This is a genomic window from Streptomyces sp. NRRL S-350 (assembly GCF_000719705.1).
Taxonomy (GTDB): domain Bacteria; phylum Actinomycetota; class Actinomycetes; order Streptomycetales; family Streptomycetaceae; genus Kitasatospora.
The window spans coordinates 57,672-114,203 of sequence record NZ_JOHO01000010.1; the positions used below are offsets into that span (position 1 = coordinate 57,672).

The window sequence follows — 56,532 nt, forward strand, 5'->3', positions numbered from 1 at the left end:
GGCTGCGCACCCTGCGCACCGTCCTGCCCGCCTTCCGGCTGTTCTGGCGCACCGCGACCACCCCGATGAGCGGCTTCGCCGAGCGCTTCCAGGACCCGCTGCTGCGCCGGGCCTTCCCCAACATGTTCCTGCAGGAGCCGGCCGGCTTCCCGCTGCTGCCCTACCTGTACACGCTGGCCGCCGCGCACAACGGCAACGCCGGCTTCCCGCAGGGCGGCTCGCTCGGGCTGGCCCGTTCGGTGGAGGAGCGGTACACCTCGCTCGGCGGCCGGATCGGCTACCGCTGCCGGGTGGAGCGGATCCTGATCGAGGACGGGCGCGCCGTCGGCGTGGAACTGCGCGACGGCACCCGGCACTTCGCCGACCACGTGGTCGCCGCCTGCGACGGCCCGACCGTCCTCGACCGGCTGCTGGAGGGCCGGTACTCCAGCCCCGCCACCGACCGGCTCTACGGCGAGCTGCTCGACAAGCCGGGCAACCTGTACCCGGCCGTGGTCTCCGCCTTCGTCGGTATCGACGGACCGCTGCCGGAAGGCGAACCCCACAGCACCACCTACCTGCTGGCACCCGAGGAGGGCGCCAGGCTGCCCGGCTCGCTGCAGCACAGCCTCGTGGTGCAGATGCGCTCGTCCTACGCGGAGGGCTTCGCGCCGCCCGGCAAGTCGGTGCTGCACTGCACCTACTTCAGCGACTACCGCTCCTGGAAGGACCTGCGGGTCCGGGACCGCCGGGCCTACCGGGCGCGCAAGCAGGAGGTCGCCGCGTTCGTCCGGGAGTTCCTGGAGCGGACCCACCCCGGACTCGGCCCGCGGATCGAACTGGTCGACGTGGCCTCCCCGGTGACCACCGAGCGGTTCACCGGCAACACCTACGGCAGCATCCTCGCCTGGCAGGCCTTCTCGGAGGCCGAGGACGCCGCCAACCGGCTCGTCAACCGGGACCGGATGCGACTGCCGGGGCTGCGCGGCTTCTCCATGGCCGGGCAGTGGACCTCCCTCGGCGGCCTGATCCGCGCCGCCACCAGTGGACGCTACGCCGCGCAGTACCTCTGCCGGGAACTCGGCCGGCCGTTCCGGGCCTGGCCCAGCGACAACCAGGAACCCTGGCACGCGGGCAAGTGGGGCCGCCTGCCGCAACTCGACCGGGCCACCGTGGGAGTACCGGAATGACCCCCAGCGAGAACACCAGCGGGACCACCAGCGGGACCACCGGCAGGACGCCCCGCGAGACCACCGGTGAGACCGCCGGGGCGGATGCCGGCCGGCAGACCATGGTCATCATCGGCGGCGGGCTCGGCGGCCTGTCCACCGGCTGCTACGCGCAGATGAACGGCTACCGCACCCGGATCCTGGAGATGCACGAGATCCCCGGCGGCTGCTGCACCGGCTGGGACCGCGGCGAGTTCACCTTCGACTGCTGCGTCAGCTGGCTGCTGGGCAGCGGGCCGGGCAACGAGATGCACCGGATCTGGCTCGAACTCGGCGCGTTGCAGGGCAAGCAGATGCGCAACTTCGACGTGTTCAACGTGGTGCGCACCCGGGACGGCCGGGCGGTCCACTTCTACTCCGACCCGGACCGGCTGGAAGCCCACCTGCTCGCACTCGCACCGGAAGACGCCCGGCAGATCCGGCAGTTCTGCGCCGGCCTGCGCAAGTTCCGCCTGGCACTGGCCCGTTACCCCTTCCTCAAGCCGGTCGGGCTGATGGGTCGGTGGGAGCGATGGCGGATGCTCGCCTCCTTCCTGCCCTACTTCAACGTCATCCGGCGCTCGATCACGGTCCTGATGAGCGACTACTCGGCGCGGTTCAAGAGCCCGCTGCTGCGCGAGGCGTTCAACTTCATCCTCTACGAGAAGCACCCCAACTTCCCGGTGCTGCCGACGTACTTCCAACTGGCTTCGCACGCAGGGCAGTCGGCCGGCGTCCCGGAGGGCGGCTCGCTCGGCCTGGCGAACTCGATCGAGCAGCGGTACCGGCGGCTCGGCGGCGAGATCAGCTACAACACCAAGGTGGCCGAGATCCTGGTCGAGCAGGACCGGGCGGTCGGGGTGCGGCTGACCGACGGCCGGGAGGTGCGGGCGGACATCGTGGTGGCGGCCTGCGACGGCCGCACCACCATGCTGGACCTGCTCAAGGGCCGCTACCTGAACGACACCTACCGGCGGCTCTACACCAAGACCATCACCGAACCCGGCATGGTCTTCCCCGGCTACGTGACCGTCTTCCTCGGCCTGCGCCGGCCCTTCCCGGCCGGCGACCCGTGCACCACCTACCTGCTGGAGGACGAGGTCGCCGCCAGGCTCACCGGCATCCGGCACCCCAGCATCAACGTCCAGTTCCGCAGCCGGCACTACCCGGAGCTGTCCCCGGCCGGGACGACCGTGGTGTACGCCAGCTACTTCTGCGACATCGCCCCCTGGCGCGCCCTGAGCTCCGGCCCCGAGCAGGCGCCCCGGCGGCGGCGCGGCGAGGAACTGCACACCCTGCCGGTCGGCCGCGGCCGGGAGTACCAGCGGGAGAAGCGCCGGGTGCGCGACACCCTCATCGAGTTCCTGGACGACCACCACCCCGGCCTCAAGGAGGCGGTGGCGGTCAAGGACGTCTCCACCCCGCTGACCCAGGTCCGCTACACCGGCAACTACGACGGCACGGTGCTGGGTTGGCAGCCCTTCGTGGAGAGCGGCGAGACCCTGGAGGAGGAGATCAAGCGGAACGGCCCGGGGCTGCCCGGTCTCGCGAACTTCTACCTCTCCGGCGTCTGGGCGACCACCGGCGGCCTCATCCGCGCGGCGGCGGCCGGTCGCCACGTCGTCCAGTTCATCTGCCGGGACGACCACAAGCCGTTCACCGCCGAGGTGGACGACAGCGCGCCGCCGCCCACCCTGCTCATCGACCCGGTCGGACCCGTCGACCGGCAGTTTGGAGTCACCTCGTGAGAATCGAGAAGTGGATCGTCCGGGAGCACGTGGACGGCGTGCCGGACGTCGACCGGATGTACCGGAAGGTCGTGGAGGAGGTGGACGTCCGGCTCGCCGCCGACGAGATGCTGCTGCGCACCCGGTACGTCTCGGTCGACCCGTACCTGCAGGGCATCGCACTGGACACCCCGATCGGCGACCACATGGGTGCCGACTCGATCATGGAGGTGCTGGAGGCCGGGCCGGCCGCGCCGTTCGCGGTCGGTGACCTGGTGCAGGGCTTCGGCGGCTGGCGCAGCCACGTGATCGGCAACGGCGCGCCCAGGCTCTGGCAGACCGGCACCTTCCCGATGGTCTTCCCGGCCTTCCGCCGGCTGGACCCCGGCCACTACGACGACGACCTGCCGCTCTCCACCGCGCTCGGCGTCCTGGGCGGTCCGGGGATGACGGCCTGGGGCACGGTGGAGAAGTTCCTGGACGTGCGTCCCGAGTCGACCGTCCTGGTGAGCGGGGCCTCCGGGGCCGTCGGCTCACTGGTGGGGCAGTTGGCGAAGCACCGCGGCGCCCGGGTGATCGGCACCACGGCGACACCGGAGAAGGCCGAGCGGCTGTGGGAGCTGGGCTTCGACGCCGTACTGCTGTACCGCGACGGTGACGCCCCGGAGCGGCTGCGGAAGGAACTCGCCGAACTCGCCCCGGACGGCGTCGACCGCTACTTCGACAGCCTCGGCGGGACGCTGACCGACGTGGTCTTCGGCATGCTGGCGGTGGACAGCCGGGTGGCCGTCTGCTGGCAGTGGGGGAGCCAGGTCGGCGGCGACTGGGCGGGCCCCCGGCTGCTGCCGATGATCATGTACCCGCGCACCACGATCCGGGGCATCTTCTCGCTGGAGTGGTTCACCGAGGAGAACTGGGCCGCACTGAGGCGGGACTTCGGCGCGCTGGTCCGCAGCGGGGAGCTGCGCTACCAGCAGACCGTGCACCAAGGCTTCGACAGCATCCCCGCCGCCTACCGCAGCCTCTACGTGGACCGTTCGGCGAACCGGGGAAAGGTGCTGGTCGAGCTCTGACCGGACGGGGCGGTGCGGTCCGGTGCGGGGCGGTGGAAGTGGCAGCGGTAGCGCGGAGTGTCGGAGGCTTGACCTGTCGGAGGCCTGACGGGCGGTGGGCCCCTCGGGTAGGTGCCGAGGGGCCCGCCGGGCGGCGTCAGTTCAGCGCGAACCAGGTGCTGCGGGACTTCTTCCACTCGGGATGGGTGAGGTCCTTGGCGTCGGTGCCGTCGTGGTACAGGTCGGCGGAGCCGTCGTCGGTGATCAGCTGGGCGCGGGCGCCCGGGGCGTCCAGGTCCGGGACGTCCGCGACGGCCTCCCAGGCGCCGTACTCGCCGGTCGGCAGGTCGAGCAGCTTGACCGGCCGGGAGTCGGCCCGGCCGTTCCAGCGGTAGAGGGCGTACGGGGCGGAGTTGTCCTCGGCGGCCCAGGAGCCGGCCACGATCAGGTACTGGCCGAGCCCGTTGCGGCGGAGGTCGCGGATCGAGAGCCCGCCGAGGTCCAGCTCGATCGGGTCACCGAAGGTCGCATGGGCATCCGAACCGTCCAGCAGCGACGGGAAGTTGGTGACGGGGACCAGCAGGGCCCGGCCGCCGGTGACGGCGGGGGTGAGCGGCGCGCGGAAGCCGACGTAGGCGGTGGTCGTGCTGCCGGGGGCGAACTCCAGGCCCTCGACGTTGAATCCGTCGATCTGCTTGGGCGCCTGGCCCTCGGCGGCGCCCGCCGCGAAGCCGTAGCGGTCGCCGTGGGCGGAGTCCCAGGAGATCAGGTCGTCCCGGAGACCGTCGTACGAACCGGCGAGTGAGAGCTGGGTGGTGGCGCCGGAGCCGGTGATCGTGGTGGCGAAGACGGTGTGCCGGTCGGGCTTGACCACGCCGTCCTTGTTGTTGCCGAGGGAACCGGTCCAGTAGATGGTGTCGCCGACCCGGGTCGCGGCCTCGATGTCGATCTCCTTGGAGACTCCGAGGGCGGTGCTGAAGTCCCAGGTGTGCAGCGGGGCACCGGAGCCGGCGCGGTCGTACAGTCGCAGGGTGTTGGACTCGTCGTCGCCCACCACGAGGTAGCCACCACCCGCGTCCACCGCGGCCGAGGCGTCGCTGGAGCCGGTCAGGTAGCGGCTCGTGGCGGAGTTCGGCACGGCGGCGGAGGCGGCGTAGTGCAGGGTGCGGGTGGCGCTCTTGCCGCCCAGGCCGGTGACCTTGACGGTCAGGTCGGTGTAGCCGACGCCCTGGGCGGTGACTGCCAGGCTGCGGGTGCCGCCGGTGCCGGTCACCGTCACGTCGCCGGTGCGGGCCACCGCCGTGCGGGTGCTGGCCGAGGCGGCGACGGTCAGTGCCGAGGCCGAGGCGCCGCTCTGGGCCACCGTGACGGTCACGGTCGGATCGCCGGTGGCACCGACCGCGCCGGAGAGGTAGCCGGTCGAGAACGTGATCGTCGGGGTGCCGTACGAGACCGCCGAGGCCGGGGCGGCGGGCAGGGCGAGAACGGGCACCGCCGCGACGGCGACGGCCAGTGGCAGCAGGCGGCGGGGGGAGTGCGACACGGTGGCAACCCTTCGACGGGTGGGAGTCGGCGGAGGTTGCCAGCTTGGGGGCGTTCGGCGAACGCCGACCCTACGGCGGCCCTCCGTCGGCGAACGGGCGGGCGAACAGCGGGGCTTGAGGCGGTTGCCGAGGAGTGCGTGCGGGTGGGGGCGGGTCGGTGCGGGTGCCCGCAGGGTAGGTGCGGCCCGGTGCGCGGGTCGGGGCAGGTTGTGTGTGGTGGGGGGCGGGGGCGTCAGGGTTCTGTGCGAGCGAGGAGGAGCGGGCCGAGCACCTGGGTGCCGGGGCCGACCCGGCCGCCGGGGCCGGGCAGTGCGGTGGTGTTGGCGGCGGTGATCGGGCCGCCGCAGTGGCCGCAGGCCGTCACGGGCGTGGTGTCGTGCCCGCAGTCGAGGTGGTGGATCCTGGCCGGAGGGCCGGCCTGGCCCGCGTACCAGCGGTCGCCCCAGGCCATCAGGGCCATCAGGACGGAGTGCAGCTCGGAGCCCTTCTCGGTGGCCCGGTACTCCTCGCGCGGCGGGTGCTCCTGGTAGCGCTCGCGGACCAGCACGCCGTCCTCGACCAGCCGGGACAGCCGGGCGGCCAGGACCTTGCGGGAGATGCCCAGGTCGTGGGCGAGGTCGTCGAAGCGGTGGATGCCGGTGAGCACGTCCCGCATGATCAGCGCCGTCCAGGCGTCGCCGAACAGGTCGGTGGCGCGGGCGATGGAGCAGGCGACGTCGGCGAGCGAGGTGCGGGTCATGGTGGCCAGCCTAGTCGGGTTCCCCGAGGAAACCCGCGGCTGATAGGTTCCTTCAGGGAACCTGAAGCATCGAGAGCGTCCGTAGGGAGTTCAGCCATGCGCACCACCCCACACATCGAACTCGACGCACCCACCCCGGAGGCGATCGACGGACGGCACATCCGCGCCCTGTCGTTCCAGGCGGTCCGGATGGAGTACCTGGCCGAGGTCGCCCCGGGCGGCGAGGGCCGCCGGGCCCTGGTGGTCGGCGGCGGGCGCGGCCTGGTCGCCGCCGGACTGGCCGGGGCCGGCTACCGGGTGACCGCCGTGGACCCGTCCCCGGTGGCCACCGCGTACGCCCGGGAAGCGCACCGGCGGGACGGCCTGGCGATCGCCGACCTGGTCGCGCGGGCCGAGGAACTGCCCTTCGACGAAGGAGGGTTCGACCTGGTCTACGGCGCCGACACGTTGGAGGTCACCGCCGACCTGGACGGCGTCCTCGGCGAGGTGGCCCGGGTGCTCGCCCCGGGCGGGGCCTTCGTCTACGACACCGTCAGCCGTACCGCGCTCTCCAGGCTGGTCTACCTCGGCGCGTTCCAGGCCGTCCCGATGACCCGGATCATGCCGCCCGGCCGCTACCGCGCCGACCGGCTGCGCACCCCGGCCGAGGTCGGCGCCGCGCTCGCCCGGCACGGCCTGCGCAGCCGAGACGTCCGGGAGTTCAAGCCGCGGAGCGCACTCGGCCTGGTCCGGGCGGTCATGGGCCGCCGGAGCGGTCGGATCACCGACGCGGAGATCCCGCCGCTGGTCGACTTCGTGCTGTCGCCGACCGCCCGGCCACAGGTCACCTACCTCGGATGGGCGGTGAAGCCGCAGTGAGGCCAGTGAGGCCGCAGCGGGGTCGGAACGGAGTTCGCGGCGAAGTCGCACCGCCGCCTGGGAGAGGTCGTGGGCACGTCCCGGACGCGGCCCGGCCGGTGACGCGGGGCCGGGCCGCGATCCGGGCTAGGCCGTGATCCCGGCGGTCCGCAGGCGGGCGAGGACGGCGCCCCACTCGGGGGCCACCGGCTCGGTGCGGCGGGTGCCGACGCCCTTGTCCTTGAAGCCGCTGGAGGTCGACACGCAGACCACCGGGCCGTCCGACAGGTCCGGCTCGCCGAGGCTGCGCAGACCGGCCAGACCGGCCGCCGCGGACAGCTCCGTCCACAGCCCGGCCCGGGCCAGTTCGCCCTGGGCGTCGGCCAGTTGGCCGTCGTCCAGGGTCAGGGCCCGGCCGCCGCTCGTGCGCACCGCGACCACGCCCCGGTAGCCGTTGACCGGGGAGGCGATCGAGTAGGCGTCGCTCGGGCCGACCGGCACCCGCACGGCCGGCAGGTCCGCCGCGATCGCGCGGGCGAGCGGACCGGAGGCGGCGGTCTCGCACGAGTGGATCCGCGGCACCCGGTCGGTCAGTCCCAGGCGGCGCAGCTCGGCGAAGCCCTTCCAGACGCCGTACAGCAGCTCGCCGTAACCGGTGGGGACGAACACGGCGCTCGGCACGCCGACATCCTGGAAGATCTCGTACGCGACGGTCTTGTAGCCCTCGGGGCCGAAGGCGTGTCCGGTGTGGGTGGTGGTCAGATTGCTGACCGGGTGCAGGCCGAGGCGGTCGACCACCTGCCGCATCAGCGGCCAGCGGGCCTCCCACGGGACCGGGACGACCACCGCGCCGTAGGCGGTGAGGAAGGCGTCGACGTTCGGCGGCAGGTCCGGGCCGGTGAACACGACGCAGCGCAGCCCGGCGCGGGCGGCGTAGGCGGCGGCCGAGGCGCCGTGGTTGCCGGAGGAGGCGACCGCGATGCCGGGAGCGCCGACGCCCACGGCGGCGCTGGTGGTGCAGCGGTTCAGCCGGTCCTTGTGGCTCCAGGTGGGGTTGCGCGACTCGTCCTTGACGTACACCCCGGGTTCGATCTCGACCAGCGGCGTGGCGCCCTCGCCCAGGCCCGGCGCGAGCAGCGGCGGCAGCAGCGGGGCCCAGCGCTCCAGACCACCGCGGGTGGGGGAGGGGACGAACAGGCTCGCCGGGTCGGCCTTGTCGTAGGCGTAGTCGACCTCGACCGGGTAGGAGACGTCGTCGGTGCTCGTGCGCGGGCAGCCCGTGGTGAGCGGGGGCCAGAGCGGGAAGTCGAGGCCGGGGTCGCCGAGAGAACGCTGGCCGGTCGCGAGGGAGTCTGCCGGTGCCGTGTCAGTCGCCATGGCAGGAGACTAACCGGAGGGTTCGCGGCGGGGCCGGTGGTTTCCGGCTCCCGCTGGTCACCGGCTCCGGCCTCACCGGTTCCGGCGGCGCCGGATGCTCCCGCCGTGCCGGCGGCGCCGGCCGTCTCGGCTGCGCTAGCCGTCCTTGCCGTCCTGGCGGACGGCGGAGATGTCGAACTCCAGGACCACCTTGTCGCCGACCAGGACGCCGCCGCCCTCCAGCGCCGCGTTCCAGGTGACACCGAAGTCCTTGCGGCTGATGGTCACCGAACCCTCCAGGCCCACCCGCAGGTTGCCGTACGGGTCGACGGCGTTGCCGGTGTACTCGAAGTCGATGGTCACCGGACGGGTGGCGTCCTTGATGGTGAGGTCCCCGGTGACCCGGAACTCGGTGTCGGAGCGCTTCTCGACCGAGGTGCTGCGGAAGGTGATGTCCGGGAAGGTCGGCGCGTCCAGGAAGTCGTTGGTGCGCAGGTGCTGGTCGCGCTGTTCGACGCCGGTGTCGATGCTCTCGGCCTTGATCACCACTTGTCCGGTCGAGCGGGCCGGGTCGGCACCGTCGAGGTGGGCGGTGCCTTCGAAGCTGTGGAACGCGCCGCGGACCTTGGTCACCATGGCGTGGCGGGCGACGAAGCCGATCCGGGTGTGGGCGGGGTCCAGGACGTAGTCGCCGGTGAGTTCGGCGAGATCGGCGGTCATGGTCGGCAAGCCTCCTGGTCGTATCTCGGACCTCCGCCCGGCGGGGGCGGCTGTCGGACCTCGGCCCGGCACGGTGCGGGCGGTCCCCGGACCACGCTAGGTGCTGATCCGGCGAGTCGCGCGGTGAAGGGGCCTAAGCGAGGCGGGGGGTGGGAAGGGAACCCGGGACAACGGAGGCTCGGAAGGATCAGGGGTCCGGAATGGACAGTGGCGTACGGGCGATGGTCGAGGCGGTCGACGAGGCGCGGCGGCAGCTTCGGGAGAACGCCCTGCCGAAGGCCCGGGAGAGCGGCCGCGACAAGGTCCCGGAGGGGGAGGAGGCCGCGCTGCTGCGCGCGCTCGCCGAGCTGGTGGAGAGCGCAGGGGAGTTGGTCGGCGTGATGGCCGAGCAGATGACCACCAACGCCACCTGCAGGACGTACGCGGTCGCGGGCAGGCGGCTGCGCGACGAGGCGAACAACCTGCGGGGCGACGAGAAGCTCGCCGCCGAGCGGGTGAAGTGACGGCCGCCGGGCCCCTGCTGCGGAGCCCGGCGGTGTCGCCTCAGCGGTGGTCGGGGAACTGCACCACCTGCTGGTACGTCGGACGGTTCTGCCAGGTGGTCTTGGCGTCCGTGACGCCGCCCAGCGGGCGCTGGACGATCGTGTCGGCGCACCACTGGTCGCCGGCGGAGCAGTCCGCGTCACCGGGGTAGACCTGGGCGGCGGTCTGGGCGGCCGCGCGCTCGAGGGTATCCAGCAGGACGGTGCGGCAGGCCGCCAGGTCTCCCCCGCCGCAGAACGGGCGCGCCAGCGGGCCCTTCACCTGGTCGCCGAGGACGGAGCGCAGGTCCTTGTCCAGGTAGCTCCACCAGCCGTACTGGAAGGCCGAACCCTTGTGCGGGATGCCCTCGTTGGCGCTCACCGGGCCGCCGCCGGGGCCGGTCTGGCCGCCGGACGGCGACTCGTTGATCTGCAGGGCTCCGGTCAGTGCGGTGAACAGCTGGTCGCCGAGCCCCGGCCGCATCACGCCCTCGGACACCAGCGGCCACCAGGCGTCCATCACCCGGATCGCGGTCGCATCCGCGTAGGTGTGGCTGCCGGGGGACGTCTCCTTGCGCTGGGCGCCGTCGGCGAGCCAGGCCTCCAACTGCTGCAGGGCGGTGAGGGCGGCCTGGTCGGTGACCGGTGCGCTGCGCAGCACCCGGACGAGATCGGGCAGCACGTCCTCGGCCCGCAGGTCGGCGAGGGCGGCGCTCTCCATGGCCTGGGTGAGCGAGACCCGGCTGACCTTGCCGCCGTTCCGGAGCAGCGCCCTGACCCGGTCGTCGAGCAGGTTGCCGCGGTGCACCGATCCGTTGCCGAAGGCCGCCGAGGTGTAGCCGTTCGCCTGCTTGTTGTTCCAGGAGACGTAGTAGTCCTGGTCGACGGACTGCGGGTGCTGCGCCGCCGGGGTGTACCGGGCCGTGTTGGTGGCGGGGTCGAAGTCCGCCCACTCGTAGGCGGGTTGGGCGAGCACCGGCAGTCCGGCATCGACTCCCGCGGCGCGGACCGGATTGGTGCCGGAGTTGTAGTAGGCGATGTCGCGGGAGTCGGCGTAGAACCAGTTGAAGGTGTAGTTGATGTCCTGCGCGGCCTGCTGGAAGCTCGCCGCGTCGTGCACCGCGCCGGGGTCGTTGAGCTCCTGGAAGCCGATGATGGAGTCGGCCTCGTGGCGGTACGTGGAGCGCAGCGCGGTGAAGGCGACGGGCGCACCGCCGACCGTGCCGCGGGCGGTGACCAGGCCGTACTTCGAGCGGTACATCACCAGGGTGTAGGAGCCCGCCGCGGTGGAGTCGGCGGTGGTCGGGTTCCACGCGTTCTTGCGTTCCAGCCGGTCGAAGGGCAGGCACTGGCCGTGCCACAGGTAGGAGCCGGACGCCGTGGTGACCGGGGAGCCGTCGGTCGTGCAGAGCGGGACGGCGTAGCTGTCGGTGATGTCCTGCCCCGCGGAGGTGGCGCTCCATGCGTAGTCCTGGCCGCGGCCGAGCTGCACGTAGAAGCTCAGACCTGCGAACGCGGCGCCGCGGGCGCTGATCCCCGGGCCCTGGATCTCCTCCAGCATCAGCAGCTGCGGGGCGAAGTAGCCGGTCTGGGGGCCGAACACGGCCACCGGGTGGCCGTCGTCGGTGTGCGCGCCGGAGACCAGGAGGGCGTTGGACATGCCGTGCTTGGCGGTGAGCAGGTTGCCCGGGAGCACGCCGGCGGCCGTCGTGGTGGCGGTGTTCGCCGAGCCGGTGGCGTCGTAGACCAACCGCTCGGGGACCACCGAGCCGGGGTCGGGCAGCGCCTCGCCCCGGGGCTGGTCGGGCACCGTCGCGTACGGGAAGGTCTGCCCGTCGTGCAGGGTCTGCACGGCCTCGGGGTCGTCGGCCTCCCGCAGGGACTTCCACACCGCGTCCCCGGCGTCCTTGCCGTACCGGGCCTCGGCGGCCGACTTGACCTGGGCGGAGGCGAGCTCGTTGCCGCCGCCGGAGCCGAACAGCGCGCCGACCACGGAGGCCAGGGCGACCAGGTCGGTCAGTCTGAAGGGCTCGATGGACCCGGCGTTGGTGATCGGGTCGATGTGCCCGGTCAGGTCGTACTCGCCCGGGAAGGTGCGGGCGTTGTAGGCCTCCTTGGCGTACTGGTTGACGCCGTCCAGGTAGGCGTTGGCGTCGGTGAGGGCCTGGGCGGCCCGGCCGCCGCGGGCGGCGATGGCGTCGATCTGCTGCTGCAGCTCCGCCTCGGTGTACGGCGCGGCCTGCCAGAAGCTCTGCTCCAGCGAGCGGTTCGCGGCGGCGCCGCCCGCGAAGCCGGACAGCTGGCCGCGGCCGACGTGCCGGAAGAGGTCCATCACCCAGAGCCGGTCCTGGGCGGCGGCGTAGCCGGCGCCGAACTCGGTGCCGTAGCGGGTGGTGCCGGTGATGTGCGGGACGCCGGCGGCCTTGTCGCGCACGATCGTGACGTCCGGGCGCGGGCTGGTGGTGCTGGCGACCTGGTCGGCGGGGACGCCGAAGGAGGCGTCGTTGAAGAAGTCCCGCAGCTTGGCCTCGGTGAGGCCGGGGTAGCCCGAGGCGAGAGCGGCGTACGGGCCGAGCTGGTCGTCGGTGTGGGCGGGGCGGGTGCCGAACATCCGGTTGAGCAGGATGTCGGAGAGGGTGGCGTTGCCGTTCTCGCCGGGCGGCAGGATGTCGGCGCAGTGGCCACCGCAGTGGTCGTTGGCGGTGGCGCCGGCAGCGGCGGTCGGTGGGGTCGGCGCGGCGGCGGTTGCGGTGGGTGTGGTGGTCAGGGCGGCGGTGACGAGCAGGGCCGACGCGAGGGCGGCGGCCGGGAATCGGAGGGGGTGGGGGCGTAGGCGCAAGGCGGACTCCTCCGTCGAAGCCACGGGGAGTCGACGGTAGGGGTGCTACTGGACGGTTGGCTAGTGGCGTGCATGCCATTTTCGTTGGAGCAGCGTCGGGCTGACGGTCAGTGAGGTGGGCGGGCGTGGAACGTGCGAGGTCGGACTCCCGGAGGTGGCGTAGGCGGCGACTGGGGACGGTCGGCACCGAGGCGGGCGGCGGCGGTAGCGGCGTCGGTGGTCGGCAGGCGCGGGCCGAGGTCGCTGAGGCGGCGCAGCAGGTGCTCACGGATCGGGCCGGCGGAGGTGGCGACCGAGCCGGTGAGGACCAGCGGTTCGGTGGGCGCGGCGGTGGCGCGGACGAGACCGGCTAGGTGGTCGGCGGCCGCGCGGGCGAGGGCGAGCGCGCCGGGATCACCGTCGGCCGCGAGGCGGGAGACCAGCGGAGCGAGGCCCGCGAGCCGCCGGGGCGGCCCGGCGTAGGCCCACCGCAGCAGTTCGTCCTCGGAACCGGCGGCGCAGTGGGCGCGGACGGCGGTGCCGAGGGCGCTGTCCGGATCGGCGTGGGCGCGGCGGAGCACCTCGCGGCCGAGCCAGAAGCCCCCGCCCTCGTCGCCGAGCAGCCAGCCGAGGCCGCCGCTGCGGGCGAGGGTGCGGGCGCCGTCGAGGCGGACGCAGATCGCGCCCGTCCCGGCGATCAGCACGGTGCCCCGGCCGTCGGCGACACCACCGGAGGCCAGGGCGGGGACGGTGTCGGGGACGATCCGTACGGGACAGCCCAGGCCGAGGGCGGCCTGGCACCGCTGGGCGAAGCCGTCCGGGTCGGCCAGCGCCCGGTAGCCGGCGAGGCCGACGAGACAGGACTCGACCCGGCCCGGGCCCCGGGCGCCGAGCGCGGCCGACACGGCGGCGGCCAGGTGCTCGACCGTCCCGGCCGGGTCGCTCCCGGCGGGGTTGCCGCCGCCGCTACGGCCCCGGCCGAGCGGCGTGCCCGCGGCGTCGAGCAGGACGGCGCGGGTGTGGCTGCCGCCGGCGTCGATGCCGAGGTGGAGGGTGGTCACGGGGCGGCTCCGGGGGACAGGGGCGTGCCGCGCTGGGGCGAACGGTCGGTGCCGGCGTGAACGGTCGGGCTGGCGTGAACGCTCGGTGCTGGCCTGAACGGTCGGTCCTGGCCTGAACGGTCGGTGCCGGGCGCGGCCGTGAGGGAGGTGCCCTTGGTCAGGCGGTGGCCCGCAGGCGGGTGTCGAGGGCTTCCAGGTCGGCGAGGAACCATATGTGGTGGGAGGCGTTCGACTCGGCGACCAGGGCGCGCAGCGCGGAACTGGCCTCCAGATGGCGGGAGATGTCGCCGACGACGGCCAGCTTGAGGTGGTAGTTGACGAACTTCTGCATCACCTCGCCGGCGAAGCGGGTGCTCAGGTCGAAGAAGTCGTCGTCCATCCGCTCGGCGGGCACGGCGACGATCTCGGCACCGGCGAAGGCCGCGCCGATGAGGTCGAGGGCATCCTGCGGGGTGGCGACCGTGGGCCCGGCCGGGTCGCACACGAGGACCTTCGCGCCGCTGAATTCCTTGATGTCGTCCGCCATGTCGGCCTCCGGGTGATGAGACATGATCCTTCGTGTGCCGGGCCCACTGTATGCCGACGACCGCGGGCCGGGTACCGGTTTGTCGGCAGGCCGGAGCGGGTGCGTCACGCCCTCCCGGCCGGGCCGCGGCGGGCGGGCGCCGCGATCCGGACCCGCTGGGTGGCGGGCGCCCGCTCCAGGTCGTCCAACTGGGCGAGGATGGTTGCGCGCAGCTCGTCGTCGTCCTCGAAGTGGTGGTCGTTGAAGAGGGTGTAGCCCGTCCACATCAGGTTGGCGCAGACCCGGGCGGGAACCCGGCCCGTCCGGGCGCCCATGCCGACCAGCGCGACGGAGCGGATGGAGCCCGGCTCCAGCCGGTTCTGCCGGTGGACCGCCTGGAAGGCGGCGGCGCAGGCCAGGGCCACGTTCAACGTCTCGCTCACGTTCTGCGAGGACGTCTCCATGGTCGGGGCCGATATCAGGAACCTGGGGTTGACGGCCCCGGACGGGACGCACACCGCGCTGCCCACCGGGAGCGTGCCGGTGTGGCCGTCGCGGATCGCCTTCTGCACCCGGAGCTGGATGCCCGCGCCCAGGTGGCGCTTGATCGCCGCATCCGTCCCGCCGTCCATCCGGCCGCGGGAGTTGGTGGGGCTGACCCAGGCGTCGACCGTCGTGGCGAGGAGCGAGGCGTGCCGGATCTCGATGCCGGGGGTGTCCGCGAAGGCCGCCCGCCACGACTCGACCACCGTGGCGTTGAGGTCGGTCAAGACGACCTTGAGCGGTTCCTGGGTGCGGTCCGTGGTCATGGTGGAACTCCTGTCGGTCGGTGCCGGTCCTGCTGACGTGGACGAAGCTAGCGCGTGCCACTGACAATCCGTCGGCCGTCCGCCGGTGGGCCGTGCGGCGGTCGGGTCTGTCGGACCCGGGTGGTAGGACTGTGGTGTCCGCCAGGGGAACTGATGGAGCGTCACCTCTCTGCGGTCCGCTTTTCACACCGTTCCGACCAGTCCGGAGTTGCACCACCATGAGCGCTGTCGACACCCCCGCCACCCAGCCCGACCCGAACGACCCGCTCGCCCTCGCGGAGCTGTTCACGGGCGGCGGCGAGCCGTGGCTCCCGCTGCTGAGGCCGGTCATCGAGGCGCAGCCCGGCGCGGCCTCGTTCATCGGCCCCGGCCGCGGCCCGGACGTCGTCCCGGTCCGCGAGCTGACCTTCCAGGCGCTCAAGCCGCACGCACCGCACCGGTGGAAGGTCGTGGTCTTCGGACAGAACCCGTACCCGCGGCCGGAGAGTGCGACCGGCATCGCGATGTTCGACAACACCTTCCACGACTGGAAGGACAGCAAGTTCGGCCGGGTCGTCAGCATCCGCTGCATCATCAAGGCCGCGGCGATGTGGAAGTACGGCATCCCCAAGAAGACGCCGATCGCCGACATACGGGCGCTGCTGAAGAAGGAGGGGACCGTCCAGCCGCCGGAGTGGTTCCAGGCGATGCTCACCCAGGGCGTGCTGCTGCTGAACGCGGCGCTGACCGCCAGCAGTGACGGCGCGATGGGCCCGGACCAGCACACGGCGTTCTGGCGGCCGGTCGCCGAGCGGATCGTCGAGGAGATCCTCCGCTCCAAGCAGCAGGCCGCCGAGGAGGACCGCTACGTGGTCTTCGCCTGGTGGGGCGCGCACGCGCGCAACCTGAAGAACGTCGTGCTGCGGCTGCAGAAGAAGTACCCCGAGGTCGAGGTCCGGCACATCGACCACGCCAATCCGGCCGCCCAGGGCGACATCTTCTGCGACGGCGAGCACTTCGCGACGGTCAACGCCGCCCTCGCCTCGCTCGGCGCCGAGGAGGTCGACTGGCTGCCCAGTACCGGATGGAACGCGCAGTCGGCCGAGGGCGGCGGGGCGGACGGCGAGGTCGCCGAGCGGATGGGCGCCTTCATCGCCTCCACGATGGAGCTGCACCAGCTCTACCTGGACCGCCTCGCGAGCGTGAAGGACGAAGGCCTCGTCCTGCCCGCCATCACCGGTGTGTTCGACACCCCGCTGATGGGCTTCCGGGAGGCCGCCGCCCCCGTCGCCGAGCTGCTGCGCGGCCTCGACCGGCACGTCGCGCTGTCGCACGACTTCGGCAAGCGGCGGGTGGACGAGGCGGACGCCGGCCTGTCCGCCGACGAGATCGCCGCGCTCTACCTGTACACCTGCGAGTCGGCGTTCTACCGGGAGATCAACGCCGTGCTGCGCTCGCCGGACCGCGCCCGGCTGGTGCCCTACCTCCCCTACCTGCGGCTGCTGTTCGCGGCGGTGTCGCGGCTGCCCGCCCGTACCGCGCCGCTCTGGCGCGGGGTGTCGCTGGACCTGCGCCGGCAGTACCCGCTCGGTTCGACGGTGACGTGGTGGGGCGTGTCCTCCTGCACCTCCCAGCTCGGGGTGGCGCAGGCCTTCCTCGGCAGCCGGGGCAAGCGGACGCTCTTCGAGGTGCGCCCCGTCCGGGCCGCGGGCATCCAGAAGTTCTCGGCCTTCACCGGCGAGGAGGAGTTCATCCTGCTGCCGGGCACCCAGCTGCAGGTCACGGACGTCCGGGCGGAGCGCGGCGGGCTGTGCACCGTGACGCTGACCGAGCTGGCGGAGGCGCCGCTGGTGTCCTGACCTTTTCGCCGTCCTGCCGCCGACGAGAGGCAACCAAGTAAGAACTTTGACCTGGTTCAGTTATGCTGAGATCCGACGAGCAGGGGAGCCAGCCCGTGGCGCTTGGCGCGGAAAGGACGTGAACCATGACCTCGGAAGCCCAGCGGTCGGAGACCGCGCCGGAAATGCACGGCCTCGACGGCGAACTGCGACGCGAACGCGCCTACGTGCAGGCCTGCCGGGCGGCCACGGCCCGGCAGGTCGAGGACGCGAGCCACCAGGTCGTCGCGGGGGAGGACGTCTCCGGCGACGGCGCCAGCGCCGAGGCGCTCGGCCGCTACCTGCGGACGCGCGCCAAGGAACTCAAGGAGCTGCCGCAGAGCCCGTCCTTCTTCGGCCGCCTCGACTTCGCCGACACCCCGGAGGCCGGGGACCACCGGCGCCAGCGCTACTACGTCGGCCGGCAGCGGATCTCCGAGGACCCGACCGCGCCGCCGCTCGTGGTCGACTGGCGGGCCCCGGTCTGCCGGGCGTTCTACCAGGCAGGCGCCCACGACCCGCTCGGGCTCGCCCGGCGCCGCCGGTTCGGCTGGGCGCCGTGGAGCCTCGGCGCGCCGGACGAGCTGACCGGGCTGGAGGACGAACTCCTCGGTGGCGCCGCCCCCAGCGCGCCCGAGCCCGGCGCGAGCGGCATCCTCACCGCCGAGATCGAGCGGCCCCGCACCGGCCCGATGCGCGACATCGTCGCCACCATCCAGCCCGAGCAGGACGAACTGGTACGGGGCGAGCCGGGCGAGTCCGTGTGCGTGCAGGGGGCGCCCGGCAGCGGCAAGACCGCCGTCGGCCTGCACCGCGCCGCCTACCTGCTCTACAGCTTCCCGCAGCGGATCCGGCGCGGCGGCCTGCTGGTCATCGGGCCCAACCGGACCTTCCTGCGCCACATCGCCGAAGTCCTGCCCGCGCTCGGCGAGATCGGTGTCCGTCAGTGCACCGTCGAGGACCTGGTCGCCACCCGGCCGGTCGCCGCCATGGACGACGACCGGGCCGCCGCGGTCAAACAGGACGCCCGGATGGCGACGGTGCTGCGCCGGGCACTGTACGGGCGGATCCGGGCGACGGGCTCGGAGCCGCTGGTCGTCCCCGACGGCTCCTACCGCTGGCGGGTGCCGCCGGAGAAGCTGGACCGGGTGGTCGCCGAACTGCGCGAGCAGGCGCCGCCCTACGCGATCGGCCGGGAGAGCGTCCGCACCCGCGTGGTGGCCCTGGTGCAGGACCAGGCCGAGCGGCGGGCCGGCGTGATGCCCGGCGCCTGGCAGCGCAGGGTCGGCCGCTGCAAACCGGTCACGGCCTTCCTGGACGCGGCCTGGCCGCACCTGCGCCCGGAGACGGTGGTCGCCGCGATGCTCAGCGACCCCGCCGTCCTGGCCGAGGCCGCCGGCGGAGTGCTGAGCCCGGAGGAACAGGCGGCGATCCTGTGGCGCCGACCGCCGCGCTCGGAGAAGAGCGCCAAGTGGTCCGAACACGACCTGATGCTGCTCGACGAGGTGGCGGGACTGATCGAGCACCCCGCCGGCTTCGGGCACGTCGTCGTGGACGAGGCCCAGGACCTCTCGCCGATGCAGTGCCGGGCGATCGCCCGCCGCAGCGCCTTCGGCTCCCTCACCGTCCTCGGCGACCTCGCCCAGGCGACCGCTCCCTGGGCGGCCCGCAGCTGGCCCGAGCAACTGGCCCACCTCGGCAAACCGGGGGCCGCCGTGGTGCCGCTGACCACGGGCTTCCGCGTTCCGGCCGCGGTGATGGCACTGGCGAACCGGGTGCTGGGCGCCCTGGACGTGGACGTGCCGCAGGCCGTCTCGCTGCGGGCGGACGGCGAATTGACGGTACGGCGGGTCGCGGGGGCCGACGGGGTAGCGGGGGCCGACGGGGTCGCGGGGGCCGACGGGGTCGCGGGGATCGGCGGGGCTGGCGGGGTAGCGGGGGCCGACGGGGCTGACCTCGGTGGCGCGGCGGTGGCGGCGGTCCGGGCCGCGCTGGAACACGAGGGCTCGATCGCGGTCATCGCGGCGGACGGCGCGGTGGCGGCGGCCGCCGAAGCCCTCCGGGCAGCCGGCATCCCGACGGCCGCGGCCGACCAGGTCGGCACCACGGCCAGGGTGACGGTACTGCCGGCCTCGTTGGTCAAGGGGCTTGAGTACGACCACGTCGTGGTGCTGGAGCCGGCTGCGATCGTGGCCGCCGAGCCGCGCGGTCTGAACCGGCTCTACGTGGTCGTGACCAGGGCGGTCTCCCGGCTGGACATCCTCCACGCCCGGCCGCTGCCCGCCCCGCTGGGGGAGTGAGGGAGGTGGAGGGGCGCCGGCCCCGGCCGGCAGGCTTCCGGCCGGGCGGCTCCGCGCGCGGCCGGCCCCGCGTGCGGGCCGCTCACCGCCCGGTGAGGCGCAGCGGAGCGTGGACGAAGGTCAGCGCCGCCGCGGCGGACGCGAAGCCGAGGAGCGCGCCGGCCGCGACGTCGCCCGGGTAGTGCACGCCCGTGTGCACGCGGGAGTAGCCGACGGCCAGGGCGAGTGCTCCGAGCGGCACCGCCGCCGGGGGCAGCGCGACCCCGACGGCCGTGGCGAAGGCCGTCGCCGAGGCGGTGTGCCCCGACGGGAAGGAGGCCGACTCGGGCATCGGTACCTGCCGGGCCACGATCACCCGGGCCCGTTCCCGGTCCGGCCGCCGCCGCCGGACCAGGCGCTTGCCCAGCAGGTTCGCCGATGCGGAGGCCAGCGCGACCGCGGCGACCCCGACCACTGCCGCCTTCCGGGGCCGGCCGGGCAACAGGGCGAGGCCCGCGGCCACGGTCAGCGAGATCTTCGAGTGGTCGGCCGTGCGGGACAGCCGCCGGAGTGCCACGTCCAAGGTCGGTGTGGGGGTCGCGGCCACGGCCGCGTACAGGGCGCCGTCGACGGCGCGGAGGTCACTGAGCACGCCCGCCGTGGCGGTGCCGGGGGCACCGGGGGTGCCGGGCATGGCGGGGGGCGGTGTGGAGTTCTGGTCAGGCATGGGCCCCCTCCTCGGAGTCCGGTCCGGCGGCTGGTCCGCCATGGCTGAGCGCAAGGCTGACGAGCTGCCGCCAGTCCACGCGCGGGGTGACGGGAGCGACGCCCGGGCGGTCGCGTGGCACCAGGACCCGCAGCGCGCCGGGGCGCAGCGTGACCACCACCGGGGTGGGCATGCGCAGGGCCTCGCCGTCGACTGCCACCGGGATCTCCTCCTCGTCGGACGTCACCTCCACCTGCCGCGCGGTCAGCACCGTCAGCCCGGTGGACTGCGAGCCCCGTACGGCGAGGTCGGCGGCCTGGGCCGCACCCTCGACCCGGATGCCCACCACGCCCAGCTCGCCGCTGTCGAGCCGGGGCCGGCGGCCGCCGATGCCCAGGTCGTCGGGGGAGCCGTACGGGTTGTTGCTGACCAGCAGCGCCTGCTGGGCGGTGAGCGACTCGGGCGCGGTGCCGTCGACCCGGGCGTCGACCCGCCGGCCCTCGTCGCCGACCAGGAGGTCGGGCAGGAGGTTCAGCGCCGTGCCCGCCTTGTCGTCCCGGTACTCGGGGCGCTGCACGACGTCCGCGTACACCCCGAACGACACGGTGTTGACGAAGGCCCGGCCCGCGACCTCGCCGAGGTCAACCCGCAACTCCTCGCCGGCGGTCAGGGCGTCGAGGCAACGGGCCGGGTCGTCCCGGTCGAGGCCGAGGTCCATGGCGAAGTGGTTGCGGGTGCCGGCCGAGACGACCAGGAACGGCAGGCCGTGTTCGGCGGCGACGGCCGCGACCAGCGCCTGGGTGCCGTCGCCGCCCGCGACGCCGAGCAGGTCCGCGCCGTCGGCCACGGCCTTGCGGGCCAGCGCGGCCACGTCGGTGTGGTCGTCGGGGTCCAGCAGGACCACCTTGGCGCCGAGCCGCTCCGCCCGCTCCACCAGCCCGAAGCGGCCGACCTTCCCGCCGCCGGAGTTCGGGTTCATGATGAGCACCGGCTTCTCGGGCCGGGTCGTGACGGACGCCGGGTCCGGGCGGCGCTCAGGGCGGGCCCGGCGCAACGCCAGCCGGGCCAGGGCCAACGCCGCGCTCCAGCAGAAGAACAGGAGCAGTGCCGTAGGCCACAGGTCGTGGTAGGCGAACAGCACCACGAGGGCGATCGGCGCCGCGATCGCCAGCAGCGCCCCGACCACCCGTACCGCGCCGCGGTACGCCAGGAACCACCAGACGCCGGCGGCCGCGACCACCAGCCCCATGAGCCCGACCGCGACCACCTCCAGGCTGCCCTCGTCCAGGGCGAGCACCAGCATGGCCACGGCACCGGCCGCGGCCACCAGCGCGCACCGTGCGAGCACCCGTGCGGTCGTGTCGCCGTGGGAGCCCGTCTGCCGCGTCCCGTCGATGTCGTCCTCCCTTTGCCGCTGTCCCGGGGGTCCCGGTCTGTGCCGGCCCGCCTGCCCCGTCCGCAGGAATGCACTCCTGCACTCCTGCGCTCTCGCACTCCTGCGCTCTCGCGCTCCTGCACTTCTGCGCTCTTGGCCTCTTGGCCTCCTGCGCTTCTGCGGTCAGGTCTCGTGTGGCTCCGCCGTCACGGGCGTCACGGTCGGCCTTCCGCACATCCTCGCCGCCGACCGGGCACGGCCGCCACCGGGCGCCGCTGCGCCGATCCCGCCCCCCAGGGCGCCCTCCGGGTCGGGTGCCCCAGGCCTGGGCTTGGTGGGGGGAGTGAGGTGAGGCCGGGTCGGCGACCAGCACGCCCCGCGTGGTGGTCAGTGGTGAGCCGGCGGACGGGAGGCCGGTGCGGCGCCCGAGGCCGATGGGGCGCCCGAGGCCGGCCGGTTCGGCGGCGGGCCGTCGTCGGGCAGCACCGTGGTCCGGACCCGGTGGACGTACCGCTCCACCAGGTGGCGCAGGACGGTGACGGTGGCGGCGACGTCCGGCTCCGGGATGCCGTCCAGTGCGTCGGTGAGGCCGGCGATGTTGGCTCGTTTCAGCCGGTCGAGCGTCGCGAGCCCTTCGGCGGTCAGCTCGACCTGGCGGGCCCGGCGGTCCGCCGTGTCCGGGGTGCGTTCCACCAGTTGCTGGCTCTGCAGCCGGTCGATCTGCCGGGTGACGTGGGAGGGCTTGACCATCAGCCGGGCGGCCAGGTCGCCGACCCGGCTGGCTCCTTCGGCCTCGGCGAGCGCGCGGAGCAGGTAGACGTCCGAGCGGGCCGCGGTGATGCCGGCCCGGGCGGCCTGGCGTTCGTGCTCCTGCGATCGGGTCAGCAGGTAGGCCAGCGAGGCCAGTACGGCCTCCAGGTCGGCGGTGGCGGTCCGATGGTCGGTGGCGTCCGGCATGGAGGAACTGTAGCGATCCGGTCGCGGGCGTGGCTCGGCCGTCGGTGTCCGACCGGTTTTCGGACAGATTCGGCCGTCATCCGGTGAGCCCTTTCATCGCCACGGACCGCGAGTTAGCGTGACGGTGAGTTAGTTGCTTAGGGCATGTAAATGGTCCGGAACTGCTCCGCGGCGCCCCAGCCCCCGCCCGACGCCGCCGGCACCCCATGCTCCGAGAAGGGAGCCCCTGATGGCCACTGCCGCTCAGACCCCCCGGTTCACCCACCCCGCCGCCCGTGGCGGCTGCCCGTTCGACCCGCCGCCGGCCTACCAGCAGGCCCGGCACGAGGAGCCGATCAGCCGCGTGTCCCTGTGGAACGGCACCCCCAGCTGGCTGGTCACCCGCCACGAGGACGTCAAGGCGGTGCTCAGCGACGCCCGCTTCAGCTCGGACGCCACCCGCCCCGGCTTCCCGTTCATCAGCGCCGGCGCCCGCCAGCTGAGCGCTGGTCAGCCCACCTTCATCCGGATGGACGACCCGGAGCACGCCCGGCTGCGCCGGATGCTCACCGGCGAGTTCATGATCAGGAAGGTCGAGGCGCTGCGCCCCGAGATCCAGCGCATCGCCGACGACCTGCTGGACCGGATGACCGCCGGGCGCACCTCGGCCGACCTGGTCAACGAGTTCGCGCTGCCGCTGCCCTCGCTCGTCATCTGCCTGCTGCTCGGAGTCCCGTACCAGGACCACGAGTTCTTCCAGGAGTGCAGCCGCGTCCTGCTCCGCCGCGACTCCTCGGTCGCGGACGTGGACGCCGCCCAGGAGAGACTGGCCGACTACCTGGTCAAGCTCACCGAGGCCAAGCGCGCCGAGCCCGACGACGGCATCCTCAGCCGGCTCGTGGCCCGCGGCGAGCTGGAGACCGCGGAGATCGGCGCGATGGGCCGCCTGCTGTTGGTCGCCGGGCACGAGACCACGGCGAACATGACCGCGCTCTCCGTCCTGGCCCTGCTGCAGAACCCCGACCAGCTCGCCCACCTGCGCGCACACCCGGAGGCCGTCGCCGGAGCGGTCGAGGAACTGCTGCGCTACCTGACCATCGTGCACTCCGGCCTGACCCGGGTCGCGACCGAGGACGTCACCGTCGGCGGCGTCCGGATCGGGGCGGGGGAGGGCGTGATCTGCATGGTCAGCACCGCCAACCGGGACGAGAGCGAGTTCCCGGGCGGTGACGTCCTCGACCTGACCCGCGACGCCCGCCGCCACCTGGCCTTCGGCTTCGGCGTCCACCAGTGCCTGGGGCAGCCGCTCGCCCGCCTGGAACTGCAGATCGCCCTGGACACCGTGCTGCGTCGACTGCCCGAACTGCGCCTGGCCGTACCGTTCGAGGAGATCCGCTTCCGCGGCGAGATGATCATCTACGGCGTCCACGAGCTGCCCGTCGCCTGGTGACCGACGGCGCCGCGGCCGGCCCTGACCGGCCGTGGCGCCACCGGCCCTGACCGGCCGTGGCGCCACCGGCCCTGACCGGCCGTGGCGCCACCGGCCCACCGCCCGAAGGCGGTTGGACGCACCGAGATTCGGGCCGCCGCGGTTCGGCCCGCCGTGGCCCCCCTCCCGCCTCCCGCCTCCCCCCAGTTCCTCCAGCAGGCCGACCCGGCCGCGTCCCGAAAGGACACCCATGCTCGTCCAGATCGACCAGGAGAAGTGCTGCGGCGCCGGACACTGTGTTCTCGCCGCCCCCGAGGTCTTCGACCAGCGGGACGAGGACGGCATCGTCGTCCTCCTCGACGCCGAGCCCCCGGCCGGATCCCACCAGGCCGTCCGGGACGCCGCCGCCGTCTGCCCGGCCGCCGCGATCCTGCTGGAAGAGGCGTGAGCACACCACGCGCGGTGGCCGTCGTTGGCGCGGGCGCGGCGGGACTGCACACCGTCGAGGCGCTGCGCCGGGCCGGCTACGACGGCCGCCTCACCCTGATCGGTGCCGAGACGGAGCCGCCGTACGAACGGCCGCCGCTCTCCAAGCAACTCCTCGCCGGCGGGTGGCAGCCGGAGCGCCTGACGCTGCGCAGCCCGCAGGCGCTCGACGACCTCGACCTCGACCTGCGCCTGGGAGTGCGGGCCGAGCGGCTCGACCGGCAGGACCGGGCGGTGCACCTCTCCGACGGCCGCCGGGTGCGCTGCGACGCCGTCGTCCTGGCCACCGGGGTCCGGCCGCGCCGGCTGCCGGGCGCCGACGCGGCGTCGGCCGGTGCCCACGTGCTGCGCACCCTCGCCGACGCACTCGCCCTGCGCGCCGAACTGCGGCCCGGTGCAAGCCTGTTGGTGGTCGGCGGCGGGCTGCTCGGCGCGGAGGCGGCGGCCACCGCCGTCGGCCTGGGGGTCGAGGTGACTTGGCTGGTGTCCACCGCCACCCCCCTGGCCGGCGTCCTGGGCGCCGAGACGGCCGCGCTGCTGACCGCCCGGCACCGCGAGCACGGGGTGCGGATCCGGCAGGGCGTGGCGGCGGAAGTCCTCCGGCGTGGCGGCCGGGCCGCCGGCGTCCGGCTGGCCGACGGCACCGAACTGGGTGCCGACGTCGTGCTGATGGCCATCGGATCCGTGCCGGAGACCGAGTGGCTCGCCGGCAGCGGCATCCAGGTGGAGGACGGCGTGGTGTGCGACGCCCACTGCGCCGCCGGGCCCGGCGTCTGGGCGGCGGGTGACGCCGCCTCCTGGCCCGACCCCCGCACCGGCCGCCGCCGGCGCCTCGAACAGCGCACCAATGCCACCGAGCAGGCCCTGTGCGTCGCCCGCAACCTGCTGGCCGGCCCGGACGGCGCCCGGCAGGCCTACGCGCCCGTGCCGTACCTGTGGACCGACCAGTACGACCTGCGGGTCCAGGCCTACGGCAGCCCCGGCGGCGCCGACCGGCTCGAACTCGTCGACGGCAGCCTCGCCGAGCGCCGCTTCGCCGCCGCCTGCGTCCGGGACGGGCTGGTCGTCGGCGCCGTGGGCATCGCGTCCGCCCGGGCGCTGCGGCAGGTACGCGCGCAGGTGGCGGCGTACGGCCCGTGGCAGGGCGTCCCCGCCTGAGCGGGGGCGAGGCCGCAGGCGGGCGAGGACACGGGCGGTCGGGACCGGCAGGCGGTCGGGATCGGCGTGCTGGGGGATCGGCCTGCGCGCCCGCCGCTCCAGCGGTGGGAGGGTCCGCGCTCGACCGGTGCGCGCTCGGCCGGTGCGCGCCCGCCCGCTGCGGGCCCGGTCAGGCGTGCCGGACGAGGGCGACCGGGCAGTGGACGTGGTGGATCGCCGCGTGGGCGACCGGGCCGAGGTGGGTGCCGAGCGGGTGCCGACGGACGCGACGGCCGACGACGAGCAGGCGGGCGCCCGCCGCCGCGTCCACGAGCGCGACCGTGGCACTGCCGCGGACCAGGTCGGCCGTCACGTCCACCTCCGGGCGGCGGGCCCGCCAGGGCTCTACGAGTTCGGTGAACCGGGCCCGTTCGGCGGCGGAGGGGCCGTCCGCCAGACCGCCGATCGCTTCGAGCGCCAGGTACTCGCTGCCGACCGGCGGTGACCACACGTGGACGATCCGCAGCGGGGCCGAGCGGCGGGCGGCGGCGTCGAAGGCGAAGGCGAGCACGTCGTCCCCGGGGTGCGCGAGGTCGAGGCCCACCAGCACCGGGCCGTCCGGCTCGTCCCCGCCGGCCCGGACGAGCACCACCGGGCAGTCGGCCCGCCGCAGCACCTCCTGGCTCACCGAGCCGACCAGGAAGCCGCGGACGGCGCCGAGGCCGCGGGAGCCGAGGACGAGCAGCGCGGCGTCGCGGCCCGCGGCCTCCAGCGCCTCGGCCGGGGCGGCGGGGGTGTGCGCGGACGTCACCGGGACGTCCACGTCGGCACGCAACGCGGCCTCGCGGGCGGCCAGTTGCTCCGCCGAACGGTGGTAGTCGGCGGTGTCCCGCCTCGGGGACGGCCAGGCGTGCAGGACCGCGAGGGGACTGTTGCGCCGCTGCGCCTCCCGGGCGGCCCACTCGGTGGCGGCGACGCTCTCGGGGGAGCCGTCGAAGCCCACGACGACGGGTCCGGTCATGGGCTGCTCCTCATCCGCGCAGGGAGTCCAGGGCGGCGGTCAGCCGCCGCGCGGCCTCGTCCGCCACCTCGTCCAGTCCGCCGTCCGGGCCGGCCAGCGCGACCAGCGTCTGCGGGTCGACGGCCTCCACCACCGTGGCGTCGCCGTCCGCGCGGACGACCACGTTGCAGGGCAGCAGCAGCCCGATCCGGCGGTCGGCGCCGAGCGCGCGGTGGGCCAGGGCCGGGTTGCAGGCGCCGAGGATCAGGTAGTCCTCGATGTCCTCGCCGATCTTCTCGCGCAGGGTCGCCCGGATGTCGACGGTGGTGAGGACTCCGAAGCCCTGCTCCCTGAGCGCGGCGGTGACCGCCTCCACCGTCGGCGCGAACGGCCGGTCGAGCCGTACGCCGATCCCGTAGTCCATGGTTCCTCCCGGGGGCCGAGGCCCCAGTATCGGCGCCCACCGGTTCCGCCGCCTCCCGGGAACGGCCCTGCTCGCCCCGACCGCCCGACGCCGCGAGCGCGGCCGCCGCGTGCGGCCGCGCTCGGCTGTACCCCGCTGCGTTCGGCTGGGCCGGGCGCGGCTCGGTCGCACTCAGGGCCGGAAGAGCACCTTGACCACGCCGTCATCCTTGTGCTGGAACATCTCGTAGGCGGCGGGGGCCTCGGCCAGCGGCACGTGGTGGGTGGCGAAGCCCTCGACGCCGAGGGGATCGCCGTCGTCGAGCAGTGGCAGCAGGTCGTCCGTCCAGCGTCGGACGTTCGCCTGGCCCATCCGCAGCTGCACCTGCTTGTCGAACATGGTCATCATCGGCAGCGGATCGGTCATGCCGCCGTACACGCCGGACAGCGAGATGGTGCCGCCGCGCCGGACGAGGTCGACCGCGAGGTGGAGGGCGTGCAGGCGGTCCAGGCCGACCCGGGTCATCAGCCGGGCGGCGAGGGCGTCGGGCAGCAGCGAGGTCATCCGCTGGGCGGCGGTCGCGGCGGGGGAGCCGTGGGCCTCCATGCCCACCGCGTCGATCACCGCGTGCGGGCCGCGGCCTCCGGTGAGCTCCCGGACGGTGTCGACGACGCGGGAGCCGAGCCGGGCGAGGTCGAGCGCTTCGACGCCGCGCTCCCGGGCGCGTTCCAGCCGCTCGGGCACCAGGTCGATGCCGATCACGGTGCCCGCCCCGCGGTGACGTGCGATGCGGGTGCACATGTCCCCGATCGGGCCGAGGCCGAGGACCGCCACGCTGCCGCCCGGCGGTACGTCCGCGTACGCGACCGCCTGCCACGCGGTCGGCAGCACGTCGGAGAGCAGCACGTACCGGTCGTCGGGCGGTCCGTGCGGGACCACCACCGGCAGGGTGTTGCCGAACGGTACGCGGAGCAACTCGGCCTGCCCGCCGGGCACCTGGCCGTAGAGCTTGGTGTAGCCGAACAGTGCCGCACCGGTCCCGTAGGCGTGCACCTGGGTCGTCTCGCACTGGGACTGGAGGCCGTTCACGCACATGTAGCAGGTGCCGCAGGAGAGGTTGAACGGCACCACCACCCGGTCGCCCACCGAGACCGCGTGCACGGCGCCGCCGACCTCCCGGACCACGCCCATCGCCTCGTGGCCGAGGATGTCGCCCTCGTCCAGGAAGGCGCCCAGGACCTCGTAGAGGTGCAGGTCGGATCCGCAGAGCCCGGTGGTGGTGACCTCGACCAGGATGTCCGTGGGCTCCTGGATCACCGGTCGGGGACGGAGTCGACGCGGACGTCCCGGCGTCCGTGCCAGGTGACGGCTTTCATGGTGTCTCCTCTCGGCCGGGCCGGGCAGGGGGGATCCGTTCCGGCACCCGTTCAGGACGGAGGGCGGGGGTGTCCGTTCCCCGGCACTCCTTCAGGACGGAGGGCGGGGGTGTCCGTTCCCCGGCCCTCGTTCAGGACGCCGTGGGCTCGTTGTGCGCCCGGCTCGCCCGGCGCCCGAGGGCGGTGAGCCGGTGGACCGGTCCGCCGCGCGGGTGCCGGGCCGCCGCCAGGACGCCGGGCACCCGGTGTTCCGGCGCCGCTCCCGCCGACGGCAGCGCCCGGGCCGTGAGCCCGAGCAGCCGGTTCGTGGTCGCGGGCGCGACTCCGTGGGCGAGGACCGAGGCCTTGGCGAGCGGGGTCAGCACCAGCTCGCGGCGGCCGTGCTCGACCGCCCGGACGATGCGGCGGGCCGCCCGGGGCGCGTCCATCGACAGCAGGGGCAGCGATGCGGCAGTCGCGAACCAGGCGTACTCGTTCCCCGCCTGCCCGGCGAACTCGGCGGCGGTGTGCGAGCCGGTGCGCATCAGCCCCGGTAGGACGGTGGTCACCCGGATCCCGTACTGCGCCAGCTCTGCGGCGAGCCCCTCGGAGAGGCCGGTGAGCGCGAACTTGGCCGCCACGTACGGCAGCAGGTGCGGCGCCGGGATCCGGCCCCCGATCGAGCTGATCATGACGATCGAGCCCGCACCGCGGGCCCGCATGGCCGGCAGCACCGCCTGGACCAGCCGCAACGGCGCCATGGTCATCAGCTCGTGCGCCCGCCGGAAGTCCTGCTCCTGCATCGCCGCGACCGGGCCCACCTGGATCACGCCGGCGTTGTTGACCAGGAGGTCCACCTCGGCGCCGAAGCGGTCCCGTACGGCCGCGAGCAGCGTGGCCGGTGCCTCCGGGTCCATCAGGTCACAGGCCGTGGCGGCGACCTCGCCGGGGCGGCCCTGCAGCCGCCGGACGGCCCGCTCCAGGCCGAGTTCGTCCCGGCCGGTGAGCATCACCCGGCAGCCGCGGTCCGCGAGTTCGCCCGCGATGAGCAGGCCCAGCCCGCGGGACGAGCCGGTCACCAGGGCCGTGCGGTCGGTCAGAACACCCTTGCCGTGCATCGGGCGCGACCTCCTCGATCGGGGACGGTCGGACGCCTGGGCGTCTGTCCGCGCGGGCCCCGGTCAAACGCGCGGCGGGGTTCCGGCGGCCCCGGCGGCCCAGGAGAGCAGGCGGTCGCGCGGCCAGGTGGTCACCAGGCGCTCGGGCCCGAGGCCGAGCCGGGCGGCGCGGGCGTAGCCGGAGGTGAACCAGTGCAGTTGCTCGGGTGCGTGCGCGTCGGTGTCGACGGTGAACAGGCAGCCCGACTCGGCGGCCAGCTCCAGCAGGTCGTCGGGTGGATCGCGGCGCTCGGGGCGGCAGTTGATCTCCACGGCCGTCCCGGCTCCGGCGCAGGCCGTGAAGACGGCTTCGGCGTCGAAGCGTGACGGCGGGCGGCCGCGCCCGGTGACGATCCGGCCGGTGCAGTGCCCGAGGACATTGGTGCGCGGGTTGCGGACCGCCGCCAACATCCGGGCGGTCATCGGTTCCGGATCGGAGCGCAGTTTCGAGTGCACGGAGGCCACCACCACGTCGAGCCGGGCGAGCAGTTCCGGTTCCTGGTCGAGGGAGCCGTCCTCCAGGATGTCGCACTCGATCCCGGTCAGGAGCCGGAACGGGCCGTCCTGCTCGTTCCAGGCCGCGACGGCGTCGAGTTGGTGCCGCAGCCGCTCGGGGCTCAGGCCGTGGGCGATGGTCAGCCGGGGGGAGTGGTCGGTGAGCACGGCCCAGTGGTGCCCGAGCGCGCGGGCGGCCTCGGCCATCTCCTCGAACGGGTGGCCGCCGTCGGACCAGTCGGAGTGCAGGTGGCAGTCGCCGCGCGCCGCGGCCTGCAGCTGCCACCCGGCCGCGCCGACGGGGCCCGCCTCGGCCTCCAGGCGGGCGAGGTACGGGGGTGTCGCGCCGGTGGAGGCCTGCGCGATCACCTCCGAGGTGACCGGCCCGACGCCCCGCAGCTGTCGGGCCCGGGCGGCGTCCACCGGGCCGGGCGGCAGGTCGCGGACCGCGTCGGCGGCCGTGTGGAACGCCCGGACGCGGTAGGGCGAGGCGCCGTTGAACTCCAGGAGGAAGGCGATCCGCCGCAGCGCCTCCGCGGGGTCCACGGCCGCGACCGTCTCAGGCCGCCGCGGTGGTGAGCGCCGCGAGCTCGTCCACCACGGCGGTCAGCCGGCCGCGGCGGTGCAGCGCGTGCCGCTGGCGGTCGGCCCCGGTGCCGAGCCGGTGGATCCTGGTGAGGGCGCGCTCCACCTCGGTGAGGTCCCCGGTGGCGGCGAGGCCGGGCGCGGCCCGTTCGAGCAGGCGGTCCACGAGCGCGGCCATCGGGACGTGCCGGCCGGTGAACGGGTCGATCCCGTCAGCGGACAGGCCGAAGTGGGCCGCCTGCCAGTGGGCGGCGCCGACCAGACGGGCCGGGCACGCGGGCGCCGGACGACCGGCGCCGATCTCGTCGAGCAGGACGGTGGTGAGTCCGCGCAGCAGCGCGGCGAGGAGCAGAACGGTCCGCAGATCGGCGTTGACGTCGGCGACCCGCACCTCGAGCGTCGGGACGTGTTCCGACGGCCGGGCGTACCAGTAGACCATCCTGCGGTCGAGCAGCACGCCGGACTCCACCAGGGAGGCCACCAGCGTCTCGTACTGCGCCTCGTCCAGCACCGGCGCCGGACCGACGGTCGGCCAGCGCGCCCACCGGACGGTGCGCCAGCTCGCGAAGCCGCTGTCCCGGCCCTCGGCGAACGGGGAGTTGACCGCGAGCGCCTGCACGACCGGCAGCCACGGGCGCAGGTGGTTGCCCAGTGCCAGGGCCTGGCCGCGGCTGACCGTCCCCAGGTGGACGTGACAGCCGCACATCGCGCCGCCGTAGCCGTCGACCACGTTGTCGTAGCGGGCGGCCATCGCCTGGTAGCGCGGATCGTCGGTGACCCGGCCGGGGCCCGGGGCGCTGAGCACCGGCGTGCCCGAGGCCACCAGCAGGCAGCCCGCCTCGGCGGCCGCGGCGGCGACCACGGAGCGCAGGCGGACGAGGTCGGCGCGCAGCTCCTCGAGCCGGGCGGCGGGCCGGGTGCACACCTCGACCTGGACGGGGAAGAACTCGGCCTGGACCTGGTCGCCCAGGACGGTCGAGGCGTCGGCGATGACCTGCGGCGCGCGGTCGGCGGGCAGTCGGGTGTGCCGGTCGACCAGCAGGAACTCCTCCTCGACCCCGAAGGTGAGCGGGTTCCGCTGGGCGCTGGGCCCGGGCACGGCGGCTCACCGCCCCGGAGCGGGCTCGGCGTGGACCGCCGGGCGGAGTGCGGAGCGGCTTTCCGCCGGGCGCGGCCGGCCGGGCGTGGGACTCGTCGGCGCAGCCGTGGCGGCCCGGGGGGTGACCGCGGTGCGGGGGCCCGGACGCGTGTGGTTCTGCATGACAGGCGTCTTGCCGGGCGGGCGCCGTCGAAACGTGCTCCGGCGGCCTTCCGGCCGGGGGACGCGGCGGCGTGTGGGCCGGGGCGCGGCGGGCAGGCGCGGGCCGTGCACGGCGACCAGGCGGCCCGCCCGGCGCCCCGGGACGGTCCTGCGGCGGTCCCGGGGCGGTCCCGCGGTGCCGTCGCGGCGCCGCCGGTGTCGGCGGGACCGCGGTCAGCGACCGAGCGCGTGGGCCAGCTCGCTCTTGTTCATCTTCGAACGGCCCTTGACGTTGCGGTGCTTGGCCTCGTTGTACAACTGGTCGTAGGTGGGCCCCTGGGCGCCCTGGTGCGAGCGCTTCCCGCCGCGGTGGCCGGAGGACACGTCGTCGAGGGAGCTGCGGCTCGCGGTCTTGGACTCGCCGTGCCGGGCGCGCTCCTTGTTCACCGTCCGGGCGGCGATCTCCTCGGCCCGCTTCTCGCTCTCGCCCCGGTCGAGCGCGCTGTCCTTGATGTGCTCGTACTGGCGCTCCCGCTTGGGGCTGGATCCTCGGGGCATGGCTGCCCCTCCTCTCGCACGGTGGCTGTTGCGACGGCGCGGTTACCCGGACGAACCATAAGAAAACCCCCTAAACATGAATCCACTATCGTATGTCGGGTAAAACAGATAGGGCAGCGGCCGAGAACCGATCCGGCCGCTCCAGCACCCGACCGGGTGCCACCGGGACCCGCGCTTGAAGAAGCCGGGCACAGGTCCTGGGGAAGAAGCCCCCGCGGAGTACGGACACCAGCCCGTACGCGCCGTCGGGCGGCTGCCCCGTCGCCCAGGAGAAGCCACGTGTCCATCCGACTGGAAACCGCCCACCGCGACGCCGTCACACCTCCGAGCCGACCCCCCGACCTGCCGTCGGACCTGCCGCCCCGGCCCACCGAGGCCGAACTGCGCTCCATGGGGAAGGCCGAGGCCCGCGAGCTGAGCGACGCGCTGTTCGAGCGCCTCGCCGGCCTCGCCCGGGAGACCCACGCGTACAGCTACGTCCGCGGCACGATCATCGAGCTCAACATGCCGCTGGTACGGTTCATCGCCGCCCGCTTCCGGCACCGGGCCGAGGACATGGACGACATTCTCCAGGTCGGCACCGTCGGGCTGATCAAGGCCGTCGACGGCTACGATCCGCACCGCGGCGTCGAGTTCGTCACCTACGCCATCCCGACCATCATCGGCGAGATCAAACGGTTCTTCCGCGACACCTCGTGGCCGGTGCGAGTGCCCCGCAGCATGCAGGAGCTCTACCTCACCGTCGCGCGCGGCTCGGACAAGCTGGAGCAGGAACTCGGCCGGCTGCCGCAGCCCGAGGAGATCGCCGAGGGCCTGCACCTCACCGTCGAACAGGCCACCGAAGGGCTGATGGCGGGCCGGGTCTACCGCCCCAACTCGCTGGACGCGCTGCGCGAGCAGGACACCGACGAGAGCGGCAGCGCCCTGCTCGACCGGCTCGGCAGCTGCGACCCCGGCATCGAACTCGCCGACTTCCGCACCGCGGTGCGCCCGCTGCTGGCCGACCTGCCGCTGCGCGAGCAGACCGTGCTCAAGCTCCGGTTCTGGGACGGATGCACGCAGTCGCAGATCGCCGAGCGGATCGGCGTCTCCCAGATGCATGTCTCCCGGCTGCTCACCGCAACCCTGGCGCAGCTGCGCCGACAGCTCGACGACCGCGACGCCCCCGGCTGGTCCGACGGCGCCGAGGCACCCGACTGAGCCGCCGGGCGGCGCGAAGCCCGTACGCACCACAAGCACCCTCCCCCGCGAATCCTGCTCGCGTGCCGCACGCCCGTGCGCACCCCCGCCCTGCCGGGCCGACCGAAGGAGACCTCCTTGACCACGACTGCGGCGGCGCTGTTCGACGTCGACGGCACCCTGCTCGACACGACGTACTTCCACGCCCTCGCCTGGTGGGAGGCCCTGCGCCAGTACGACCGCACGGTGCCCGCGGCCCGGGCCCACCGGGCGGTCGGCATGGGCGCCGACCAACTGCTCGACCACCTGCTCGGCGACGACCGCGACCGCGGCGACGACGAGGCGATCACGGCCGCCCACGACGCGATCTACGCGACCTACTGGCCCGTGATCACACCCCTGCCGGGCGCCGCCGACCTCCTGCGCGCCTGCGCCGCCACGGGGCGGCGGATCGTACTGGCCAGCTCCGCCTCGGAACGCGAACTCGCCGTGCTGCGCCGGGTCCTGGACGCCGACGACGTGATCGCGGCCGCCACCACCGCCGACGACGTGGCCGCGACCAAGCCCGCGCCGGACCTCGTCCGGGCCGCCCTGGACCTGGCGGGCGCGGCCCCGGAGGACACCGTCTTCGTCGGCGACACGGTCTGGGACGTCGTCGCCGCGGGCCGGGCCGGGGTGCGCTGCGTCGCCGTGGAGAGCGGCGGCTTCTCCGCCCAGGAACTCCTCGGCGCGGGCGCCGCCGAGGTCCACCGCGACACCGCCGAACTGCTGGCCGAGCTGGACCGCAGCCTGCTCGTGCACCGGCCCGGGGCGTGACGGCCGCCGCTCCCGGCTCGTCGGCCTGCGCCCGCCGCGGGCCTCCGGTCGCGTTAGCTTCCGCCCGTCGCGGGCATCCGCTCCGACGGGTCAAGGGCAGACGCGCTGCGAGGAGGCTGACGGCATGGACGGTCGGGAACAGGCGGCACCGCTCGGCGAAGGGCAGCCGGGGCGGGTGCGGGACCGGGGAGAACGGCCGGGGCGGCCGCGGGATCCGGAGGAGCCGGCGGTGGGCGGGCGGCCCGCCGCGCGCGGGCCGCTGTCGGCGGCGGTGCTCGCACTGGTGACCGCCGGACCGCCCGGCTCCGGGCGGCTGCCCGACCCGCTCCCGCCCCTCGACGACCCGTGGGGCGAGGATCACCAGCTCGCCCTGTACCTGTGCTACGAACTCCACGACCGGGGCCTGCCGGGCGTCGACCCCGGCTGGGAGTGGGATCCCGAACTCCTACGGCTACGGCGGGCGTTGGAGCAGCCCTTCCTCGCCGCCGTCCGCGCCGAGGCGGAGCCGGTGCCACCCCTGGGGGAGGCGCTGGAAGGCCTGCTGACACAGCCGCCCGACGGCACCGGCCCCTCGTACTTCCTGCTGGCCGAAGGCGACCGCCGGCACGCCCGCGAGTACCTCGTGCACCGCTCGCTCTACCACCTCAAGGAAGCGGACCCGCAGCTGTGGATGCTGCCGAGGATCCACGGGCCCGCGCAGGCCGTGCTGATGGCGGTCACGTACGACGAGTACGGCGCCGGGCGGCCGGAGCGGGCCCACTCCCTGCTGTTCGCCCGGATGATGACCGCCTTCGGCCTGGACCCGGGCTACCGGCACTACGTCGACCTGGTGCCCGCGCCGTCCCTGGCCGTGGTCAACCTGATGATGCTCTTCGGCCTGCACCGGGCGCTGCGCGGCGCCGCGGTCGGGCAGTTCGCCACCATCGAGATCACCTCCTCACCCGGCTCCGCCCGCCTGGCCAAGGCCCTGGAACGGCTCGGCGGCGGCCCGGACGGCACCCTGTTCTACCGCGAGCACGTCGAGGCGGACGCCGTCCACGAGCAACTGGTGCGCCGCGGGGTCATCGAGGAACTGGTCGCCGCCGAGCCCGAGGCCGCCGCCGACGTGGCGTTCGGCATCGCCGCCGCCGAGGTGGTCGGCGGCCGCTTCGCGGACCACCTGCTCGACCACTGGCGGGCCGGGCGCACGTCCCTGCGCTCACCCCTGCCCGACGACCCGGCCTGAGCCGGGCGCCGGCCGCCCGCGCCTGCGGTGGCTGGTGTCGCAGAACGGGTAGGTGCGGCTCCGGCGGCACGCGCACAGCGCCACCACCGGGCGTTCGGAGAGCCGCACCGAGCCGTCCGGCAGGACCACCTCCACCGGCCCCTCGACCAGCAGCGGACCGTCCGGGACGACGACCACCCGGGTCGCTTCCCGGCCGACCACCGGCGGTGTGTCCCGGTCAGCGTTCGCGGACACCGCGCACCACCACCAGTTCCTCCTCGCGCTCGCCCGGCCGGATCAGCCCGCGCCGTTCGAACAGCGCGGCCCGCGCCGTCATCACCGGCCCGAAGGACTGCCGCCGGCGCGCCGCCACGCTCGTGCGCAGCCCGGCCGCGCGCAACAGCCGGAGCGTGGCCGGGACGTCCGCGAGCGAGGACTGCACGAGCAGCAGCACGCCCCCGTCGGCGAGCAGGCCCGGGGCCGTCCGGCAGATCCGGTCCAGGACCAGCCGCCCGTCCGGCCCGGCGTCCCACGCCAGGGCGGCGCCGCGGCCGGCCGCCTGCGCGGCGGGGGTGGCGGGATCGACGGGGACGTACGGGGGATTGGCGGTGATCAGGTCGAACCGGCCGTCGGCCACCGGGGTCAGCAGGTCGCCCCGGCGCAGCCGGATCCGGCGGTGGTGCAGACGGGCGTTGAGCCAGGCGGTCGCGACGGCACGGGCGGACAGGTCCACCGCGGTGACCCGCGCTCCCGTCCGGGCCGCTTCGAGGGCGACGGCGCCCGTCCCGGTGCACAGGTCGAGGACCCGGCCGGAGGCGTCCAGCCGCTCCCGGCGCACGCACGAGGCCAGGAGCCGGGTGTCGCCCTGCGGCGGGTACACCCCGGGGGGTCGGATCAGCAGCATGTCGTGCCCCTTCCGGCCCGGCCGGGTCCTGGTGCGGCCCGGCCTCGTTCGGGACCGCCCCTTCCGGGACGGACCCGCCGGACACGCGGCTCCCCGGTCCGGCACCGGTGTTGCGGCGCGCCGGCGCACGGCGGCAGATCGGGGGCGGCGGCGGTCATGGCTCCTCCTGGACGGTCCCCGGGCGGTTGCCCCCGGTCGTGGTGGCGAAACGCCGCGCCCCGGCGGGTGCCGGTCAGCCGGCTCCCGGCAGTCGCACCTCCAGGTGGCCCGAGAGCACCCGGGACTCCAGCACCGGTTGCGGCGCGGTCGCCGGACCGTGCACCACCTCGCCGTCCCGGAGCCGGAACTCGCTGCCGTGCCACGGGCAGCGCAGGCAACCGTCGACGACGGTGCCTTCGGAGAGCGGCCCGGACAGGTGACTGCAGCGCTCGGCCAGCACGTGGCACTGCTCCCCGTCCCGGACGACGACCAGGGCCAGCTCGCCGGTCGTCCGGCGCACGGGCCGACCGTCCGGGAAGTCCTCCAGCGGGCCGAGCCCGACCCAGTCCGCCGGTGCCAGCCGGGGGACGGCGGCGGCCCGGTCGGGGCCGGCGGCCTGCCGGTAGGCCAGGTGGCCCCCGAGCGCCGCCCCGACCGAGACGGCGGTCAACCCGGCCAGGCCGAGCAGCCTGCCCCGGGCCCGGTGTCCCCGGCAGCGGGCCAGCAGCGATGCCGCGTACAGCAGCACCCCGGTGGTGTTGGAGAGCGCGTGCACCAGACCGGTGCGGCGGCGCGGCGGATCGAGCCGGGCCCAGTCCACCCAGCCGGTGAGCGCGGCGGGCCCGGCGGCCAGCAGCCCGGCCGCCACCAGGGCGCTCGCCGACCGGCGCCCACCCGGGGTGAAGTCCAGCAGGGCGGCCGACGTCCAGCAGCCGAGCGGGAACTGGACCAGGGCCGGGTGGAGCGGATGGCCGAGCCACACGCCGTGCAGGGCGTCGCGGTACGGGCCGAGCGGCAGGGCCTCGGCGGCGTCGGCGAGCGGCTGGCCCGGGGCGTCGAGGAAGTCCCAGTGCTCGGGTGCGTCCAGGGCGCGGCGCAGGCGGCGGGACCAGCTTTGGCTGTGCAGGCGTGAGATGTCCATACCGGGCGGCTAGCCGGACACCGGCGCGCCAAACCACGCGTCCGGGTGAGCCGGGGCCCGGCCGGCGCCCCGGCGGGACGGTTACGCCGGCACCAGGCGGGCAGACGCGCGGACGGCCGGGAAGCGCCCGGTCGGTACCCAGCGAGGAGGCTCGGATGAGCATCGTGAAGGAGTCGGTCGACGTCGACGTCCCGCTGCACACCGCCTACAACCAGTGGACCCAGTTCGAGGAGTTCCCGCGCTTCATGGAGGGCGTCGACTCGGTGACCCAGGTGGACGACACCCACAACCACTGGCGCACCAGCATCGGCGGTGTCACCCGCGAGTTCGACACCGAGATCGTCGACCAGCTGCCCGACGAGCGGATCGCCTGGCGGACCACCGACGGCGAGGTGGACCAGAAGGGCGTCGTGACCTTCCAGCGGCTCGACGAGAACCACACCCGGGTCAACATGGCCATCGACTTCCGGCCCGGGGGCATGGTCGAGAAGGCCGGTGACGCGATGGGCATGGTCGACCGGAGGGTCAAGGGGGACCTGAAGCGGTTCAAGGAGTTCATCGAGGAGCGCGGCCGGGAGGAAGGCGGCTGGCGGGGCAGGGTCAGCCCGGGCTGACCCCTCCGCCGGAGCCCCCGAGCCCGGTTCGACCCGTCGGCCCCCCAGCCCGACCGGGCGGGGGGCCGATGCGTGCCCGCGGCCGTCGGCGCGCACGGGCCGACGGACCGGCGCGGGGCCGTCCTGGCGGGCCGGTGCTGCGCGGCGGAGGGGGGAGCTCAGCGCCGGAGCACGAGCTCGGCGGCCTGCTCGGGCCCGTCCGCGGTCCGGCAGGTGGTCAGGGTGCAGGGCGGGCACCCGGTCGTCGTCGGCGCCGCCGCCTCGGGCACGCGGATCGCGTGCGCGCCGGCCGCCAGGGCGGCGCCGATCACCGCGTCGCTGCAGCCGATCACCGTGACCCTCGCGGGCGGCAGGCCGAGCGCCCGGCAGGCCGCCGTCACCAGCGTCGGGGCCGGCATCCGGCAGGGGCAGCCCTGGTGTGGGCCGTGCGGGCAGACCGCCCAGACGTCGAGCGGGCCCAGCAGCGCCTCCGCCCGGGACTGGACGGCCTCGACCTGGCCCGGCCCGAGCAGGCCGCGGGCGACGCCCGGCTGGTTGCTCACCACACCGAGCGCGAAACCGGCCGCGCGCAGCGCCGCGAGCGCCGCCCGGACACCCGCCATCGGGCGGACCATCGCGGGGTCGCCGTTGCAGGTGACGTCCTGGAGGAGCGTCCCGTCGCGGCCGAACAGCACGACCCCCGCCGGGAGACCGGCGGCGGCCCCGCCGGGCCGGACGAACAGCCACGGCCCGGGCCGGTCGTGCGGACCGGGCGGCTGGGACTGCGGACCGGACGGCTGGGACTGCGGAACGGTCGGTACGGGCTCTGCGAGGTACGCCATGCCCCTGCGGCTTGCCGCCGCGAGCCGTGCCAAACAGGCGAGCCGTGCCGAACATGGGACTGCGGAACAGGGGCGTGCGGAACAGGGGCGTGCGGAACAGGCGCCGGCGGGACGACCGTCGGCGGAACGGCCGGAACGGGCAGGTCGCACCGGGTCGGGGCCCCGCAACTCCCTGCCGGACGGCGGGCGTTTGAGCCCGCGGCGCCCGGGGACACGCCCGGGGCGACGGGCCGGCCGTCGAAGAGGAACCCGCCGAAGAGGAGGCGAGCGAGCGATGTCGAACGATGCCATCGTCCTGCTGCGGGAGGACCACAAGGAAGTCCGCCGCCTGTTCCGCGAGTACCGGGCGCTCGTCGCGAGCGACGACCAGGACGGCAGCGGCGACGGCGGCGGCGACAGCGACGGCAAGGGCGACGGCGGTGCCGCGCAGGAGCGGCGCGAGACCGTCGGACGGATCGTCGAGGCGCTGACCGTCCACACCTACCTGGAGGACGAACTGTTCTACCCCAGGGCCCGCCAGGAGGTGCCCGGGCTCGCCGGGACCATGGACCGCGCCAAGCAGGAGCACCACGTCGCCGACCTGCTCTGCGAGGAGCTGAGCCGGATGACCCCCGACGACGAAGGCTACGACGCCAAGGCCGCCGTCCTCATCGACGCCGTCGAGCGGCACATCGAGGAGGAGGAGGGCGACTGGTTCCCGCAGGTCAGGGCCGCCCTCGGCCGCAAGGAACTGCAGGAGATCGGCGAGCGGATGCGGGCCGTGCGGGAGACCGCGCCGCACCAGCCGACCGGCGGCGGCATGCTGCACCGCATCGCCGACGCCCTGGAGGACTGACCCTCGGACGCGGCTCCGGCCGGGAGGTGTGACATGCGGGACCGGGTGGACCGGATCGCCGATCCGTGGGGTGACCGCACCCCCTACGCCCCGGGCCGGCGCTGGCCGGCCCGGGTCGACGCGTTCCTGGAGCCGGGCGTCACCGCCGACGCGGTGCAGCGGTGGGTGCCGACCGCGTCGCTGCTGCACTCCAACGGGGACGCCATGGACGTCGCCGTGGTCGACGGCCGGATCGTCGGCGTGCGCGGGCGGGCCGCGGACCGGGTGAACCGGGGCCGGCTCGGGCCCAAGGACCTGTTCGCCTGGCAGGCCAACCGCGCGGGCGACCGACTGACGCGCCCGCTGCTGCGCCGCGGCGGCCGCCTGGTCGAGACCGTCTGGGACACCGCCATGGGCGCCGTGGTCGCGCGGTCCGAGGAACTGCTGCGCGAGCGGGGCCCGGGCTCCATCGGCTTCTACACCAGCGGGCAGCTCTTCCTGGAGGAGTACTACACGCTGGCGGTGATCGCCCGGGCCGGCATCGGCACCAACCACCTGGACGGCAACACCCGGCTGTGCACCGCGACGGCCGCCGAGGCGCTGAAGGAGACCTTCGGCTGCGACGGCCAGCCCGCCTCCTACACCGACGTCGACCACTGCGACACGCTGGCGCTGTTCGGCCACAACATGGCCGAGACCCAGCCGGTGCTGTGGATGCGCGTCCTGGACCGGCTGGCGGGCGCCGAACCGCCCCGGCTGGTGTGCGTCGACCCGCGGCCGACCCCGGTCGCCCGCCGCGCCACCGTCCACCTCGCCCCGCGCATCGGGACCAACGTGGCCCTGCTCAACGCCCTGCTGCACGAGATCATCCGCACCGACCGCGTCGACCGGGACTTCGTCGAACGCCACACCGTCGGCTTCGACGAACTCGCCGAGCGGGTCTCCGGGTGCACCCCGGCCTGGGCCGCCGGGGTGTGCGACGTGCCCGCCCGCCGGATCACGCAGGCCGCGGAGGTCCTGGGCGACGCCGAGCGGCTGCTGTCCACCGTGCTGCAGGGCGTCTACCAGTCCCACCAGGCCACCGCCGCGGCCTGCCAGGTCAACAACCTGCAGCTGATCCGCGGCATGCTCGGACGCCCCGGCTGCGGGGTGCTGCAGATGAACGGGCAGCCGACCGCCGAGAACACCCGCGAATGCGGCGCCGACGGCGACCTGCCCGGCTTCCGGAACTGGGAGAACGAGCAGCACGTCGCCGACCTCGCGCGGGTCTGGAACGTCGAGCCGTCCCGGATCCCGCACTACGCGCCGCCCACCCCCGCGATGCAGATCTTCCGGTACGCCGAACAGGGCACCATCGGCCTGCTGTGGATCTCCGGCACCAACCCCGCCGTCTCCCTCCCGGACCTCGACCGCATCCGCGGCATCCTCGACCGGGAAAGCCTGTTCACCGTCGTCCAGGACCTCTACCTCACCGAGACCGCCCGGTTCGCGGACGTCGTCCTGCCCGCCGCGACCTGGGCGGAGAAGACCGGCACCTTCACCAACGCCGACCGCACCGTCCACCTCTCCGAGCAGGCCGTCGAACCGCCCGGCGACGCCCGGCCGGACCTGGACGTCTTCCTCGACTACGCCCGCCGGATGGACTTCCGCGACAAGGACGACCGCCCGCTGGTGCACTGGCACGACGCGCGGTCCGCCTTCGAGGCCTGGCAGGAGTGCAGCCGCGGCCGGCCCTGCGACTACACGGGGCTCAGCTACGAACTGCTGCGCGCCGCCGGCGGCATCCAGTGGCCCTGCACCGCCGAGGCGCCCGGAGGCACCGAACGGCTCTACACCGACGGCATCGACTGGGCCGCGCCGGACACCTGCGAGACGTACGGCAAGGACCTCGTCACCGGCGCCTCCGTCTCCGAGACCGAGTACCGCGCCCTCAACCCGGACGGCAAGGCCGTGCTCAAGGCCGCCGAGTACCTGCCCCCGCACGAGGACACCGACGACGACCACCCGCTCCAACTGACCACCGGCCGCACCCTCTACCACTTCCACACCCGCACCAAGACCGGCCGGACCCCTCAGCTGGACGCCGCCGCGCCCGACGTGTGGGTGGAACTGTCCGCCGCCGAGGCGTCGGCGCGGGACCTCGGCGAGGGAGACCTGGTCGAGGTCACCAGCCCCCGCGGCTCGGTGCGCGGCCGCCTCCGGCTCACCGGCATCCGCGACGGCCTGGTGTTCCTGCCCTTCCACTACGGCTACTGGGACACCCCGGCGGGGAGCCGGCCCGGCGCGGGCGGCGGGCGGGCCGCCAACGAGACCACGATCAGCGACTGGGATCCGGTCTCGAAACAGCCCCTGTTCAAGACCGCCGCCGCGCGGCTCACCCTCGTCGAACGCGCCGACGGCCACCGCGCCCCGGCGCCCACCACCACGGCCTCCGCCCCCGCCGACCCCGCCGCAGCCCCGCCCACCACCGGCGGCCCCGACGCCGTCGCCACCCAGACCGCCGACCAGGAGGAGGACCGGCCGTGAGCGGCATCACCGTCACCCTGCACGCCCTGCACGACGGCGAACGCCGCCTCGAACGGAACCTGCTCGCCGCGGCCGAGCGGCACCGGGCCGACCACGAAGTCCACCACGTCGCCACCGACCTCGCCCGGTGGTCCCACGAGCACACCCGCCGGATCGCCGACGCCGCCCGCCGGCACGGGCTCGACCTCTCCGGCCCCGACGGCGGCCCGGCCCCGGGGCCGCTCGCCGCCCCGCCCGGCAAGGCCGCCGAAACGCTCGGCGCCCGCGAACCCGCCTTGTTCCTGCTCGACGACCTGCGGGACCTCCACCTGGCCGCCACCGCGAACTCCCTGCACTGGGAGATGCTCGCGCAGGTGGCGCAGGCCACCGGGACGCCCCGCTGCTCGCGCTCGCCACCGACTGCCACCCGCAGACCCTGCGGCAGATGCGCTGGAGCAACACCATGATCAAGACGCTGGCGCCGCAGCTGCTCGGCAGCGTCTGAGCACCGCTGCGGCGCCGGGTCGCGGAGCCCAGGCGCAGGTCACCACCGGTACCAGCGCCGGCCGCTGCCGCGGGAGCCACCGGAGAACACGAAGCCCAGGAGCCAGACCACCAGCACGGCGAGCGCGATCCACCAGAGGGCGTGCAGCAAGAACCCCAGACCGCCGAGCAGGATGACCAACAGCAGGACGAGGACGAGGATCAGCATGGGAATCGGCCTCCCGTGAATCGAAGGGTGCTCGGCCACGGCGTGTGCCCAGGGCGCCCCGCTCCATGCGTGGAGCGTGCCCGGTGGAGACCGTCGATTTCCCATCCCGGTGACTTCCGCGTAGTGTCGTGTTCACCGACGCGGGGTGGAGCAGCTCGGTAGCTCGCTGGGCTCATAACCCAGAGGTCGCAGGTTCAAATCCTGTCCCCGCTACGAACAGAAGCCGGGGCTGACGCAGATGCGCGTCGGCCCCGGCTTCGTCGTCGTGACCGGCGGCGCCCGGAGCGAGAGCCAGGGGCGGCGGGTGATGACCTCGCCCGCTCGGGGAGGAATGGCACTGACCCGGTCGATCACCGCAGGGCCGGCAGCTCTCCCCGGTGGTCCGGACCTTGGCGCCGGCTCGCGCCGCGGTCCGGACCTGGTGCCGGGTGGGCAGGTGGAGGCACGCCGGGTGCCGGTGGACGATCAGGTACCGTCCGACCTCGTCGGCGGATGCCCTGGTGCGGACCGTCCCGAACCTGGACCCCTGCCCTGACTCCCACCCGGCGTCCCGCACCCGTGTTCAGTGGCGGAGTGCGTCGCCCGTGGGTGCGTGGCCGACGGCCGGGGTGGGAGTGGATGCCGCTGCGGTGCCCGTGGTGGTGCAGGCGGTGCCGTTGAGGACGAAGGTGCCGGGTGCGGTGTCAACGCCGGAGTAGGCGCCGTTGAAGCCGATGGTGGTGGAGCCCCCGGTGGGCAGGGAAGCGTTCCATCCGACGTCCTTGACGGTGACCGCGGCGCCGGTCTGCGACCAGGTGCCGTTCCAGCCCTGGGTGACCTTCTGGTTGCCGGGGAAGGTGAATCCGAGGGTCCAGCCGTTGACCGGTGCCGCCTGGTTGGTGATCTTCACGTTCGCGGTGAAGCCGGTGCCCCAGTCGTTGCCGAGCTGGTAGGCGACGGTGCAGCCGCTCGTCGTGGCCGGGCCGGTGGTGACCTGGAGCGGAGCCGACGGCGGTGAGCTGCGGCCCGCGGTGTCGGTGGCCACGACGCGGAACGTGTAGGCGGTGGCCGGGGTGAGGCCGGTGACGGTGGCGGTGGTCGTCGACGCGGGGACGGTGGCCAGCGGCGCCGTGGTGGCCGGGTCGCCGGCGTAGACGCGGTAGTCCGCCAGGGGGGAGGCGCCGGGGGTGGCGGCCGGCCAGGTCAGTGTCACGCGGTCGGGGCCGGTTGTCGAGGCCGTCGGAGTGCCGGGTGCCGAGGGCGGGGTGGCCTGGGCCGAACCGGCGGGCACGACGTACTCGGTGATGGAGTACGCCGGGAAGGTCGCGCTGAAGGAGCCGCCGCCCAGCGGCTGATCGGCCGGGTGCTGGATCGCGCTCTGGTCGGCCTGGCCGTAGCGGTAGACCTGCGCCGCTGCCGGGAGCGCGGAGCTTGCGGACAGGGAGACGGGCGCGGTCAGGTCGCCGGTGGTCTTGTTGATCACCATGACCGTGGTCGCGTGGTCGCTGCTGCGCTCGGCCGCGTACACCGACAGCTTGTCCTGGTCGGCGCTCGCGGCCTTGACGGAGGTGTCGCCGAAGGCGCCGCCCCGGCCGTCGTAGTTCAGGAACATGCGGAAGGCGTGGGCTCCGGGGTCGCTCGCTTTCGGAGGGGACCACAGGGTGGCGAGGTCCAGCCCCTCGCGTCCGAAGATCCCGAGCACGTCGGCCTCGGCCAGGCCGCCGTCGATGTGGTCCAGGGCGCCCCAGTTGTACTCCGAGACGGCCAGTTTCGTTCCCGGGTAGTTCTGGTCGACCAGGGAGCGCATGCGGGGGACGAACTGGATCGGCTGGTTGATCCAGCTCTCGTCGACGTAGGAGGGATCCCACAACTGCCGGGTGGAACGCAGCCGCAGGGCCTGCGTCGCCGCGTCGTCCGCGCTGCCGGACACCCCGGACTGCTGCGGGTAGATGTGCTCGTCGAAGTAGTCCAGGATCCGCCGCCCGTGGGTCTGCTCGTAGGCCTTCATCTGCTGCAGGTACCACGGGGCGAACTGCACGCCGCCGTGCGCGGCGGTGTCCGGCGGGTTCGACCAGCAGCTGCCGCCCTGCCGGCCGCACACCTGCTGGTCCAGGCCGGAGTAGATCAGCGAGTTGAAGCCCCAGCCGACCGGGCCGAGGGTCTGCGCGGCCGGGTCGGCGTCCTTGACGGCCGCGGCGGTGGCGTAGGTGCTGTCGCGCATCTCGTCGTAGCCGGCCCCGACCGGGTGGACGTCGCGGTGCGTACCGGACCACAGGTCCGGTTCGTTGTCCAGGTCGTAGAAGCGCACCCCGCCGCCGTCCGCGGGGCCGTAGGTGCTCTTGAGGTACTGCACCCAGCCCTTGACGAAGTCCGGGCCCGCGGGCGTGCTGGTCTCGGCCGGATCGTTGCCCGTGACCAGGGTGCCGTCGGGCTTCTTGCCGTTGCCGCAGTCCGGCCGCCACTGGGCGTCGGTTTCCTGCTGAGGTCCGTACTTGGCGACGCTGAACCCGCAGCCGCCGTCGCGGCCGGCCGCGGTCCAGCCGGTCATCGGCACGGTCATCAGCGTGTCGGTGCCCGTCCGGTGGTTCTGGTCGACGAACTTGTCGGCCTGTGATCCGGCGGGCAGGGCCGCGGGGTCGTTGCTGTAGTGCAGGTCCTCGAAGTACCAGTCGGACCCGGCGTTGTACGCGTCGAGCTTGTAGTTGTACCGGCTGGTGGCGTTCCCGCCCCAGCGGCCCGTCGGCAGACGCAGTTCCTTGGCCAGTGCCTCGTCGGGGAAGTTCATGCCGTAGATGTGGGGGTCGATGGCGTGCCGTCCACTGGTGGCGTCCACGGTGATCGCCGGGCCCGCGGCGGCAGCGGCCGCCCGCACCGACCGTCCGGGCCCGGGGGCGGCGGCCTGTGCCGCCCCGGCGCCGGCCAGCAACACCGCGAATGCCGCCAGGGCGGCCGCCTTACGTGTCGTACGCATGGTCTCCTTCTCAGCAGCCGGCAGCGCGGCCGGTACGACCCGCAACACCCGAAGGGGCGCGATCGGCACGTACCGCGGGCAGCACCGCGGCCTTGGGTGGGGGATGGAATGACCGCGCTGTGGGAACCGGGCTCTCGCCGGCCGGCGGGCGGGCGAGACAGGGCACTGCGACCGGCGATGGCGCTGCCCGGCCGGCGGTGCGTCTCCTCAACTTGCCTCGAAGTAAGGCCGATTGATATATGGGAGCGCTCCCATTTCGAGTCTGGAGCGCCCGGGGCGGAGTGTCAACACGCATGCACGGGTTGGAACCCCTCCCCGGTCGGAGCGCCCGGGCCGGGACCTCGCCGCCCACCTCGTGATCGCCGGGGAGCCGGACCGGGAGCTCCGGGCCCGACCTGCGGAACGCGCAGGTCGCCGTGCCGATGCCGGCGGGCTCAGCCCGAGGCCCGGACGACCAGTCGGGTGGGGAGCACCTCGGACTCGCCGAGTGCGGGGTTGCGCAGCAGCAGGTTCATGGCGCGGGAGCCGAGGTCCTCCACCGGCTGGCGGACGGTGGTCAGCCCCGGACGGCACCGCGCCGCGACGGGGGAGTCGTCGAAGCCGATCAGCGCGACGTCCTCGGGCACCCGCAGGCCGTGTCGCCGCAGGGTCCTGAGGGCTCCCGCGGCCATCTGGTCGGAGGCGGCGAACACCGCGTTGACCTCGGGACGCTGGTCCAGCAGCCGCTGCATCGCGTGCTCACCGGAGACGCTGCTGAAGTCGCCGTACGCCACGACTGGCCGTGCCCCGGCCATCGCGGCCACCGCCTGGTGGTAGCCGGCGAGTCGGTCCGCGCCGGCGGAGGTGTCCGGCGGCCCGGCGATGGTGGCCACCGACCGGCGTCCGGACTCGCACAGCCGCCGCACCGCCTCCCGGGCGCCGGTGAGGTTGTCCGCGTCGACGAACGCCACCGTGCCCGGCTCCGGCGGCCGGCCGAGCGAGACCACGGGCACCCTGGCCGCGTGCAGCAGCCGGGCGAGCGCGCCGTCCCCCCAGGGGCCGACCAGCAGCACGCCGTCGACGTGGCCGCCGCACAGGTAGCGCACCAGCGGCGGCCGCCGGGAGTGCCTGGGCACCGTGAAGACGGCCAACTCCCGCTCCCCGCCCGGCAGGGAGCGCCGCAGCCCGGCCAGCAGCCGGGCGGGGAAGGCGTCCGCGTGGTACTGCAGGGGGTCCGTGAAGACGACGACGGCCACCACGCCGGTCTCGCGCGCTCTGGGCGCCCGGCGGCGGACGTACGCCAACTCGCGGGCCGCCCGTTCCACCCGGGCCGCCACCTCGGTGGAGACCCGGGCGGAACGGTTGAGCACCCGGGAGGCCGTCGCCGTGGAGACGCCGGCGTGGCGGGCGACCTCGGCCAGCGTCGGAGCGGGGCCGTTGCTGCGATCGGGCTGGGGCATGGGGCCGTCCTGGATCGGTCCGCGGCACGGGAGCTACACCCTCGGACCCGTCAGCCGCGCCGGGCCACCACCTCTGCCAGCTTGGTCCGTTGAACGATCAGCGTCAAGGGATCGGACGCGACCGCTCGGACGGCACCGGCCGCTCTCGGGCCACCGGCCGCTCAGGCGGCATCCGAGGCTCCCGCTCGGACGGCACCGGCCGCTCCGTCACGCGGGGTCGGGCAGTGCGCCGTGGCGGATCACCTCCGCATACCACCGGGCGCTGTCCTTGGCGGTCCGGGTCTGGGTGTCGTAGTCCACGTGGTACAGGCCGAACCGCTTGCCGTAGCCGTACGCCCACTCGAAGTTGTCCATCAGCGACCAGAGGAAGTAGCCCCGCACGTCGGCGCCGGCGGCGATCGCCTGCCGGACGGCGTCAAGGTGCTCGCGCAGGTAGTCGATGCGCTGGGGGTCGTGCACCCTGCCCTCGTCCGTCAGGACGTCTTCGAACGCCGCGCCGTTCTCGGTGACCATCAGCGGCAGCCCGGGGTGCTCGCGGTGGAGGCGCAGCAGCATGTCGGAGAGGCCGGTGGGGTCGATCGGCCAGCCCATGGCGGTGCGCGGGCCGGGTGCGCGGTGGAAGAGCACGTCGGCGCAGCCGGCGAAGGGCGACTGGGCGCCGTCGCCGTGGCCGGCGTCGCGGGCTGCGGCGGCGGAGTCCGGGGCCTGCCCGTCCGGCAGGGCGGAGACCACCGTCGGGGAGTAGTAGTTGACGCCGAGCAGGTCGATCGGCCGGGCGATCGTCGCGAGGTCGCCGTCGTGGACCAGCGTCGGCCAGTCGACCAGGTGTGCCGTGTCGGCGAGCAGGTCCTCGGGGTAACTCCCGTTCAGCATCGGGCCGGTGAAGACGCGGTTGCCCACCGCGTCGATCCGGCGGGCGGCCTCGCGGTCCGCCGCGGACCCGGTGAGCGGCCGCACCTCGTGCAGGTTGAGCGACACGGCGATCCGGGCGTCCCGGGGCAGCGCCGCGCGCAGCACCTCGACGGCGCGGCCGTGGCCGAGGTTGAGGTGGTGGGCGGCGCGCAGGGCGGCCGCCCAGTCGGTGCGGCCGGGGGCGTGCACCCCGGAGCCGTAGCCGAGGAAGGCCGAGCACCAGGGCTCGTTGAGGGTGGTCCAGATGCCCACGCGGTCCCCGAGGGCTTCCGCCACCAGCGCGACGTAGTCGGCGAACCGGCCCGCGGTGTCACGGGCCGGCCAGCCCCCGATGTCCTCCAGGTCCTGGGGCAGGTCCCAGTGGTAGAGGGTGACGGCGGGCTCGATGCCGTGTTCGAGCAGTTCGTCCACCAGGCGCCGGTAGAAGTCCAGGCCCCGTTCGACGGCCGGTCCGCGTCCGGTCGGCTGCACCCGGGACCAGGACACCGAGAACCGGTAGGCGCCGAGGCCGAGTTCGGACATCAGCCGGACGTCCTGGGAGTAGCGGCGGTAGTGGTCGGTGGCGCGGTCGCCGGTGTCGCCGCCGGCCGTCCGCCCCGGGGTGCGGCTGAAGGTGTCCCAGATCGAGGGCGTCCGGCCGTCCACGTCGACGGCTCCCTCGATCTGGTACGCCGCCGTCGCGGCCCCCCAGAGGAAGCCGGCGGGGAAGGCGGAAACGGCGGTGTCGGCTGGGGCCGACTGGGTCCGTGCGGCAGTCATGGATGGCTGCTCCACTTCCGGTAGGAGAAGAATCGGTAGGAGAATCGACTCGACATCAGTTCTTGACGGCGCCGGCGGTGATGCCGCCGACGACCTGCCGGCCCAGCAGGGCGAACACCAGCAGCAGCGGTGCGGTCCCGAGCAGCGAGCCGGTGAGGATGACGGCCTGGTCGGAGTCGTACGAGCCGCCGCCGAGGCCGGCCAGCGCGACCTGGACGGTGGGATTGCTCTGGCTCAGCGCGATCAGCGGCCAGAAGAAGTCGTTCCAGGACTGCACGAAGACCAGCATGCCGAGCACGGCCATCCCGGGCCGGGCGATCGGCAGCACCACGCTCCACAGGATCCGCAGGCTGCTCGCGCCGTCCATCCGGGCCGCCTCGACCAGTTCGATCGGCAACGCCTCCGACAGGAACTGCCGCATGAAGAACACGCCGAACGCGGCCACCAGATTGGGCAGGATCACCGACTGCAGCTGGTCGGTCCAGTGCAGTTTCGCCATGATCTGGTACAGCGGGATGACGCTGAGCTGGGCGGGCACGGTCATGGTCGCCACCACCAGGCTCAGCAGGGCGCTGCGGCCCCGGAACGGCAGTTTGGCGAAGGCGAAGCCGGCCAGCGTGGCGAACAGCACCGTGCTGGCGGTCACGCAGCTCGCCACCACCACCGAGTTGAGCAGGGCCTGGCCCATGTGGACCTGGTTCCAGGCGATGTCGAGGTTGTGCCACAGGTTCCCGCCGGGCAGCAGCGGCGGCGGGGTCTCGGCGATCCGGGTGCCGGAGGTCGAGGCGCCGACCAGCGTCCAGTAGAGGGGGAAGAGGGAGAGCACGGCGACGAGGATCAGCACCGCGTAGGTGAACGGTCCGGCTCCGGTGAGGCCGCGCGCTCCCGCGCGCCGTCCCAGGTTGACGGCCATTGGTCTCAACTCCCGTTCCGGGCGCGACGGATGCGGGCCAGGGCGAGGTTGAGCGCGCCGATGGCCAGCAGGATCAGCAGCATCGTCCAGGCCACGGCGGCGGCCCGGCCGAGGTGGAAGGCGTACCAGCCCTGGTCGTACAGGTACAGCCCGAGGGTCTGGTACTGGTGGGCCGAGCCGCCGCTGTGGCCGGTCGCTCCGCCGCCGAACAGCAGCGGTTCGCCGAAGAGTTGGGTGGCCCCGATGCTGGAGACCACGACGGTGAACAGGATGGTTGGCCGGATGGACGGCACCGTGACGTGCCGGAACTGCTGCCAGCGGTTGGCGCCGTCGAGCGCCGCCGCCTCGTACAGGTCGTGCGGGACGGTCTGCATCGCGGCGAGGTAGATCAGGGCGTTGTAGCCGGTCCAGCGCCAGGTGACGATCGTGGAGATGGCGATCTGGGAGCTCCAGGTGCCGCCCTCCCAGTCGACGGGGCCCAGGCCCAGTTGGCCGAGCAGCCAGTTGATCATCCCGTAGTCCCGCCCGAACAGCAGCGTGAACACCAGGGTCGCCGCCGCGATCGAGGTCGCGTAGGGCGCGAGCATCGCGATCCGGAAGAAGCCCCGGCCGCGCAGCCGGTAGTTGAGCAGGTGCGCCAGACCGAGCGCCATCAGCAGTTGCGGCACGGTGGACAGCAGGCCGATGGTGAGGGTGTTGCGCAGGGCGTTCCAGAACAGGTCGTCGTGGAGCAGCCGGGTGTAGTTGTCGAAGCCGCGCCACTGCATCTGGTCGGACGCCTGGAGGTCGACGCTGTGCAGTGACACCCAGCCCGTGTAGACCAGCGGGAACAGGCCGAACGCCAGGAAGCAGACGAAGAACGGCGCGACGTACAGGTACGGCGAGGCTTTGAGGTCCCACCGGTAGAGCCGGGCGCGCCAGGGGCGGGGCGGCGGGGGAGCGGGGCGTGGTGTGCCGAGGGTGGTGGCCGGGACGGCCTCGTCGAGCATGGGGGCGACCTCTCTGGTGAACGGGGCTGTCCCGGCGGGACCGGGGGTTGCCGGGCGCGGGGCCGGGGCGGGCGGGCGGCCGGGGGCCGGGCCCGTCAGTCGCTCACCTTGTCGTCGATCTCCTTGACGGCATCGCTCCACGCCTTGGCGGGGTCGCTCTGGTGCTGCTCGATGCTGAGCAGGGCGCCGTTGGTGAGGCTGTCCTTGACCAGGCCGTCCCACTCGCCGATCACGGTCGGCTGGATGGACTGCGCGGTGGCGGCGTAGATCTGGCCGGTGGGCGTGTCGCCGAAGAAGTCGAGCTTGGCGGTCTGCACCTCCGGCTGGCTCAGCGCCTTGACGTTGGAGGGCAGGTTGCCGACCGTGGTGAAGACCTTGGCCTGCTGGGCGGGCGCGGTGAGCCAGGCGGCGAGCGCCGTGGCCTCCTTCTGGTGCTTGCCGGCCTTGGGCACGGTGAGGAAGGAGCCGCCCCAGTTGCCGGCGGCCGGGGCGGTGGCGATGTCCCACTTGCCCTTGTTGGCGCTCCCGGACTTGTCGGCGACGATGGCCGTCATCCAGGACGGGCAGGCGACCGTGGCGAACTTGGAGTTGGCGAACGCCTGGTACCACGGCGTGTCGAACTGCTTGAGGCCGGCGCTGATCCCGGCCTGGACCGCACCGGTCGCCAGGCTCCAGGCGGTCTTGACCGTGGGGCTGTTCTTGTAGTCCAGCTGGCCGCTGCTGTTGTCGTACTGCGTGGTGCTGGAGGCGACCACGGCGTTGAACAGGCCGCCGGCGGAGTCGGTGAAGAAGGTGCCGGCGGGTGCCTTGGCCTGGTACTGCTTGCCGGTGTCGACGAACTTGGCCCAGTCGCCCTGCCAGAGCTTGGCCACCTGGTCGCGGTCGGTGGGCAGGCCGGCCTGCTGGAACAGGTCCTTGCGGTAGCAGATCGCCATCGGGCCGATGTCGGTGCCGAGGCCGATGGTGTGTCCGTCCGACGTGGTGGCCTGCTGCGACTTCCACGGCAGGAACGCGCCCTTGTCGACGCCGTCCGCCTTGCCGAGGTCGACGAACCGGCTCGCCTGCTTCTTCACCACCTGGGCGATGCGTCCGACCTCGACCGCCTGGATGTCGTCCAGGCCGCTGCCGGAGGCGAGGTGGGTCTGCAGGGCGGGGTAGTAGTCGGTCTCCTGCTGGACGGTGTGCTCCACGATGGTGACGCCGGGGTGCTCCTTCATGTACGCGTCGAACAGGCCGGCCTCCTTGTAGCCGAAGGTGCCGTAGTCGCCGACGGTCAGGGTGACCTTGTCGCCGGAGGCCGCGGCGCCGGCCGAGCCGGAGCCCGAGCTGTCGCAGGCGGCCACCAGGAGGGCACACAGGGCGACGGCCGCGGCGCTGAGCAGCGGCTTGCGTACGGGCAGGGCGGCGGCTGCTCTGCCGCCGGAGGTGGTGCCGGGGGTCCTCATGGCCGAATCTCCTTGTCCAGGCTGGTGCATGGCTGTGCCGCGCAGGGGGCGGCAGGTGGTGCTCGGAACTGGGTGGAAACTGCGTGGGAGCGCTCCCACCGCGATGTGGGAAGATTGCTTCGCCGCGCGAGGCGTGTCAAGGGCGTGCATCGGCTCCGTTACCGGAACGTGTCGTCCGACCGCCCTCGCCGCGGCCGCCGCCGTCCGCGTCCACCGTCCGCCGGGAGTACGATCATGAGCCGAGCCGCGCAGCAGCAACCCGCTGCCCGCCCCACCCTGGAGGCGGTGGCAGCGCGGGCCGGAGTGGGCCGGGGCACGGTGTCCCGGGTCGTCAACGGCTCGCCCAAGGTGAGCGCCAAGGCCCGGGTGGCGGTCGAGCAGGCCATCGCTGAACTCGGCTACGTCCCCAACCAGGCGGCGCGCTCCCTGGTGACCTCCCGGACCGACGCGGTCGCGCTGGTCATCCCCGAGAACGTCGCCAAACTGAGCTCCGAGCCGTACTTCGCCGACATCATCACCGGCGTCTCCGCCGAACTCGCCGGATCCGACCTGCAGCTGCTGCTGGTGCTGGTCCGCGACGAACACGAGCGGGAGCGGCTGACCCGCTACCTCACCGCCCGCCGGGTGGACGGTGTCCTGCTGGTCTCGGTGCACCAGGACGACCCGCTCCCCGAACTGCTGGAGCGGCTCGAGCTGCCGGCCGTGCTCGGCGGCCGCCGCTCGGCGCAGGAACCGCTGAGCTACGTGCACGCCGACAACGCGGGGGGCGCCCGGGCGGCCGTCCGGCACCTGCTGGCCCGGGGCAGAACGGCCATCGGGACCGTCACCGGGCCGCTCGACATGGAGGGCGCCGCGGAGCGACTGGCCGGCTACTGGCAGGCGCTCGCCGAGGCCGGGGTGCCGGCCGACGAGGGGCTCGTCACCCACGGGGACTTCACCGAGCGCGGCGGACGCGAGGGCATGCGGGAGCTGCTCGCCCGCCGGCCCGGCCTGGACGCGGTGTTCTGCGCGTCGGACCTGATGGCGGCGGGTGCGCTACAGGCGCTGCGCGAAGCCGGCCGACGGGTGCCGCAGGACGTCGCCCTGGTCGGGTTCGACGACTCCGTGGTGGCCCGGCACACCGAGCCGCCGCTCACGAGTGTCCGCCAACCGACCGAGGAGATGGGCCGGTTGATGGTCCAGCAGCTGCTCAAGGAGATCGCCCAGCCGGGGCGGGTCCGCCGGCAGATGGTCCTGCCGACGGAGCTGGTGGTGAGGGAGTCGGCGTGACTGCGGGCCGGTCGGCGGGCCGGCACCGGGACGGCGTGACTGCGGGCCGGTCGGCGGGCCGGCACCGGGACGGCCGGGCGGCGGCGGGGTGGCCCGTGGGCGGTGGTCGTTGCCGCCGCCGAACTCCCCGGCGCGGGCCGGTCGTTCCGTCGAGAGCCGACTGGAAGCGCTTCCAGTAATGGCAGGGAAGCGCCGCTTCCTGTCAAGCCGGGCACCGTGAGGCCCCGTCAACTTCCGCGGGAGCGCTCCCAGTCGGCGCTGTAACTTACACGCCGGCGCGCCGAACGGCCCACCGGCCCGGGACCGGGCTCCGCGCTGGTCGCCGCCGTGGTCCGGCCCCGGCGGGCCGGTCGGTCGGCACCGGCGAGCCCTGCGGACGCTTCCCAAGCCGGGCACGCCGCCTCACGATCGCACGCAACACCTCCGTCCGCCGCGCACGCCCACCCGCGCGGCGGTCCCCACCCATCTGGAGGACGCGCATGCGACACGAATCCCCGCGGGCCAGGGGCAATCGGCTCACCATCACCGCGACGGCCACCGCGCTCGCCCTGATCGGCGCGACGGCCGGCGCCCTCACGGCGCCCTCCGCGGCGGCGGCCACCGGGCTGTCCTGCGGCGTGACCTACGCCGTCAACGACTGGGGCAGCGGCTTCACCGCCGGCATCACCATCACCGACACCGGCACCACCGCCATCAACGGCTGGACCCTCGGCTACACCTACAGCGGCAACCAGACCCTCCAGAACGGCTGGAACGGCACCTGGACCCAGACCGGGCGGACCGTCACCGTCACCAACCCCGGCTACGCCCCCACCATCAACCCCGGCGCCGGCTACACCACCAGCGCCAACTTCGCCTACAGCGGCACCAACACCGCCCCCACCGGCTTCACCGTCAACGGCACCCCGTGCCGGGGGGCCAACCAGGCCCCGACCGTCTCGCTCACCTCCCCGGCCGCCGGGCAGACCTTCACCCCGGGCTCCACCGTGAAGCTGTCCGCCGACGCGGCCGACGCCGACGGCACCGTGTCGAAGGTCGACTTCTACGCCTCGACCTCGGCCGGCACCAACACCCTGATCGGCACCGCCACCACCGCGCCGTACACCGCCGACTGGGCGAAGGTGCCGGCGGGCGACTACTCGGTCACCGCCGTGGCCACCGACGACGCCGGCGCCACCACGACCTCCAGCCCGGTCGCGATCAAGGTGGCCGGGGCGAGCGTCCTGGTCAGCCCGGCCACCCTCGCCGTCCAGCAGGGCGGCACCGGCACCTTCACCGTCGCGCTGTCCCAGGCGCCGACCGCCGACACCACCGTCACGGTGGCCCGTTCGGGCAGCGACACGGACCTGAGCGTCAAGAGCGGCGCCACCCTCACCTTCACCGCCGCCGACTGGAACGTCCCGCAGACCGTCACCGTCGCGGCCGGCACCGACGCCGCCCAGGTCGGCGGCACCGCCACCTTCACCGCCTCCGCGACCGGCTTCGGCGCCGGCGCCGTCACGGTGACCGAGGCGGCGAAGTCGTCGGGCTACGACCAGTACTTCCTGGACCTCTACAGCAAGATCAAGAACCCGGCGAACGGGTACTTCAGCCCGCAGGGCATCCCGTACCACTCGGTCGAGACCCTGATCGTGGAGGCCCCCGACTACGGCCACGAGACGACCTCCGAGACCTACAGCTACTGGCTGTGGCTGGAGGCCGACTACGGGCGGGTCACCGGCGACTGGACGGGCTTCAACAACGCCTGGACCAACCTGGAGACGTACCTGATCCCCAGCCACGCCCAGCAGCCCGGCCAGAGCACCTACAACCCGGCCAAGCCCGGCCAGTACGCCCCCGAGAAGGCCCAACCCGACCAGTACCCCACCAAGTTGAACGGCAGCGTGCCGGTCGGCACCGACCCGCTCTCCGCCGAGCTGAACAGCGCCTACGGCAGCCCGGACATCTACTCCCCGGCCTGGCTGCTGGACGCCGACAACAAGTACGGCTTCGGTCAGTGCGAGGACGGCACCAGCAAGCCCAGCCTGATCAACACCTTCCAGCGCGGCCCGGAGGAGTCCGTCTGGGAGACCGTGCCGCAGCCCGACTGCGACCTGCTCAAGTACGGCAACAGCAGCTCCGGCTTCCTCAGCCTGTTCAACGACGGCGGCGGCTCCTTCAGCAAGCAGTACAAGTACACCGACGCGCCCGACGCCGACGCCCGGCTGGTCCAGGCCGCCTACTGGGCCGAGCAGTTCGCCAAGGCGCAGGGCAAGAGCGCGGCCATCACCGCGACCCTCGCCAAGGCCTCGAAGCTCGGCGACTACCTGCGCTACTCGCTCTACGACAAGTACTTCAAGCAGGCGGGCAACTGCCTCGGCGCCGCCACCTGCCCCGGCGGCACCTCCAAGGCGAACGAGCAACTCGGCCTGATGACCTGGTACTTCGCCTGGGGCGGGGCGGCCGACGGCGGCTGGTCCTGGCGGATCTCCGGCTCCGCCGCCCACCAGGGCTACCAGAACCCGATGGCCGCCTGGGCGCTCGCCAACGACCCCGGACTCAAACCGCTCTCGCCGAGCGGTGCCACCGACTGGGCGGGCAGCCTGGACAAGCAGCTCCAGTTCTTCCAGTGGCTGCAGTCCACCGAGGGCGGCATCTCCGGCGGCGCCACCAACAGCTGGGGCGGGAACTACGGCGACGACGCGCCACCGCCGGCGGGCGACCCGACCTTCTACGGCCTGTACTACGACTGGCAGCCCGAGTACCACGACCCCGCCTCCAACCAGTGGTTCGGGTTCCAGACCTGGTCGATGGAGCGGTTCGCCGAGTACTACTACACCACCGGTGACACCCGGGCGAAGGCCATCCTCGACAAGTGGATCCCGTGGGCGATGTCCGTCTCCCGGGCCGACCCGGCCACCGGCACCCTGACCACCCCCGACAAGCTCTCCTGGACCGGCGCCCCCGACACCTGGAACGCCACCAGCCCCGGAGGCAACGCCGGCCTGCACGTCACCGCGAGCGGCGCCGCCACCGACGTCGGCGTGGCCGGCTCGCTCGCCAAGACCCTCGCCTACTACGCGGCCAAGTCCGGCAGCAGCACCGCCCAGAAGTTCGCCCAGAACATCCTGGACACCCTGCACGCCAAGTACACCGACAGCCGGGGCTACTCGGCCGCCGAGACCCGCACCGACTACAGCCGCTTCACCCAGCCGTACTCGCCGACCACCCACCAGGGCCTGTACGTCCCGCCCGGCTGGACCGGCAGCTACCCCGACGGCAGCCGGATCAGCTCGGCGAGCACCTTCCTGTCCA

Annotated in this window: 46 protein-coding genes, 1 tRNA gene and 2 pseudogenes (2 of these 49 running past the window's edge); 20 read left to right on the top strand and 29 right to left on the bottom strand. The window is 73.9% G+C overall.

Annotated features, from left to right (window positions below; translation table 11 throughout):
- From IF30_RS0112010 to IF30_RS0112020, 3 genes are all read left to right on the top strand, one after another.
- On the top strand, positions 1-1,169 hold the 3' portion of the coding sequence (locus IF30_RS0112010; protein WP_030236076.1) for a phytoene desaturase family protein. Its footprint begins 511 nt before the window's first position; the window shows 1,169 of its 1,680 coding nt (coding positions 512-1,680); its start codon lies beyond the left edge, outside the window; it ends in the stop codon at positions 1,167-1,169.
- 101 nt (positions 1,170-1,270) lie between these two features.
- Entirely contained in the window at positions 1,271-2,935 is a 1,665-nt protein-coding gene (locus tag IF30_RS0112015; RefSeq protein WP_030236078.1) for a phytoene desaturase family protein, read from the top strand.
- Entirely contained in the window at positions 2,932-3,987 is a 1,056-nt protein-coding gene (locus tag IF30_RS0112020; RefSeq protein ID WP_030236080.1) for an MDR family NADP-dependent oxidoreductase, read from the top strand. Before IF30_RS0112015 ends, IF30_RS0112020 begins: the two co-directional genes overlap by 4 nt.
- Positions 3,988-4,123: 136 nt before the next feature.
- Here IF30_RS0112020 and IF30_RS0112025 read toward each other — a convergent pair whose 3' ends face one another.
- Both IF30_RS0112025 and IF30_RS0112030 read right to left on the bottom strand, forming a co-directional pair.
- Entirely contained in the window at positions 4,124-5,458 is a 1,335-nt protein-coding gene (locus IF30_RS0112025) for a hypothetical protein (RefSeq protein WP_420791137.1), read from the bottom strand.
- A 284-nt stretch (positions 5,459-5,742) separates the two neighbouring features.
- Positions 5,743-6,249 carry a winged helix-turn-helix transcriptional regulator gene (locus IF30_RS0112030; protein WP_030236085.1) on the bottom strand — a complete coding sequence of 169 codons (507 nt, stop codon included), beginning with the start codon at positions 6,247-6,249 and terminating at the stop codon, positions 5,743-5,745.
- Between the two features lie 96 nt (positions 6,250-6,345).
- Here IF30_RS0112030 and IF30_RS0112035 point away from each other — a divergent pair, with 96 nt between their 5' ends.
- On the top strand, positions 6,346-7,107 hold the full coding sequence (locus IF30_RS0112035) for a class I SAM-dependent methyltransferase (protein ID WP_030236088.1): 762 nt from the start codon (positions 6,346-6,348) through the stop codon (positions 7,105-7,107).
- 126 nt (positions 7,108-7,233) lie between these two features.
- On the opposite strand, the gene IF30_RS0112040 is transcribed toward IF30_RS0112035, so the two are convergent.
- Together IF30_RS0112040 and IF30_RS0112045 are read right to left on the bottom strand one after the other, a co-directional pair.
- The gene (locus IF30_RS0112040; protein WP_030236091.1) at positions 7,234-8,463 is read right to left on the bottom strand and encodes a threonine synthase; all 1,230 of its coding nucleotides are present in this window, start codon (positions 8,461-8,463) and stop codon (positions 7,234-7,236) included.
- Between the two features lie 135 nt (positions 8,464-8,598).
- Positions 8,599-9,162 carry a YceI family protein gene (locus IF30_RS0112045; RefSeq protein WP_030236093.1) on the bottom strand — a complete coding sequence of 188 codons (564 nt, stop codon included), beginning with the start codon at positions 9,160-9,162 and terminating at the stop codon, positions 8,599-8,601.
- Between the two features lie 200 nt (positions 9,163-9,362).
- Here IF30_RS0112045 and IF30_RS0112050 point away from each other — a divergent pair, with 200 nt between their 5' ends.
- On the top strand, positions 9,363-9,665 hold the full coding sequence (locus IF30_RS0112050; RefSeq protein ID WP_158834951.1) for a hypothetical protein: 303 nt from the start codon (positions 9,363-9,365) through the stop codon (positions 9,663-9,665).
- Positions 9,666-9,705: 40 nt separating this feature from the next.
- Here the strand turns inward: IF30_RS0112050 and IF30_RS0112055 are convergent, their stop codons facing one another.
- The 4 genes from IF30_RS0112055 to IF30_RS0112070 form a co-directional block, all read right to left on the bottom strand.
- Positions 9,706-12,522, bottom strand: a complete 2,817-nt coding sequence (locus IF30_RS0112055; RefSeq protein WP_078891336.1) for a penicillin acylase family protein — start codon at positions 12,520-12,522, stop codon at positions 9,706-9,708.
- A 107-nt stretch (positions 12,523-12,629) separates the two neighbouring features.
- Positions 12,630-13,562 carry an N-acetylglucosamine kinase gene (locus IF30_RS0112060; RefSeq protein WP_051709970.1) on the bottom strand — a complete coding sequence of 311 codons (933 nt, stop codon included), beginning with the start codon at positions 13,560-13,562 and terminating at the stop codon, positions 12,630-12,632.
- 157 nt (positions 13,563-13,719) lie between these two features.
- Complete coding sequence (locus IF30_RS0112065) at positions 13,720-14,112, bottom strand: DUF4180 domain-containing protein (RefSeq protein WP_420791135.1); 393 nt, start codon at positions 14,110-14,112, stop codon at positions 13,720-13,722.
- Between the two features lie 80 nt (positions 14,113-14,192).
- Entirely contained in the window at positions 14,193-14,876 is a 684-nt protein-coding gene (locus IF30_RS0112070) for a macro domain-containing protein (RefSeq protein WP_030236105.1), read from the bottom strand.
- 218 nt (positions 14,877-15,094) lie between these two features.
- On the opposite strand from IF30_RS0112070, the gene IF30_RS0112075 reads away from it, so the two are divergent.
- On the top strand, positions 15,095-16,714 hold the full coding sequence (locus IF30_RS0112075) for an ADP-ribosyltransferase domain-containing protein (protein ID WP_030236108.1): 1,620 nt from the start codon (positions 15,095-15,097) through the stop codon (positions 16,712-16,714).
- Positions 16,715-16,839: 125 nt separating this feature from the next.
- A complete protein-coding gene (locus tag IF30_RS0112080; protein ID WP_051709973.1) occupies positions 16,840-19,032 on the top strand; it encodes an AAA family ATPase in 2,193 nt (730 codons plus the stop codon).
- 82 nt (positions 19,033-19,114) lie between these two features.
- On the opposite strand, the gene IF30_RS0112085 is transcribed toward IF30_RS0112080, so the two are convergent.
- The 3 genes from IF30_RS0112085 to IF30_RS0112095 form a co-directional block, all read right to left on the bottom strand.
- A complete protein-coding gene (locus IF30_RS0112085; RefSeq protein WP_234322685.1) occupies positions 19,115-19,705 on the bottom strand; it encodes a phosphatase PAP2 family protein in 591 nt (196 codons plus the stop codon).
- 25 nt (positions 19,706-19,730) lie between these two features.
- Positions 19,731-21,065, bottom strand: a complete 1,335-nt coding sequence (locus IF30_RS0112090) for a diacylglycerol/lipid kinase family protein (protein ID WP_420791136.1) — start codon at positions 21,063-21,065, stop codon at positions 19,731-19,733.
- 414 nt (positions 21,066-21,479) lie between these two features.
- Positions 21,480-22,049, bottom strand: a complete 570-nt coding sequence (locus tag IF30_RS0112095; protein ID WP_063752599.1) for a MarR family winged helix-turn-helix transcriptional regulator — start codon at positions 22,047-22,049, stop codon at positions 21,480-21,482.
- Between the two features lie 229 nt (positions 22,050-22,278).
- Between IF30_RS0112095 and IF30_RS0112100 the strand changes: the two genes are divergently transcribed.
- The 3 genes from IF30_RS0112100 (at position 22,279) to IF30_RS0112110 (ending at position 25,101) form a co-directional block, all read left to right on the top strand.
- Complete coding sequence (locus tag IF30_RS0112100; RefSeq protein WP_030236123.1) at positions 22,279-23,478, top strand: cytochrome P450; 1,200 nt, start codon at positions 22,279-22,281, stop codon at positions 23,476-23,478.
- A 229-nt stretch (positions 23,479-23,707) separates the two neighbouring features.
- On the top strand, positions 23,708-23,905 hold the full coding sequence (locus IF30_RS0112105) for a ferredoxin (protein ID WP_030236125.1): 198 nt from the start codon (positions 23,708-23,710) through the stop codon (positions 23,903-23,905).
- Entirely contained in the window at positions 23,902-25,101 is a 1,200-nt protein-coding gene (locus tag IF30_RS0112110) for an NAD(P)/FAD-dependent oxidoreductase (protein WP_030236128.1), read from the top strand. Before IF30_RS0112105 ends, IF30_RS0112110 begins: the two co-directional genes overlap by 4 nt.
- Positions 25,102-25,270: 169 nt before the next feature.
- Here the strand turns inward: IF30_RS0112110 and IF30_RS0112115 are convergent, their stop codons facing one another.
- The 7 genes and pseudogenes from IF30_RS0112115 to IF30_RS0112145 form a co-directional block, all read right to left on the bottom strand.
- Entirely contained in the window at positions 25,271-26,101 is an 831-nt protein-coding gene (locus tag IF30_RS0112115; RefSeq protein ID WP_030236132.1) for a universal stress protein, read from the bottom strand.
- Positions 26,102-26,111: 10 nt separating this feature from the next.
- Positions 26,112-26,504, bottom strand: a complete 393-nt coding sequence (locus IF30_RS0112120; RefSeq protein ID WP_030236134.1) for a DUF302 domain-containing protein — start codon at positions 26,502-26,504, stop codon at positions 26,112-26,114.
- A gap of 171 nt (positions 26,505-26,675) precedes the next feature.
- Positions 26,676-27,859: pseudogene (locus IF30_RS41320) on the bottom strand (alcohol dehydrogenase catalytic domain-containing protein).
- A gap of 131 nt (positions 27,860-27,990) precedes the next feature.
- The gene (locus tag IF30_RS50195) at positions 27,991-28,956 is read right to left on the bottom strand and encodes an SDR family NAD(P)-dependent oxidoreductase (RefSeq protein ID WP_030236138.1); all 966 of its coding nucleotides are present in this window, start codon (positions 28,954-28,956) and stop codon (positions 27,991-27,993) included.
- Between the two features lie 63 nt (positions 28,957-29,019).
- Positions 29,020-30,036 (bottom strand): PHP domain-containing protein, encoded by a 1,017-nt coding sequence (locus IF30_RS0112135; RefSeq protein WP_030236141.1) that lies wholly within the window; start codon positions 30,034-30,036, stop codon positions 29,020-29,022.
- 13 nt (positions 30,037-30,049) lie between these two features.
- Positions 30,050-31,174, bottom strand: a complete 1,125-nt coding sequence (locus IF30_RS0112140) for a carboxylate-amine ligase (protein ID WP_030236145.1) — start codon at positions 31,172-31,174, stop codon at positions 30,050-30,052.
- Positions 31,175-31,549: 375 nt separating this feature from the next.
- Complete coding sequence (locus IF30_RS0112145) at positions 31,550-31,873, bottom strand: hypothetical protein (protein ID WP_030236146.1); 324 nt, start codon at positions 31,871-31,873, stop codon at positions 31,550-31,552.
- A gap of 279 nt (positions 31,874-32,152) precedes the next feature.
- Here IF30_RS0112145 and IF30_RS0112150 point away from each other — a divergent pair, with 279 nt between their 5' ends.
- From IF30_RS0112150 to IF30_RS0112160, 3 genes are all read left to right on the top strand, one after another.
- Entirely contained in the window at positions 32,153-33,073 is a 921-nt protein-coding gene (locus IF30_RS0112150; protein ID WP_063752601.1) for a SigB/SigF/SigG family RNA polymerase sigma factor, read from the top strand.
- A 117-nt stretch (positions 33,074-33,190) separates the two neighbouring features.
- Positions 33,191-33,868 (top strand): HAD family hydrolase, encoded by a 678-nt coding sequence (locus IF30_RS0112155; protein ID WP_030236150.1) that lies wholly within the window; start codon positions 33,191-33,193, stop codon positions 33,866-33,868.
- A gap of 124 nt (positions 33,869-33,992) precedes the next feature.
- The gene (locus IF30_RS0112160; RefSeq protein ID WP_078891338.1) at positions 33,993-35,093 is read left to right on the top strand and encodes an iron-containing redox enzyme family protein; all 1,101 of its coding nucleotides are present in this window, start codon (positions 33,993-33,995) and stop codon (positions 35,091-35,093) included.
- Here the strand turns inward: IF30_RS0112160 and IF30_RS0112165 are convergent.
- The 3 genes from IF30_RS0112165 to IF30_RS0112175 all read right to left on the bottom strand — a co-directional run bounded on the left by IF30_RS0112165 (position 35,067) and on the right by IF30_RS0112175 (position 37,096).
- On the bottom strand, positions 35,067-35,327 hold the full coding sequence (locus IF30_RS0112165; protein WP_234322684.1) for a CDGSH iron-sulfur domain-containing protein: 261 nt from the start codon (positions 35,325-35,327) through the stop codon (positions 35,067-35,069). The genes IF30_RS0112160 and IF30_RS0112165 overlap by 27 nt on opposite strands.
- Positions 35,311-35,976, bottom strand: a complete 666-nt coding sequence (locus IF30_RS0112170; RefSeq protein WP_030236155.1) for a HemK2/MTQ2 family protein methyltransferase — start codon at positions 35,974-35,976, stop codon at positions 35,311-35,313. Before IF30_RS0112170 ends, IF30_RS0112165 begins: the two co-directional genes overlap by 17 nt.
- Before the next feature lie 232 nt (positions 35,977-36,208).
- Positions 36,209-37,096, bottom strand: coding sequence for a Rieske 2Fe-2S domain-containing protein (locus IF30_RS0112175; RefSeq protein WP_051709985.1), 888 nt, complete (start codon positions 37,094-37,096; stop codon positions 36,209-36,211).
- 155 nt (positions 37,097-37,251) lie between these two features.
- On the opposite strand from IF30_RS0112175, the gene IF30_RS0112180 reads away from it, so the two are divergent.
- Entirely contained in the window at positions 37,252-37,710 is a 459-nt protein-coding gene (locus IF30_RS0112180) for an SRPBCC family protein (RefSeq protein WP_030236159.1), read from the top strand.
- A gap of 158 nt (positions 37,711-37,868) precedes the next feature.
- Here IF30_RS0112180 and IF30_RS43435 read toward each other — a convergent pair whose 3' ends face one another.
- On the bottom strand, positions 37,869-38,531 hold the full coding sequence (locus IF30_RS43435) for an HAD-IIIA family hydrolase (protein ID WP_051709987.1): 663 nt from the start codon (positions 38,529-38,531) through the stop codon (positions 37,869-37,871).
- 274 nt (positions 38,532-38,805) lie between these two features.
- Between IF30_RS43435 and IF30_RS0112190 the strand changes: the two genes are divergently transcribed.
- The 3 genes and pseudogenes from IF30_RS0112190 (at position 38,806) to IF30_RS46560 (ending at position 42,355) form a co-directional block, all read left to right on the top strand.
- Positions 38,806-39,366, top strand: a complete 561-nt coding sequence (locus IF30_RS0112190; RefSeq protein ID WP_030236162.1) for a hemerythrin domain-containing protein — start codon at positions 38,806-38,808, stop codon at positions 39,364-39,366.
- Between the two features lie 33 nt (positions 39,367-39,399).
- On the top strand, positions 39,400-41,871 hold the full coding sequence (locus tag IF30_RS0112195; protein WP_030236164.1) for a molybdopterin oxidoreductase family protein: 2,472 nt from the start codon (positions 39,400-39,402) through the stop codon (positions 41,869-41,871).
- Positions 41,868-42,355, top strand: a pseudogene (locus IF30_RS46560) (hypothetical protein). Before IF30_RS0112195 ends, IF30_RS46560 begins: the two are co-directional and overlap by 4 nt.
- Positions 42,356-42,394: 39 nt before the next feature.
- Here IF30_RS46560 and IF30_RS0112205 read toward each other — a convergent pair.
- Entirely contained in the window at positions 42,395-42,562 is a 168-nt protein-coding gene (locus tag IF30_RS0112205; RefSeq protein ID WP_030236166.1) for a hypothetical protein, read from the bottom strand.
- 139 nt (positions 42,563-42,701) lie between these two features.
- Here IF30_RS0112205 and IF30_RS0112210 point away from each other — a divergent pair.
- Positions 42,702-42,775 (top strand) — tRNA-Met (locus IF30_RS0112210).
- 349 nt (positions 42,776-43,124) lie between these two features.
- On the opposite strand, the gene IF30_RS50560 is transcribed toward IF30_RS0112210, so the two are convergent.
- The 6 genes from IF30_RS50560 to IF30_RS0112240 form a co-directional block, all read right to left on the bottom strand.
- On the bottom strand, positions 43,125-45,512 hold the full coding sequence (locus IF30_RS50560) for a glycoside hydrolase family 44 protein (RefSeq protein ID WP_030236167.1): 2,388 nt from the start codon (positions 45,510-45,512) through the stop codon (positions 43,125-43,127).
- A gap of 434 nt (positions 45,513-45,946) precedes the next feature.
- Positions 45,947-46,951, bottom strand: a complete 1,005-nt coding sequence (locus tag IF30_RS0112220; RefSeq protein ID WP_030236169.1) for a LacI family DNA-binding transcriptional regulator — start codon at positions 46,949-46,951, stop codon at positions 45,947-45,949.
- A gap of 207 nt (positions 46,952-47,158) precedes the next feature.
- Positions 47,159-48,622 (bottom strand): glycoside hydrolase family 1 protein, encoded by a 1,464-nt coding sequence (locus IF30_RS0112225; protein WP_030236172.1) that lies wholly within the window; start codon positions 48,620-48,622, stop codon positions 47,159-47,161.
- Between the two features lie 55 nt (positions 48,623-48,677).
- On the bottom strand, positions 48,678-49,535 hold the full coding sequence (locus IF30_RS0112230) for a carbohydrate ABC transporter permease (protein ID WP_030236173.1): 858 nt from the start codon (positions 49,533-49,535) through the stop codon (positions 48,678-48,680).
- A gap of 5 nt (positions 49,536-49,540) precedes the next feature.
- Positions 49,541-50,524, bottom strand: coding sequence for a carbohydrate ABC transporter permease (locus tag IF30_RS0112235; RefSeq protein ID WP_051709990.1), 984 nt, complete (start codon positions 50,522-50,524; stop codon positions 49,541-49,543).
- A 95-nt stretch (positions 50,525-50,619) separates the two neighbouring features.
- Positions 50,620-51,969 carry an ABC transporter substrate-binding protein gene (locus IF30_RS0112240; protein WP_030236179.1) on the bottom strand — a complete coding sequence of 450 codons (1,350 nt, stop codon included), beginning with the start codon at positions 51,967-51,969 and terminating at the stop codon, positions 50,620-50,622.
- A gap of 234 nt (positions 51,970-52,203) precedes the next feature.
- Here IF30_RS0112240 and IF30_RS0112245 point away from each other — a divergent pair, with 234 nt between their 5' ends.
- Together IF30_RS0112245 and IF30_RS0112250 are read left to right on the top strand one after the other, a co-directional pair.
- The gene (locus tag IF30_RS0112245; protein WP_030236182.1) at positions 52,204-53,238 is read left to right on the top strand and encodes a LacI family DNA-binding transcriptional regulator; all 1,035 of its coding nucleotides are present in this window, start codon (positions 52,204-52,206) and stop codon (positions 53,236-53,238) included.
- A 479-nt stretch (positions 53,239-53,717) separates the two neighbouring features.
- On the top strand, positions 53,718-56,532 hold the 5' portion of the coding sequence (locus IF30_RS0112250; protein ID WP_030236185.1) for a glycoside hydrolase family 48 protein. Its footprint extends 167 nt past the window's final position; only the first 2,815 of its 2,982 coding nucleotides appear in the window; the start codon lies at positions 53,718-53,720; its stop codon lies off the right edge, out of view.

Excerpts from the sequence above, each read along its gene's own strand:
- IF30_RS0112015 (WP_030236078.1), top strand. The coding sequence starts at position 1,271 with ATGGTCATCATCGGCGGCGGGCTCGGCGGCCTGTCCACCGGCTGCTAC.
- IF30_RS0112030 (WP_030236085.1), bottom strand. The coding sequence starts at position 6,249 with ATGACCCGCACCTCGCTCGCCGACGTCGCCTGCTCCATCGCCCGCGCC.
- IF30_RS0112035 (WP_030236088.1), top strand. The coding sequence starts at position 6,346 with ATGCGCACCACCCCACACATCGAACTCGACGCACCCACCCCGGAGGCG.
- IF30_RS0112040 (WP_030236091.1), bottom strand. The coding sequence starts at position 8,463 with ATGGCGACTGACACGGCACCGGCAGACTCCCTCGCGACCGGCCAGCGT.
- IF30_RS0112045 (WP_030236093.1), bottom strand. The coding sequence starts at position 9,162 with ATGACCGCCGATCTCGCCGAACTCACCGGCGACTACGTCCTGGACCCC.
- IF30_RS0112050 (WP_158834951.1), top strand. The coding sequence starts at position 9,363 with ATGGACAGTGGCGTACGGGCGATGGTCGAGGCGGTCGACGAGGCGCGG.
- IF30_RS0112065 (WP_420791135.1), bottom strand. The coding sequence starts at position 14,112 with ATGTCTCATCACCCGGAGGCCGACATGGCGGACGACATCAAGGAATTC.
- IF30_RS0112070 (WP_030236105.1), bottom strand. The coding sequence starts at position 14,876 with ATGACCACGGACCGCACCCAGGAACCGCTCAAGGTCGTCTTGACCGAC.
- IF30_RS0112075 (WP_030236108.1), top strand. The coding sequence starts at position 15,095 with ATGAGCGCTGTCGACACCCCCGCCACCCAGCCCGACCCGAACGACCCG.
- IF30_RS0112080 (WP_051709973.1), top strand. The coding sequence starts at position 16,840 with ATGACCTCGGAAGCCCAGCGGTCGGAGACCGCGCCGGAAATGCACGGC.
- IF30_RS0112085 (WP_234322685.1), bottom strand. The coding sequence starts at position 19,705 with ATGCCCGGCACCCCCGGTGCCCCCGGCACCGCCACGGCGGGCGTGCTC.
- IF30_RS0112095 (WP_063752599.1), bottom strand. The coding sequence starts at position 22,049 with ATGCCGGACGCCACCGACCATCGGACCGCCACCGCCGACCTGGAGGCC.
- IF30_RS0112100 (WP_030236123.1), top strand. The coding sequence starts at position 22,279 with ATGGCCACTGCCGCTCAGACCCCCCGGTTCACCCACCCCGCCGCCCGT.
- IF30_RS0112105 (WP_030236125.1), top strand. The coding sequence starts at position 23,708 with ATGCTCGTCCAGATCGACCAGGAGAAGTGCTGCGGCGCCGGACACTGT.
- IF30_RS0112115 (WP_030236132.1), bottom strand. The coding sequence starts at position 26,101 with ATGACCGGACCCGTCGTCGTGGGCTTCGACGGCTCCCCCGAGAGCGTC.
- IF30_RS0112120 (WP_030236134.1), bottom strand. The coding sequence starts at position 26,504 with ATGGACTACGGGATCGGCGTACGGCTCGACCGGCCGTTCGCGCCGACG.
- IF30_RS50195 (WP_030236138.1), bottom strand. The coding sequence starts at position 28,956 with ATGCACGGCAAGGGTGTTCTGACCGACCGCACGGCCCTGGTGACCGGC.
- IF30_RS0112145 (WP_030236146.1), bottom strand. The coding sequence starts at position 31,873 with ATGCCCCGAGGATCCAGCCCCAAGCGGGAGCGCCAGTACGAGCACATC.
- IF30_RS0112160 (WP_078891338.1), top strand. The coding sequence starts at position 33,993 with ATGGACGGTCGGGAACAGGCGGCACCGCTCGGCGAAGGGCAGCCGGGG.
- IF30_RS0112170 (WP_030236155.1), bottom strand. The coding sequence starts at position 35,976 with ATGCTGCTGATCCGACCCCCCGGGGTGTACCCGCCGCAGGGCGACACC.
- IF30_RS0112175 (WP_051709985.1), bottom strand. The coding sequence starts at position 37,096 with ATGGACATCTCACGCCTGCACAGCCAAAGCTGGTCCCGCCGCCTGCGC.
- IF30_RS0112180 (WP_030236159.1), top strand. The coding sequence starts at position 37,252 with ATGAGCATCGTGAAGGAGTCGGTCGACGTCGACGTCCCGCTGCACACC.
- IF30_RS43435 (WP_051709987.1), bottom strand. The coding sequence starts at position 38,531 with ATGGCGTACCTCGCAGAGCCCGTACCGACCGTTCCGCAGTCCCAGCCG.
- IF30_RS0112190 (WP_030236162.1), top strand. The coding sequence starts at position 38,806 with ATGTCGAACGATGCCATCGTCCTGCTGCGGGAGGACCACAAGGAAGTC.
- IF30_RS0112195 (WP_030236164.1), top strand. The coding sequence starts at position 39,400 with ATGCGGGACCGGGTGGACCGGATCGCCGATCCGTGGGGTGACCGCACC.
- IF30_RS0112205 (WP_030236166.1), bottom strand. The coding sequence starts at position 42,562 with ATGCTGATCCTCGTCCTCGTCCTGCTGTTGGTCATCCTGCTCGGCGGT.
- IF30_RS50560 (WP_030236167.1), bottom strand. The coding sequence starts at position 45,512 with ATGCGTACGACACGTAAGGCGGCCGCCCTGGCGGCATTCGCGGTGTTG.
- IF30_RS0112220 (WP_030236169.1), bottom strand. The coding sequence starts at position 46,951 with ATGCCCCAGCCCGATCGCAGCAACGGCCCCGCTCCGACGCTGGCCGAG.
- IF30_RS0112225 (WP_030236172.1), bottom strand. The coding sequence starts at position 48,622 with ATGACTGCCGCACGGACCCAGTCGGCCCCAGCCGACACCGCCGTTTCC.
- IF30_RS0112230 (WP_030236173.1), bottom strand. The coding sequence starts at position 49,535 with ATGGCCGTCAACCTGGGACGGCGCGCGGGAGCGCGCGGCCTCACCGGA.
- IF30_RS0112235 (WP_051709990.1), bottom strand. The coding sequence starts at position 50,524 with ATGCTCGACGAGGCCGTCCCGGCCACCACCCTCGGCACACCACGCCCC.
- IF30_RS0112240 (WP_030236179.1), bottom strand. The coding sequence starts at position 51,969 with ATGAGGACCCCCGGCACCACCTCCGGCGGCAGAGCAGCCGCCGCCCTG.
- IF30_RS0112245 (WP_030236182.1), top strand. The coding sequence starts at position 52,204 with ATGAGCCGAGCCGCGCAGCAGCAACCCGCTGCCCGCCCCACCCTGGAG.